Annotated in this window: 54 protein-coding genes (1 of these 54 only partly in view); 37 read left to right on the forward strand and 17 right to left on the reverse strand. The window is 65.9% G+C overall.

Annotation, left to right across the window (positions count from 1 at the left end):
* Positions 1-296 precede the first annotated feature (296 nt).
* Positions 297-1487, forward strand: a complete 1191-nt coding sequence (locus ACFVWT_RS19760; RefSeq protein ID WP_390250848.1) for an acyl-CoA dehydrogenase family protein — start codon at positions 297-299, stop codon at positions 1485-1487.
* 30 nt (positions 1488-1517) lie between these two features.
* On the opposite strand, the gene ACFVWT_RS19765 is transcribed toward ACFVWT_RS19760, so the two are convergent.
* Positions 1518-2042, reverse strand: a complete 525-nt coding sequence (locus tag ACFVWT_RS19765) for a M23 family metallopeptidase (RefSeq protein ID WP_390250850.1) — start codon at positions 2040-2042, stop codon at positions 1518-1520.
* Between the two features lie 451 nt (positions 2043-2493).
* On the opposite strand from ACFVWT_RS19765, the gene rpsB reads away from it, so the two are divergent.
* The 6 genes from rpsB to ACFVWT_RS19795 all read left to right on the forward strand — a co-directional run bounded on the left by rpsB (position 2494) and on the right by ACFVWT_RS19795 (position 7466).
* Positions 2494-3357 (forward strand): 30S ribosomal protein S2, encoded by an 864-nt coding sequence (rpsB, locus tag ACFVWT_RS19770; RefSeq protein ID WP_390250852.1) that lies wholly within the window; start codon positions 2494-2496, stop codon positions 3355-3357.
* A gap of 135 nt (positions 3358-3492) precedes the next feature.
* Positions 3493-4329 carry a translation elongation factor Ts gene (gene tsf, locus ACFVWT_RS19775; RefSeq protein WP_011691229.1) on the forward strand — a complete coding sequence of 279 codons (837 nt, stop codon included), beginning with the start codon at positions 3493-3495 and terminating at the stop codon, positions 4327-4329.
* Positions 4330-4477: 148 nt separating this feature from the next.
* The gene (pyrH, locus tag ACFVWT_RS19780) at positions 4478-5215 is read left to right on the forward strand and encodes a UMP kinase (protein WP_209746294.1); all 738 of its coding nucleotides are present in this window, start codon (positions 4478-4480) and stop codon (positions 5213-5215) included.
* 111 nt (positions 5216-5326) lie between these two features.
* Positions 5327-5884 (forward strand): ribosome recycling factor, encoded by a 558-nt coding sequence (gene frr, locus ACFVWT_RS19785; RefSeq protein WP_011691231.1) that lies wholly within the window; start codon positions 5327-5329, stop codon positions 5882-5884.
* Positions 5884-6804 carry a phosphatidate cytidylyltransferase gene (locus tag ACFVWT_RS19790; RefSeq protein ID WP_390250855.1) on the forward strand — a complete coding sequence of 307 codons (921 nt, stop codon included), beginning with the start codon at positions 5884-5886 and terminating at the stop codon, positions 6802-6804. Before frr ends, ACFVWT_RS19790 begins: the two co-directional genes overlap by 1 nt.
* Before the next feature lie 77 nt (positions 6805-6881).
* Positions 6882-7466 (forward strand): DivIVA domain-containing protein, encoded by a 585-nt coding sequence (locus ACFVWT_RS19795; RefSeq protein WP_390250857.1) that lies wholly within the window; start codon positions 6882-6884, stop codon positions 7464-7466.
* Positions 7467-7491: 25 nt separating this feature from the next.
* On the opposite strand, the gene ACFVWT_RS19800 is transcribed toward ACFVWT_RS19795, so the two are convergent.
* The 4 genes from ACFVWT_RS19800 to ACFVWT_RS19815 are packed head-to-tail and all read right to left on the reverse strand — an operon-like array spanning position 7492 to position 11302.
* Positions 7492-8988 (reverse strand): cation acetate symporter, encoded by a 1497-nt coding sequence (locus tag ACFVWT_RS19800; protein ID WP_390250859.1) that lies wholly within the window; start codon positions 8986-8988, stop codon positions 7492-7494.
* Positions 8989-8995: 7 nt separating this feature from the next.
* Positions 8996-9346 (reverse strand): DUF485 domain-containing protein, encoded by a 351-nt coding sequence (locus tag ACFVWT_RS19805; RefSeq protein WP_390250861.1) that lies wholly within the window; start codon positions 9344-9346, stop codon positions 8996-8998.
* Positions 9343-10062 carry a LytR/AlgR family response regulator transcription factor gene (locus ACFVWT_RS19810; RefSeq protein ID WP_390250863.1) on the reverse strand — a complete coding sequence of 240 codons (720 nt, stop codon included), beginning with the start codon at positions 10060-10062 and terminating at the stop codon, positions 9343-9345. The genes ACFVWT_RS19805 and ACFVWT_RS19810 overlap by 4 nt, the downstream gene beginning before the upstream one ends.
* A 22-nt stretch (positions 10063-10084) precedes the next feature.
* Positions 10085-11302, reverse strand: a complete 1218-nt coding sequence (locus ACFVWT_RS19815) for a sensor histidine kinase (protein ID WP_390250865.1) — start codon at positions 11300-11302, stop codon at positions 10085-10087.
* Positions 11303-11499: 197 nt separating this feature from the next.
* Between ACFVWT_RS19815 and ACFVWT_RS19820 the strand changes: the two genes are divergently transcribed.
* Both ACFVWT_RS19820 and ACFVWT_RS19825 read left to right on the forward strand, forming a co-directional pair.
* Positions 11500-11880, forward strand: a complete 381-nt coding sequence (locus ACFVWT_RS19820) for a DUF485 domain-containing protein (RefSeq protein ID WP_390250867.1) — start codon at positions 11500-11502, stop codon at positions 11878-11880.
* The gene (locus tag ACFVWT_RS19825) at positions 11877-13493 is read left to right on the forward strand and encodes a cation acetate symporter (RefSeq protein WP_390250869.1); all 1617 of its coding nucleotides are present in this window, start codon (positions 11877-11879) and stop codon (positions 13491-13493) included. The genes ACFVWT_RS19820 and ACFVWT_RS19825 overlap by 4 nt, the downstream gene beginning before the upstream one ends.
* Before the next feature lie 86 nt (positions 13494-13579).
* On the opposite strand, the gene ACFVWT_RS19830 is transcribed toward ACFVWT_RS19825, so the two are convergent.
* On the reverse strand, positions 13580-14404 hold the full coding sequence (locus ACFVWT_RS19830; protein WP_390250871.1) for a hypothetical protein: 825 nt from the start codon (positions 14402-14404) through the stop codon (positions 13580-13582).
* A gap of 121 nt (positions 14405-14525) precedes the next feature.
* Positions 14526-14999, reverse strand: coding sequence for an Lrp/AsnC family transcriptional regulator (locus ACFVWT_RS19835; protein ID WP_043480040.1), 474 nt, complete (start codon positions 14997-14999; stop codon positions 14526-14528).
* Positions 15000-15195: 196 nt separating this feature from the next.
* On the opposite strand from ACFVWT_RS19835, the gene pdhA reads away from it, so the two are divergent.
* From pdhA to ACFVWT_RS19850, 3 genes are read left to right on the forward strand one after another with little or no spacing between them, the layout of a single operon-like run.
* Positions 15196-16374 (forward strand): pyruvate dehydrogenase (acetyl-transferring) E1 component subunit alpha, encoded by a 1179-nt coding sequence (gene pdhA, locus ACFVWT_RS19840; protein WP_390250874.1) that lies wholly within the window; start codon positions 15196-15198, stop codon positions 16372-16374.
* A complete protein-coding gene (locus tag ACFVWT_RS19845; protein WP_390250876.1) occupies positions 16374-17384 on the forward strand; it encodes an alpha-ketoacid dehydrogenase subunit beta in 1011 nt (336 codons plus the stop codon). The genes pdhA and ACFVWT_RS19845 overlap by 1 nt, the downstream gene beginning before the upstream one ends.
* Complete coding sequence (locus ACFVWT_RS19850) at positions 17381-18781, forward strand: dihydrolipoamide acetyltransferase family protein (RefSeq protein ID WP_390250878.1); 1401 nt, start codon at positions 17381-17383, stop codon at positions 18779-18781. Before ACFVWT_RS19845 ends, ACFVWT_RS19850 begins: the two co-directional genes overlap by 4 nt.
* A gap of 85 nt (positions 18782-18866) precedes the next feature.
* Here the strand turns inward: ACFVWT_RS19850 and ACFVWT_RS19855 are convergent, their stop codons facing one another.
* Positions 18867-19535, reverse strand: coding sequence for a TetR/AcrR family transcriptional regulator (locus tag ACFVWT_RS19855; protein WP_390251100.1), 669 nt, complete (start codon positions 19533-19535; stop codon positions 18867-18869).
* A gap of 155 nt (positions 19536-19690) precedes the next feature.
* Between ACFVWT_RS19855 and ACFVWT_RS19860 the strand changes: the two genes are divergently transcribed.
* The 7 genes from ACFVWT_RS19860 to ACFVWT_RS19890 all read left to right on the forward strand — a co-directional run bounded on the left by ACFVWT_RS19860 (position 19691) and on the right by ACFVWT_RS19890 (position 27735).
* The gene (locus ACFVWT_RS19860) at positions 19691-21298 is read left to right on the forward strand and encodes a carboxyl transferase domain-containing protein (protein ID WP_390250880.1); all 1608 of its coding nucleotides are present in this window, start codon (positions 19691-19693) and stop codon (positions 21296-21298) included.
* 7 nt (positions 21299-21305) lie between these two features.
* A complete protein-coding gene (locus tag ACFVWT_RS19865; protein ID WP_390250882.1) occupies positions 21306-23498 on the forward strand; it encodes a biotin carboxylase N-terminal domain-containing protein in 2193 nt (730 codons plus the stop codon).
* 67 nt (positions 23499-23565) lie between these two features.
* On the forward strand, positions 23566-24729 hold the full coding sequence (locus tag ACFVWT_RS19870; protein ID WP_390250884.1) for an acyl-CoA dehydrogenase family protein: 1164 nt from the start codon (positions 23566-23568) through the stop codon (positions 24727-24729).
* Positions 24730-24777: 48 nt separating this feature from the next.
* Positions 24778-25599: a CoA transferase subunit A gene (locus tag ACFVWT_RS19875; RefSeq protein ID WP_390250886.1), complete on the forward strand. Its 822-nt coding sequence runs from the start codon at positions 24778-24780 to the stop codon at positions 25597-25599.
* Between the two features lie 2 nt (positions 25600-25601).
* A complete protein-coding gene (locus ACFVWT_RS19880) occupies positions 25602-26369 on the forward strand; it encodes a CoA transferase subunit B (protein WP_390250888.1) in 768 nt (255 codons plus the stop codon).
* Positions 26366-26905: a MaoC family dehydratase gene (locus tag ACFVWT_RS19885; RefSeq protein ID WP_390250890.1), complete on the forward strand. Its 540-nt coding sequence runs from the start codon at positions 26366-26368 to the stop codon at positions 26903-26905. The genes ACFVWT_RS19880 and ACFVWT_RS19885 overlap by 4 nt, the downstream gene beginning before the upstream one ends.
* Complete coding sequence (locus tag ACFVWT_RS19890; RefSeq protein WP_390250892.1) at positions 26902-27735, forward strand: HpcH/HpaI aldolase/citrate lyase family protein; 834 nt, start codon at positions 26902-26904, stop codon at positions 27733-27735. The genes ACFVWT_RS19885 and ACFVWT_RS19890 overlap by 4 nt, the downstream gene beginning before the upstream one ends.
* A 111-nt stretch (positions 27736-27846) precedes the next feature.
* Here the strand turns inward: ACFVWT_RS19890 and ACFVWT_RS19895 are convergent, their stop codons facing one another.
* The 4 genes from ACFVWT_RS19895 to ACFVWT_RS19910 are packed head-to-tail and all read right to left on the reverse strand — an operon-like array spanning position 27847 to position 31354.
* Positions 27847-28239 carry a universal stress protein gene (locus ACFVWT_RS19895; RefSeq protein WP_028272153.1) on the reverse strand — a complete coding sequence of 131 codons (393 nt, stop codon included), beginning with the start codon at positions 28237-28239 and terminating at the stop codon, positions 27847-27849.
* 60 nt (positions 28240-28299) lie between these two features.
* A complete protein-coding gene (locus tag ACFVWT_RS19900; protein WP_390250894.1) occupies positions 28300-29838 on the reverse strand; it encodes a tripartite tricarboxylate transporter permease in 1539 nt (512 codons plus the stop codon).
* Positions 29838-30350: a tripartite tricarboxylate transporter TctB family protein gene (locus ACFVWT_RS19905; RefSeq protein ID WP_390250896.1), complete on the reverse strand. Its 513-nt coding sequence runs from the start codon at positions 30348-30350 to the stop codon at positions 29838-29840. Before ACFVWT_RS19905 ends, ACFVWT_RS19900 begins: the two co-directional genes overlap by 1 nt.
* On the reverse strand, positions 30347-31354 hold the full coding sequence (locus ACFVWT_RS19910; protein WP_390250898.1) for a Bug family tripartite tricarboxylate transporter substrate binding protein: 1008 nt from the start codon (positions 31352-31354) through the stop codon (positions 30347-30349). The genes ACFVWT_RS19905 and ACFVWT_RS19910 overlap by 4 nt, the downstream gene beginning before the upstream one ends.
* Positions 31355-31622: 268 nt before the next feature.
* Here ACFVWT_RS19910 and ACFVWT_RS19915 point away from each other — a divergent pair, with 268 nt between their 5' ends.
* Positions 31623-33203: an ATP-binding protein gene (locus ACFVWT_RS19915; RefSeq protein ID WP_390251102.1), complete on the forward strand. Its 1581-nt coding sequence runs from the start codon at positions 31623-31625 to the stop codon at positions 33201-33203.
* Positions 33200-33886, forward strand: coding sequence for a response regulator (locus ACFVWT_RS19920; protein ID WP_390250900.1), 687 nt, complete (start codon positions 33200-33202; stop codon positions 33884-33886). The genes ACFVWT_RS19915 and ACFVWT_RS19920 overlap by 4 nt, the downstream gene beginning before the upstream one ends.
* Here ACFVWT_RS19920 and ACFVWT_RS19925 read toward each other — a convergent pair.
* Positions 33878-35353, reverse strand: coding sequence for a lipase maturation factor family protein (locus ACFVWT_RS19925; protein WP_390251105.1), 1476 nt, complete (start codon positions 35351-35353; stop codon positions 33878-33880). The two genes, ACFVWT_RS19920 and ACFVWT_RS19925, sit on opposite strands and share 9 nt — an antisense overlap.
* 105 nt (positions 35354-35458) lie before the next feature.
* On the opposite strand from ACFVWT_RS19925, the gene dxr reads away from it, so the two are divergent.
* From dxr to ACFVWT_RS19980, 11 genes are all read left to right on the forward strand, one after another.
* Complete coding sequence (gene dxr, locus ACFVWT_RS19930; protein ID WP_390250902.1) at positions 35459-36643, forward strand: 1-deoxy-D-xylulose-5-phosphate reductoisomerase; 1185 nt, start codon at positions 35459-35461, stop codon at positions 36641-36643.
* 18 nt (positions 36644-36661) lie between these two features.
* Entirely contained in the window at positions 36662-37993 is a 1332-nt protein-coding gene (locus ACFVWT_RS19935; RefSeq protein ID WP_390250904.1) for a M50 family metallopeptidase, read from the forward strand.
* Positions 37994-38098: 105 nt separating this feature from the next.
* On the forward strand, positions 38099-38773 hold the full coding sequence (locus ACFVWT_RS19940; RefSeq protein ID WP_390250906.1) for a MarR family transcriptional regulator: 675 nt from the start codon (positions 38099-38101) through the stop codon (positions 38771-38773).
* Positions 38770-39231 (forward strand): hypothetical protein, encoded by a 462-nt coding sequence (locus ACFVWT_RS19945; protein ID WP_390250908.1) that lies wholly within the window; start codon positions 38770-38772, stop codon positions 39229-39231. The genes ACFVWT_RS19940 and ACFVWT_RS19945 overlap by 4 nt, the downstream gene beginning before the upstream one ends.
* Before the next feature lie 42 nt (positions 39232-39273).
* The gene (locus tag ACFVWT_RS19950) at positions 39274-39567 is read left to right on the forward strand and encodes a YciI family protein (RefSeq protein WP_390250910.1); all 294 of its coding nucleotides are present in this window, start codon (positions 39274-39276) and stop codon (positions 39565-39567) included.
* Positions 39568-39615: 48 nt separating this feature from the next.
* On the forward strand, positions 39616-40782 hold the full coding sequence (gene ispG, locus ACFVWT_RS19955; RefSeq protein ID WP_011691265.1) for a flavodoxin-dependent (E)-4-hydroxy-3-methylbut-2-enyl-diphosphate synthase: 1167 nt from the start codon (positions 39616-39618) through the stop codon (positions 40780-40782).
* Positions 40745-41632: a GNAT family N-acetyltransferase gene (locus ACFVWT_RS19960; RefSeq protein WP_390251107.1), complete on the forward strand. Its 888-nt coding sequence runs from the start codon at positions 40745-40747 to the stop codon at positions 41630-41632. Before ispG ends, ACFVWT_RS19960 begins: the two co-directional genes overlap by 38 nt.
* A 42-nt stretch (positions 41633-41674) precedes the next feature.
* The gene (locus ACFVWT_RS19965; RefSeq protein WP_390250912.1) at positions 41675-42424 is read left to right on the forward strand and encodes a hypothetical protein; all 750 of its coding nucleotides are present in this window, start codon (positions 41675-41677) and stop codon (positions 42422-42424) included.
* A gap of 436 nt (positions 42425-42860) precedes the next feature.
* Entirely contained in the window at positions 42861-44672 is a 1812-nt protein-coding gene (locus ACFVWT_RS19970) for a proline--tRNA ligase (RefSeq protein WP_390250914.1), read from the forward strand.
* Between the two features lie 17 nt (positions 44673-44689).
* On the forward strand, positions 44690-45484 hold the full coding sequence (locus ACFVWT_RS19975; protein ID WP_390250916.1) for a sulfite exporter TauE/SafE family protein: 795 nt from the start codon (positions 44690-44692) through the stop codon (positions 45482-45484).
* Positions 45485-45549: 65 nt separating this feature from the next.
* On the forward strand, positions 45550-46974 hold the full coding sequence (locus ACFVWT_RS19980) for a pyridoxal phosphate-dependent decarboxylase family protein (protein ID WP_390250918.1): 1425 nt from the start codon (positions 45550-45552) through the stop codon (positions 46972-46974).
* On the opposite strand, the gene ACFVWT_RS19985 is transcribed toward ACFVWT_RS19980, so the two are convergent.
* From ACFVWT_RS19985 to ACFVWT_RS19995, 3 genes are all read right to left on the reverse strand, one after another.
* Positions 46971-48017, reverse strand: a complete 1047-nt coding sequence (locus tag ACFVWT_RS19985; RefSeq protein WP_390250920.1) for an aminoglycoside phosphotransferase family protein — start codon at positions 48015-48017, stop codon at positions 46971-46973. The two genes, ACFVWT_RS19980 and ACFVWT_RS19985, sit on opposite strands and share 4 nt — an antisense overlap.
* A 42-nt stretch (positions 48018-48059) precedes the next feature.
* A complete protein-coding gene (locus tag ACFVWT_RS19990) occupies positions 48060-48791 on the reverse strand; it encodes a VIT family protein (RefSeq protein WP_390250922.1) in 732 nt (243 codons plus the stop codon).
* An 82-nt stretch (positions 48792-48873) separates the two neighbouring features.
* On the reverse strand, positions 48874-50160 hold the full coding sequence (locus ACFVWT_RS19995; protein ID WP_390250924.1) for a ferritin-like domain-containing protein: 1287 nt from the start codon (positions 50158-50160) through the stop codon (positions 48874-48876).
* A gap of 105 nt (positions 50161-50265) precedes the next feature.
* Here ACFVWT_RS19995 and rimP point away from each other — a divergent pair, with 105 nt between their 5' ends.
* The 5 genes from rimP to rbfA all read left to right on the forward strand — a co-directional run bounded on the left by rimP (position 50266) and on the right by rbfA (position 56234).
* Positions 50266-50883 (forward strand): ribosome maturation factor RimP, encoded by a 618-nt coding sequence (gene rimP / locus ACFVWT_RS20000; protein ID WP_390250926.1) that lies wholly within the window; start codon positions 50266-50268, stop codon positions 50881-50883.
* Entirely contained in the window at positions 50883-51863 is a 981-nt protein-coding gene (gene nusA / locus ACFVWT_RS20005; RefSeq protein ID WP_043480087.1) for a transcription termination factor NusA, read from the forward strand. The genes rimP and nusA overlap by 1 nt, the downstream gene beginning before the upstream one ends.
* A gap of 223 nt (positions 51864-52086) precedes the next feature.
* Entirely contained in the window at positions 52087-52419 is a 333-nt protein-coding gene (locus tag ACFVWT_RS20010; RefSeq protein WP_390251109.1) for a YlxR family protein, read from the forward strand.
* A 152-nt stretch (positions 52420-52571) separates the two neighbouring features.
* Positions 52572-55484 carry a translation initiation factor IF-2 gene (gene infB / locus ACFVWT_RS20015; RefSeq protein ID WP_390250928.1) on the forward strand — a complete coding sequence of 971 codons (2913 nt, stop codon included), beginning with the start codon at positions 52572-52574 and terminating at the stop codon, positions 55482-55484.
* Between the two features lie 240 nt (positions 55485-55724).
* Complete coding sequence (rbfA, locus tag ACFVWT_RS20020; RefSeq protein ID WP_390250930.1) at positions 55725-56234, forward strand: 30S ribosome-binding factor RbfA; 510 nt, start codon at positions 55725-55727, stop codon at positions 56232-56234.
* Between the two features lie 66 nt (positions 56235-56300).
* Here the strand turns inward: rbfA and ACFVWT_RS20025 are convergent, their stop codons facing one another.
* Positions 56301-56465, reverse strand: the end of a protein-coding gene (locus tag ACFVWT_RS20025) for a ScyD/ScyE family protein (protein ID WP_390250932.1). The gene runs 948 nt beyond the window's last position; 165 of the gene's 1113 nt are visible here — the last part of the coding sequence; the start codon falls outside the window, past its right edge — the gene reads right to left on this strand; the stop codon is at positions 56301-56303.

Below are 56465 nucleotides of genomic sequence, written 5' to 3' on the forward strand. Positions count from 1 at the left end.
AAACTGTGCCATCCCCACCCACACACGGACCGTCCACATCCCTACCCAGGACGTCCCGGGGTCCCTTTCAGGACCCCGGCCCCCGGGGCGGCCGGCCCGCCCCCCCCCCCCGGGGCCCGGGGCCGGTTCCCCCCCCCCCCCCCACGGCTCTTTTTTGTTTCCCGCGCCGGGCGGGCAAAGCCCGTTGTCCGCTTGCCTGCCATCCTCCCGCTGCGGTATGTTACTCATCAGTAACTTAATCGCCGGCGCGACGCCCGCGTTCTACGGTCGCTGCTGATCACACGTGAAGGAACACCATGTCCAAAGCTGCTATCGACATCAATAACCTGCCCTACGCCGACGGTGATTTCTTTGCGTTCGAGCAGCTGCTCAGCGGCAAGGAGCGCGACCGGCTGGCCGAGGTCCGGGAGTTCCTGGACCGTGAAGTCAAGCCGATCGCCGTCGATTGCTGGAACCGGGCCGAGTTCCCGATGGACCTGATCCCGAAGCTGGCCGAGATCGACTTGGTCAGCCCCGTCCGGCGCCAGGGCTACTCCAACCTGTTCGCAGGTATCCTGCACGCAGAAGCCACGCGCGCGGACACCTCCATCGCCACCTTCCTGGGTGTGCACGACGGCTTGTTCACCGGCTCCATCGAGGCCCTCGCCTCGCAGGAACAGCAGGAAGCCTGGTTGCCGGACATCTACTCGCTGAAGAAGATCGGCGCCTTTGGCCTGACCGAGCCGCTGGGCGGCTCCGATGTCGCCGGCGGCACCCGCACTACCGCCCGCCGCGAAGGCGGCAGCTGGATCCTCAACGGCGCCAAGCGCTGGATCGGCAATGCCACTTTCTCCGACTGGGTGGTCATCTACGCCCGTGACGAAGCTGACAACCAGGTCAAGGGCTTCCTGGTTGACACGACAACCGAGGGCTACAGTGCAACCAAGATTGAAAACAAGATCTCGCTTCGGACCGTCCAAAATGCCGACATCACGCTCGACAACGTGGTGGTGCCGGACTTCTTCAAGCTCGCCAATGCCAACAGTTTCCGGGACACCAACAAGGTCCTGAAAGTGACCCGCCTGGCCGTCGCCTGGCAGGCCGTCGGCCAGCAGTTGGCAGCCTTCGACGTGGCCCGGCGCTACGCCGTCGAACGCAGCCAGTTCGGCCGGCCCATCGCTTCCTTCCAGCTGGTCCAGAACCAGCTCGTCCAGATTCTTGGCAACGCCGTCAGCTCCATGGGCATGATGGTCCGTTTGTCCCAGCTTGAAGACGCCGGTGAGGCGAAGGACGAGCAGTCAGCCCTGGCCAAGGCGTTCACGACGGCCAGGATGCGCGAAAGCGTAGCCATCGGCCGCAGCCTCCTCGGCGGCAACGGGATTGTCACGGACTTCGAGATGGCCAAGATCTTCTCCGACGCCGAAGCGATCTATTCCTATGAGGGCACCCACGAGATCAACACCTTGGTGACGGGACGCGCCATCACCGGAATTTCGGCAATCGTGTAGCCATTCCGGCAGCTGTACCCCTGCGGCCCTTCACCCTCCAGCCCGTCCACCCACGGGAAGCAGGATGGAGGGCCGCAGGTCTGTCACCAGGGACAGCGGATTGATGTACTCCTCGCCGCGGCGCACACCCCAATGCACGCACGGCAGGGACGAGCAATGACCCGTCATCAACGTTCCGATGACATCCCCCCGTGACACGGCAGCCCCGGACGGGAGGCTGCTTTCCACCGGCTCGAAGCTGCTGCGCAGGCCGTTGCCGTGATCGATGGTGATCACGGGCCGGTCCACCACGACGCCCACGAATGTGACGGTTCCCGACTCCGGCGCGGTGACCGGACCGCCGTCGGCCGCCGCCTGGAGGTCCACGCCGCGGTGCCCGCTCATCCACGGCTTGTCCGGGGGATCGAAGGCGCGAACTACTGCCGGCCTCGGTGCCAGGGGCCAGGCCCAACTGCCGGGCACAGTGGCTGTGCCGGACATGCCGGCTGTGCCGGAAGCCGGCGCGATGGCTGAGGCGGAGAGCAGGATTGCGGCCGGGATGGCTCGGGCTTTCATCCCCCCAGCCTGTAACCCAGTCGCCTACGCGGGAAGGTGCCGGCACCGCTATGTGGACAAGCGGGCGGGCCCGAAAATGGTCCGATCCGGTGGATCCGCTGTAGTACACTTGACGGAGCAGTTTGCTGTGCCCTCAACGATGCCCGGCCGGCGGTTCATGCCACCTCTTGGTCGCCTGGTCCTTCCGGACGTTCTAGTCAGCACGTCTCATTCAGAGGTGTGGGGGAGCAGTGGCTGACTACGCGTATCCAGCCCTCCCGTTCCGAAGCCCCGGCTTCAGGCTGCGGAGGATTGCGCCTCTTGCGGTCAGGACCGGCAACGGTACTGATGAGAAGTGCAATGGATGCCAGGAGCAACGCCCGCCTGGGCGAAGCTAATCAACCGTCAACTATTGGCAGGGTAAGAGAGCCATGGGCTCTCTCATGAATGACCTGCCGGAAGGAGCGTCGGCATGCCCGTCGTAACTATGCGCCAGCTGCTTGACAGCGGCGTCCACTTTGGACACCAGACCCGTCGTTGGAACCCGAAGATGAAGCGCTTCATCTTCACGGAGCGCAACGGCATCTACATCATTGACCTGCAGCAGTCGCTGTCCTACATCGACCGTGCCTACGAGTTCGTCAAGGCCACCGTTGCACACGGCGGCACCGTTCTCTTCGTCGGCACCAAGAAGCAGGCGCAGGAATCCATCGCCGAGCAGGCCACCCGCGTTGGCCAGCCGTACGTCAACCAGCGTTGGCTCGGCGGTATGCTGACCAACTTCCAGACGGTCTCCAAGCGCATCCAGCGCATGAAGGAACTCGAAGAAATCGACTTCGACGACGTCGCCGGCTCCGCATACACCAAGAAGGAACTGCTGCTCCTTCGCCGTGAACTCACCAAGCTCGAGACCAACCTCGGCGGTATCCGCAACCTGACCAAGGCGCCGTCCGTGCTCTGGATCGTGGACACCAAGAAGGAACACCTCGCAGTCGACGAAGCCAAGAAGCTGAACATCCCGGTTGTTGCCATCCTGGACACCAACTGCGATCCGGACGAAGTCGACTTCCCGATCCCGGGTAACGACGACGCCATCCGCTCCGTCAACCTGCTGACCCGCGTTGTTGCTGACGCTGTTGCAGAGGGCCTGATCGCCCGTAACCAGCGCGCAACCGGCACCACGGAAGCTCCGGAAGAGCCGCTGGCCGAGTGGGAGCGCGAGCTCCTCGAAGGCAGCAAGTCTGAAGAAGCTGCTGCCCCGGCTGCTGCAGAGGAAGCCCCGGCAGCTGCCGAGGCAACCGAGCCTGCAGCCGGCGAAGCCGACGCTGCCAAGTAGGCAGACAAGTAAATCTGGACCATCCCCGGCACTGTCCGCAGTGCCGGGGGTTTCTGACAGGATGGCCGCTCACTCGGTGAGCTGCCGTCCTGTCAGTCCGTACACCACACAAAATTTCTAGACAGAGGGGTTCACATGGCGAACTACACTGCCGCTGATATCAAGGCTCTGCGTGAGCGCACTGGCGCCGGCATGATGGATGTCAAGAAGGCTCTTGACGAAGCCAACGGTGACGCCGAAAAGGCCATCGAGATCATCCGCATCAAGGGCCTGAAGGGCGCTACCAAGCGTGAAGGCCGCTCCACCGCTGAAGGCCTGGTTGCTGCCAAGGTTGCCGGCGGCGTTGGCGTAATGATCGAAGTTAACTGCGAGACCGACTTCGTGGCCAAGGCTGACAAGTTCATCCAGCTGGCCGACAAGGTCCTGGCTGTTGCAGTCGAGTCCGGCGCAGCCGACATCGAAACCTTGCTGGCCACCGAAGTTGACGGCAAGCCGCTGTCCGAGGTTGTCGTCGAAGAGGGCGCAATCCTGGGCGAAAAGGTTGTTGTCCGCCGCATTTCCCGCCTTGAGGGCGGCACGGTTGACGCCTACCTGCACAAGACCTCCAAGGACCTCCCGGCCCAGGTCGGCGTCCTGTTTGCCGTTGACGGCGAAGGCGAAGCAGCTGCAACCGCAGCACACGACGTCGCCGTCCACATTGCAGCCATGGCTCCGAACTACCTGACCCGCGAAGACGTTCCGGCTGACCTGGTTGAGTCCGAGCGCCGTATCGCCGAGGAAACGGCCAAGGCCGAGGGCAAGCCCGAGGCAGCGATGACCAAGATTGTGGAAGGCCGCGTGACGGGCTTCTACAAGGGTGAAGTGCTGGTTGACCAGGCATTCGCCAAGGACGCCAAGAAGTCTGTGGCGCAGGTCCTCGAAGAGGCCGGCGTCAAGGGCACCGCATTCGCGCGTTTCCGCGTCGGTTCCTAGTTAGACACGCAAAGGGGTGGTCACTTCGGTGGCCGCCCCTTTTGCATGCAACCGCAGCCTTCCACGCTGCATCTAAGGCCCGGGGAAATGACACCTTTGGCCATCCGGCACGATAACCTAGCTCAGAGCTCATTTACGGGAAGGCACCATGGAAACCGTCAACAATTCTGTCCAGTCAGAGAAGAGCCGGCGTCGCGTCCTCCTGAAACTCTCCGGCGAGGTCTTCGGCGGCGGCAAGCTGGGCGTTGACCCGGACACCGTCCGCGGAGTCGCCAAGCAGATCGCCGCAGCAGTTCCCGACGTCGAGGTTGCGATCGTCGTGGGCGGCGGCAACTTTTTCCGGGGCGCCGAACTTTCGCAGAGTGGCATGGACCGTTCCCGCGCCGACTACATGGGCATGCTGGGCACCGTGATGAACTGCCTCGCGCTCCAGGATTTCCTGGAACAGGCCGGGGTGGAGACCCGCGTGCAGAGCGCCATCACCATGGGCCAGGTTGCTGAGGCGTACATCCCGCGCCGGGCCATCCGCCACATGGAAAAGGGCCGCGTCGTGATCTTTGGCGCAGGAGCCGGGCTGCCGTACTTCTCCACCGACACCGTGGCGGCGCAGCGCGCGCTGGAAGTGCACGCCGACGTCGTACTGATGGCCAAGAGCGGCGTGGATGGTGTCTACACCGCCGACCCCAAGAAGGACCCCGACGCCGAGAAGCTCGACCACCTCAGCTACGATGACGCCCTGCGCCGTGACATCCGCGTGATGGACCAGACCGCCATGACCATGTGCAAGGACAACAACCTCACTATGGTGGTGTTCGGCATGGAAGGCGAAGGCAACGTGACCCGGGCGATCCGCGGCGAGCAGCTGGGCACCGTAGTCACCCCCTAGCAAGAGCTAGGATGATTTGAGGAAGGCCGGCCCGCAGGGCGGGCCGCAAAGACGGAACGAACCGTGCATTGCTCCGGCCAGCCGGAATGCACCAATTTCTGAGGAGAGACCGTGATCGAAGAGACCTTGCTCGAAGCCGGGGACAAGATGGACAAGGCTGTCGAGGTAGCCAAGGAAGACTTCGCGTCAATCCGTACCGGCCGCGCCACACCGGGACTCTACAACCGGGTGCTGGTGGACTACTACGGTTCGCCCACCCCGCTGCAGCAGCTGGCATCGTTCGCCGTTCCCGATGCGCGTACCATCCTGATCACCCCGTTCGACAAGACGGCCCTGCGCGACATCGAGCGGGCCCTTAGCGACTCCGAGGTGGGCGCCAACCCGTCCAACGACGGGAACGTCATCCGGATCACCATCCCGGAACTGACGAAGGAACGCCGCAAGGAATACGTCAAGATCGTCAAGGCAAAGGGCGAGGACGCCAAGGTGTCCATCCGCAACATCCGCCGCAAGGCCAAGGAAACCCTGGACAAGCTGGTCAAGGACGGCGAAGCGGGCGAGGACGAGGGTGCGCGCGGCGAGAAGGAACTCGACGCGCTCACCAAGGCACACGTTGACGGCATCGACGATCTGCTCAAGCGCAAGGAAGCCGAGCTGCTCGAGGTCTGATGGATCAGGCACAGCAGGCACCCGGACCCAGGGTCCGGGTCCGGGGGAAGCAGCGCTCCAACCCGACGCCCAAGGCAGGAAGGAACCTTCCGGCCGCAACGGTGGTGGGGCTCGCAATGCTTTTCGCCGTATTGGGGGGTCTCCTGTTCCTGCCGCTCGGATTTGTTCTGGTCACCACCACGTTCGCGGTATTCGGAGTCTGGGAGATCTTTCGGGCGCTAGAGGTGAGCGGTACCCGGCTGCCCATTGTTCCCGTGATAGTAGGCACCGTGGGTATGCCGCTGGCCGCTTACTTCGGCGGACTGGAAAGCCTGCTGTTCGCGCTGCTGGCCAGCAGCGTGGCGGTGCTGTTGTGGCGGACCATCGAGAGCGCGGCCGGGTCTGCCCGCAGCATCTTTGCCGGAGTTTTTACGCTGGCCTGGGTACCGTTCTTCATCAGCTTCGCAATCCTGCCGCTGCATGGCGTGGGGAGCGTGACGCCGGTGGGCCTGTGGCCCGGGGGAGTGGTTCCGCACGGCGCGTGGCAGATCGCCACCATGCTCCTGCTGGTCGTTTCCAACGATACTTTCGGCTATCTGGTGGGGGCGTCGTTTGGAAAGCATCCGATGGCGCCCAAGATCAGTCCCAAAAAATCATGGGAAGGGTTCGCAGGCTCCATCGCCGGGGCCATTGCCGTGGGTGTCCTGGCCTGCGTGTTCCTGCTGGATAAGCCCTGGTGGGTGGGTGTAGTGCTCGCCGTCGGCATGGTGGCTGCGGCAACCATCGGCGATCTCTCCGAATCCATGGTCAAACGGGAACTCGGCATCAAGGACATGAGCAGCATTCTGCCCGGTCACGGCGGCGTCATGGACCGCCTGGATTCAATCGTGTTCGCCTCCCCGGCGGCATTTATCCTGTTCACGGCCGTTGCCGGAGCCTGAAGCCACCTGCCCGGCAACAGCCCGGCACCTTAGACTGGTGCGGAGCAAAACAGCTGAACAGCACTGAAGGAAGCAAAGTGACAGTGGACATTCAACGGCAGATACCTGCGTCTTTTGACCGTGTGCAGCGGAACGAATACGGCTACAACGCCAAGCAGGTGGACCAGTTCCTCCAGCGCGCACGGGTTTCGTTCGAGAATCCGGGAGCTGCCGCCCAGGTCATCAAGAGCGCCGATGTCAGGGCGGTCTGCTTCGATCCGGTCAAGGGCGGCTATGCCGCGGCCGGAGTCGACGCCGCCCTGGACCGCTTGGAAGACGCCTTCGCGCGGCGCGAGCGCGACGAGCTCATCGAAGCCCGCGGTGAGGACGCCTGGCTTCGCGAAATCGGCAAGCTGTCCGGTCTCCTGCGGGGACGACTCCACCGCCCCGACGGCGAACGGTTCCGCCGGCCGGCGGGCGGCCGGGTCCGCAGCTACAACACCGTGGACGTTGACAACCTGTGCCACGACCTCATCGGCTACCTCGAGCACGACCAGCCGCTCAGCGTCGACAATGTCCGCCGCGCCGTCTTCCGCCAGGCCAAGGGCAAGGACGGCTACGAGGAAACCCAGGTGGATGCCTTCCTGGATCGCGTCGTCGAACTCATGGCGGCCATCGACTGACATCCGGGCACGGCCGGCAGTTCCCCTAGCGTTCAGCGGTTCCCTGGCGTTCGGTGGCCAGCGGACGTTCCGGCGTGTGCAGCCTGGTCATAACCTTCGTGAGCGTCCTCGGCACGCGGCCCTTGGTGGCACGGGACACCACGATCATCACGGCGAAAGCGGCCGGCACCGTCCAGGCGGCCGGCTGTGCCAGCCACTGCGGCATCGCGGCACCGGATGCGGCCGGACCGGACAGGGCGCCGGCAACCAAGGCGCCGCCGCACAGGACCCCGCCGGTCACCATCCCGGCGATGGCTCCGGCATCCGTAAGGCCCCGCCACCAGATTCCCAGCAACAGGGCGGGGCAAATCGTTGAAGCCGTAAACGCAAATACCAGGCCCACGCTGCCGGCCAAAGCTAGGGAGTCGGTCATGAAGGCGAATCCCAGCGGAACGGTTGCCGAGATCAGGGCGGCCAGCCGGAAGCCACGGACGCTTCCGCCCAGCACATCCTGGCTGATGACGCCCGCCAAGGACACCACCAGCCCCGACGTGGTGGACAGGAAGGCGGCGAATGCCCCCGCCACCACCAGCGCCGAGAGCAGGTCCCCGGCAGGGCCGCCGATCAGCCGGCCCGGCAGCAGCAGGACCAGCGCATCCGACCTGCCCCCCTGAGCAAGGCCCGGGGCGAACATCCGCCCGATCAGCCCGTAGGCAGTGGGAAAGAGATAGAAGACGGACAGTAGTCCCAGCACGATCAGCGTGGTCCGGCGCGCCGTCTGCCCGTCCGGGTTGGTGTAGAACCGGACCAGCACGTGCGGCAGCCCCAGCGTTCCAAAGAGCAGCGCCACCAGCAGCGAGATGTTCTGGTAGGGACCCGTCGGTGCCAGGCCGGTGGGGTTGGTATTTGCTTCGGCCACCGAAGGGACGGCGTTGCCGGCCAGCACCAGGGCGATGAATACCAGGGGCACCGCCATGGCGGTCAGCTTCAGCCAGTACTGGAACGCCTGCACAAACGTGATCGAGCGCATGCCGCCGGCCACAACCGTCAGGCACACCACGATGACCACCGCCACGGATCCTACCCAGGACGGTAGCCCGGTGGTGATGCGGATCGTCAGGGCGGCGCCGTGGAGCTGCGGCACGATGTATAGCCAGCCCACCACCACAACCACCAGGCTTGTGACCCGGCGGACGGGCCGGGAATCCAGCCGCACCTCAGTGAAATCCGGAATCGTATAGGCGCCCGAGCGCCGCAGCGGCGCGGCCACGAAGAGCAGCAGCATCAGGTACCCCGCCGTGTAGCCGATGGGAAACCAGAGGGCATCCGTCCCGGAAAGCAGGACCAGTCCGGCCACGCCCAGGAAACTCGCGGCCGAAAGATACTCGCCGCCAATCGCGGAAGCGTTCCACCACGGGCGGACGGTCCGGGATGCCACGTAAAAGTCGCCCGTGGTCCGTGAAATCCGCAACCCGTAGAACCCGATGACAGCGGTGGCCACCGAAACCGCCACGAAAGCCGCGATGCCGACCACCGGGTTCACGGCCGCCTCACCCGCCCTCCGCCAGGTCCCGGTACCGGGCCTCGTTACGGGTGGCGGTGCGGATGTACAGCCAGGCACTGAGTCCGATCACGGGATAGATCCCGGCACCGAGGAGGAGCCAGCCGAAGGGGATTCCCGCAATCTTCGCTTCCGCCAACCCGGGAACCAGTCCCAGCAGGAGCGGAAAAGCCAGCAGGATCAGCAGGAAGCCCGCTGCCACGACGAGTGCCAGGCGCAATTGGGAACGGATTAGGGACCGGACGAACACCTGGCCCACAGCGGACTCCTCTGCAGCCTCGCGCGAATCCCTCACCGGCTTTGCAGCGGACCGCGGGGCCGTCACCCTGACCCGGGTCATGCCTGCGGCCGGATGCGGGTGGTTTCGAGCTTCTCGCGGACAGACGGAAGGTGGCGGCGGCTAATGGGCAGTTCGGCCCCGGCCACGGTGACGGTGGGCCGGGCCGCGGCAAGCTTCATGTGGCTGACGTGGTTGAGGGCGATGAGGTAGGACCGGTGCGTGCGGATAAACCCGGCCTCGGCCCACTGCTGCTCCAGGTCGGCCAGCGGCACGCGGATGAGGTAGCTGGCATCAGCCGTATGCAGCCTGGCATAGTCGCCCTGGGCCTGGACATACGTGACGTCGTCGCGCCGGATCATCCGGGTGGTGCCGCCGAGGTCCACCGTGATCATTTCCGGTGTCGCGGCGCCGTCCTTCATGAGTTCACTGATACGGCCCACCGACCTGGCAAGGCGTTCAGCGCGCACGGGCTTCAGGAGGTAGTCGACGGCGGCGAGCTCGAACGCTTCGAGCGCGCAGTCCTCGTCCGCAGTTACAAAGACAACAGCCGGAGGGCTGCTGCTTCGGGAGATCGCACGGGCGATGTCCAGGCCGGACAAGGCGGGCATGTGGATGTCCAGGAACACCGCATCCACGGTCTCGGCATCGAGCACCCGCAGGGCCTCGGCGCCGGACGATGCCCGGTGGATGGTCCCGATCCGGCCGTCCCGGCCGAGCAGGAAAGCGAGTTCCTCGACGGCGGGCAGCTCGTCGTCAGCGACGAGGACGTTAATCATGGTTCTAGAGTACTGCCGCGGTTCAGGCGTCGTGGCCGGGCTGGGACTTGGGAACCCGCATGGTGATCAGGGTCCCCTCACCGGGGGCCGTCTCGATGACCAGGCCGTTGTCTTCGCCATAGACCTGGCGGAGGCGGGCGTCCACGTTCCGCAGCCCCACGTGGTCGCCGTCGCTGTGCCCGGCCAGCATGGACCGCAGCTGCTCGGGGTCCATCCCCACGCCGTCGTCCTCGATTGTCACCTCCGCGAAGGCGCCGGAATCGTTCGCCGCGATGGTGATATGGCCCGGACCCTCCTTGGCTTCCAGGCCGTGCCGGACGGCATTTTCGACCAAAGGCTGCAGGCTGAGGAACGGAATCACCGTGCTCAGCACCTCGGGGGCGATCCGCAGGCTCACCTGGACGCGGTCGCCGAAGCGCGCCCGCTCCAGCAGCAGGTAGCGGTCAATGCAGCGGAGCTCTTCGGCCAGGGTGGTGAAGTCTCCGTGGCGGCGGAAGGAATAGCGGGTGAAGTCGGCGAACTCCACCACCAGTTCCCTGGCCCGCACGGGGTCCGTGTTGATGAAGGAGGCGATGGCGTTCAGCGAGTTGTAGATGAAGTGCGGGCTGATCTGGGCGCGAAGGGCGCGGACCTCGGCCTCCATCAGGAGGGTCCGGGAGGCGTCGAGTTCGGCGAGTTCAACCTGGGCTGCCACCCAGTCGGCCACTTCGCCGGTGGCACGGACCAGTCCGGCGCCGGCGGACGGCGCGAACGCGGCAACAACACCGACCACGCGGGCGCCGGCCTTGATGGGGGCGATGACCACAGCGCGTTCGACGTCGGGCGTGATCGCGCCGGCGGCCGTTTCACCGGCGAGCATCTGCAGCTCGCCGGCCGGAATCACTGCCGTATGGCCGCCGTCGAGCACCTTGGCTGCCAGCCCCATCAGGAACGGTTTCAACTCCTCCGCGGCGCCGTCCCAGGCGAGCACTCCGGAGGTGTCGGTGATGGCCAGGGCATCGCAGCCCAGGATGGTGCGGAGCTGCCTGCTGGCCTTGGCCGCGCCCGCGGGATTGAGCCCGGTGCGCAGGTGCTGGCCGGCCCTCGAGGCCGCATGCAGGGTCTTGTAGGTGGCGCGTTCCGCATCCGTGCCCAGCTCCCGGAAAGACCGCAGGACTTTGAGGCCAACTCCGACGACGACGGCGATCGCCATCGCGATCACGGCGATGGCGGCGGCGGTGAAAAGGGGGGAGTCCGGCATGGGCCCAGCGTAGCCTGCCCGGCGTAGCCGCGGGGCACCGTTTGGCGCAGCATCGGGACCGCTGGGCGACGCCGGGGCGGGCTTCTCTGGATGTAAGCCGCATCACGGGAGACAGTGATTGGAGTCACATTGGCTGGGACTGTCTGCGGGTGGACGGGGCAGCCTGTGTGGACGGCAAGTCTCAATGAGGAGGAATGATGGGTAACGATGCCCCAACTCCGGACGCAGCGGCGTCCGTGGACTTCAAGCAAGTCCAATCGACGAAGCAGTTCCAGGAACTGCGCAAGCGTCACCGCAGCTTTGTCTTTCCAATGGCCGTTGCGTTCCTGCTCTGGTACTTCGCATACGTCCTCCTGGCCGACTACGCCGTCGGCTTTATGTCCATCAAGGTCTGGGGCAACATCAACATCGGACTGATCCTCGGCCTGCTGCAGTTTGTTTCCACGTTTGCCATCACCGGCTGGTACGTGAGCTACTCCAACCGGCGGCTCGATCCCATCGCGGCGGAAATCCGCCATGAAATCGAAGGCCACGAGTTCGACAAAGAAGGCAACAGAATCAGCGGGGTAACGAAATGACGCTTATGATTCCCGCAGTCAACGTTGCGGACCTCAAGGACACCACCCTGCTGAACATGGGCATTTTCGGCCTGTTCGTGGCCATCACCATGGTCATCGTGATCAAGGCCAGCCGCAACAACAAGACGGCCGCGGACTACTACGCTGCCGGGCGTTCCTTCACCGGGCCGCAGAACGGCACCGCCATTGCCGGGGACTACCTCTCGGCGGCTTCGTTCCTGGGGATTACCGGCGCCATCGCCGTCAACGGCTACGACGGCTTCATGTACTCCATCGGCTTCCTGGTTGCCTGGCTCGTCGCACTGCTGCTCGTTGCCGAACTGCTTCGCAACACCGGCAAGTTCACCATGGCCGATGTGCTCTCCTTCCGGCTCAAGCAGCGCCCGGTGCGCATCGCTGCCGCTATCTCCACCCTTGCGGTCTGCTTCTTCTACCTCCTGGCCCAGATGGCCGGTGCGGGAAGCCTGATCTCCCTGCTCCTCGGCATCAGCGACTGGGGCGGACAGGCCCTGGTGATCATCGTCGTCGGTGCCCTGATGATCATGTACGTACTGATCGGCGGTATGAAGGGCACCACCTGGGTGCAGATCATCAAGGCCATGCTGCTGATTGCCGGCGCCGCCGTGATGACATTCTGGGTCCTCGCCATCTACGGCTTCAACCTCTCCGACCTGCTGGGCGGGGCGGTGGAAACGTCAGGCAACCCGAACATGCTTAACCCGGGCCTGCAGTACGGCAAGACCGAAACCTCCAAACTCGACTTCATGTCCCTGGGCCTGGCGCTGGTGCTCGGCACAGCCGCCCTGCCCCACGTGCTGATGCGCTTCTACACGGTGCCCACCGCCAAGGAAGCCCGCAAGTCCGTGGTCTGGTCCATCTGGCTGATCGGCCTGTTCTACCTGTTCACCCTGGTCCTGGGCTACGGTGCCGCGGCACTGGTCGGCGCTGACACGATCAAGTCGGCCCCCGGCGGCGTGAACTCGGCTGCACCGCTGCTGGCGTTCCATCTGGGCGGACCCCTGCTGCTCGGCTTCATCTCGGCGGTGGCCTTCGCCACCATCCTGGCGGTTGTTGCCGGCCTCACCATCACCGCAGCGGCATCGTTTGCGCACGACATTTACGCCAGCGTGATCGCCAAGGGGAAGGCCGACGCCGACACCGAGGTCAAGGTTGCACGGCGCACCGTGGTGGTGATCGGCCTCCTGGCCATTGCCGGCGGTATCTTCGCCAACGGCCAGAACGTGGCCTTCCTCGTGGCGCTCGCCTTTGCGGTGGCTGCCTCGGCGAACCTGCCCACCATCGTCTACTCGCTGTTCTGGCGGAAGTTCACTACCCAGGGCGCGCTGTGGAGCATGTACGGCGGGCTGGGCTCGGCGATCATCCTGATCGCGCTGTCCCCGGTGGTTTCGGGTGCCAAGACGTCCATGATCCCGGGGGCCAACTTCGCGATCTTCCCGCTCAACAACCCCGGCCTCGTCTCCATCCCGCTTGCGTTCGCGCTGGGCTGGCTGGGCACGGTGCTGGACAAGAAGCTGGAAGACACCACCAAGCAGGCCGAAATGGAAGTCCGTTCCCTGACCGGCGTCGGCGCCGAGAAGGCTGTGGAGCACTGATACTTCGTCGGGCCGCATAACTGAGGCACACAACAGGAGCTCCCGTGAATTCGGGAGCTCCTGTTGTGTGCCCTGCTATCCGGGGATCAGGCCTTCGGACGGAGTTTGATGTTGATCATCTTCATGTCCTTACTGCCGTCGAAGCGGTAGGCCAGATCCACTTCCTTGCTGTCGCAGCTAATGATCCCGGCGACGTCGGCAGCGTTGTTGCCATTCTCGGTGCTCACCTTGAGGTCGTTGTAGCTCGGCTTGCAGCTTTCATCCAGATCGAGGCTTTGGACGCCGGCGGCGAAGTCCTCCTTTGAGAGCTTCTCCTGCAGGGCGGGATCGAGGTAGTTGTCATATGCCTTGTCAGTGTCTCCGGAGATGACCAACTGGGTGAAATCCTCCGCCAGGCCTTTGGCTTTGGCGGTTGCGCCGTTTACCAGGTTGACCAGCAGCACCACTCCCACCACCGCGAGCAGCACAACCCCGCCGACAATGCCCAGAATGATCCACAGTTTCTTGCGGCCCCTTGCAGGCGGCTGCTGGCCCGGAACACCGTAAGGTCCGGGGGCCGCAGGAGCGCCGTACGGCGCGCTTCCGTACTGCGGATGTCCGGGCTGCGGGTTGCCGGCGCCGGGAGCCGCGGATGGTGGCGGCCCGTACGGAGGCTGGCCGTGCTGCATTTGCCCGTATTGCGGTTCCCCGTAATGGGGGACCGGCGGCGGTCCCGGAACTCCCTGCTCGGGGGACCCGTAGTGCGGAGCCGGGGTCTCCCGGCCCGAAGGTTCATGCGCCGGGAGCGGCGGGTGCCCGGCGGCTCCTGGCTGAGGGGCCGCGTGCGGCGGGACGGGCGGAGGCTGCTGCTGCCTGCGCCGCCCGCTGTCGCCCGGTTCGGCCGGCTGGTACGGTTCCTGAGGATTGCTCAAGATCAAGCCTTTCCGGCAGCCGGCCTGGCAACTGCCTGAGTGCACGGGCCGTTCGCGGCCGCGATTCGTTCAACTCGACCCAGCCTATAACCCCGACCGCCCCCCGACTGGAAGCGGATCCTCACCCCTCGGCGGGGCCGCGCTCGAGGAGGGGCTGGATCCGGAACGGGATCAGCTCTCCCATGGCGAGGGCAGTATCCGTCCGGTCCACTCCCTCGCAGGCCAGAATCTTGCCGTTAATGCGGAAGAGGTCTTCGGCGTCCAGTGCCACCACCCGCAGCAGGAGGTCGGCGGAGCCGGTCAGCCCGTACCCTTCGAGGATTTCCGGGATGCCGGCCAGGTCCACTGCCAGCTGGCCCAGTTTCTGCTGCTGCACGTGGACGGAGATAAAGGCCATCAGCGGATAACCCAGGGCCGCCGGACTGATCCGCCGCTCAAAGGACAGGAACACGTGCTTCTTCTCCAACTGGGCCATCCGGGCCTGCACGGTGTTGCGGGAGAGCCCCAGCTTCTGCGCCAGGGCCACCACTGTCCGTTTGGGGTCCTTTGCGAGGGCGGAGAGGAGCCTTGTGTCAGTGCCATCCAAAGCTTGCATAATGCGCAAGGCTAGCACGCCGGCTGACCCTGAGACAGTGCATAATGCTCAGTTTTTGGGGCAGTGGTTGTACCCAATGAGCATTGTGAGTATGGTCACAATTATCCGGGGCAACGGCGCCCGGGCGGCTGGCGTGCACGGGGATCACGAGTTCCTTGAGCGCCGGTGACACGACGTATGAAGGTTGCGTGCAACTGTGTTTACAGACGAGTTGGGTCAGGGCGGTAACGCCGCCGGTGACCCGGACAACAGTGCAGGACATCATGGCGGGACGGGCGAAGAACTCGTTCAACTGATCACCCCCGGCGGTGAGCGCGTCAGCCATCCGCAGTACGACGCCTGGGTCCGGGATGTCAGTGATGAGCAGCTGGCTTCCCTGTATGAGGACATGGTGGTCATCCGGCGGATCGATACTGAAGCCACAGCCCTCCAGCGCCAGGGCGAGCTCGGCCTGTGGCCGCCGCTGCTGGGCCAGGAGGCTTCCCAAATAGGTTCGGCGAGGGCGCTCCGGGACGACGACTTCGTGTTTTCCAGCTACCGCGAGAACGGCGTCGCCTACTGCCGCGGCGTGGACCTGGCCGACATCCTCAGGGTGTGGCGGGGCAACGCGTCATCGGGCTGGGACCCGTACACCATCAACATGGCCACGCCGCAGATCATCATCGGAGCCCAGACGCTCCATGCGACCGGCTACGCCATGGGCATCCAGAACGACGGCGCCGACTCCGTGGCCATCACGTACTTCGGCGACGGCGCCACGAGCGAGGGCGACGTCAATGAGGCGATGGTCTTCGCCGCCAGCTTCCAGTCACCGGTGATCTTCTTCTGCCAGAACAACCACTGGGCCATTTCCGAGCCTGTGCGCCTGCAGTCCCACATCAGGATCGCCGACCGCGCGGCAGGATTCGGGATTCCGAGCATAAGGGTGGACGGAAATGACGTCCTGGCGGTGATGGCGGCCACGCGGGAGGCGCTCGAGCGGGCCCGCCACGGCGGCGGCCCCACGTTCATAGAGGCAGTCACCTACCGGATGGGCCCGCACACCACTGCAGACGACCCCACCCGGTACCGGGATGCCAACGAACTGGAGGACTGGGCGGCCAAGGATCCGATTGCCCGGGTCAGGGGCCTGCTGGAACGCAGGGGCCTGCTGACCGAGGCGCTTGAGGCCGGAGTGGCCGCCAAAGCGGATGCCGTGGCCCGGGACATGCGGGCCGGCTGCATCAACATGCCGGACCCGCAACCGCTGGACATCTTCAAGCACGTCTACAGCACCCCCAACTCCTGGCTCGACCGCCAGGAGGACCATTACACCCGCTACCTGGCGTCCTTCGGTGATCCCGCGGCCGCCAACTCAGAAGAAGGTGCTCGCTGATGACGCAGATGACATTTGCCCGGGCCATCAACTCCGGCCTCCGCAAATCCCTTGAAAACGACCCCAAGGTCATCCTGATGGGCGAGGACATCGGCACGCTCGGCGGCGTCTTCCGTGTGACGGACGGCCTGCAAAAAGACTTCGGCAAGCACCGCGTTGTGGACACCCCGCTCGCCGAGTCCGGCATCATGGGCACCGCTGTAGGCCTGGCCTACCGCGGCTACCGGCCCGTGGTGGAAATCCAGTTCGACGGGTTCATCTATCCTGCCTTCGACCAGATCGTGTCCCAGGTGGCCAAGCTCCACTACCGCACCCAGGGTGCCGTCAAGATGCCCATCACCGTCCGGGTACCCTTCGGCGGCGGCATCGGATCCCCGGAGCACCATTCAGAGTCGCCTGAGGCGTACTTCACCCACACTTCCGGCCTGCGGGTGGTTAGCGTGTCCAACCCGCAGGATGCCCATACGATGATCCAGCAGGCGATTGCCTCGGACGATCCCGTGCTGTACTTCGAACCCAAACGCCGCTACCACGACAAAGGCGAGGTGGATGAGTCGATCGATCCTGCCACAGCCCTGTCCATGGAGAAGGCCCGCGTGGTCACCGAGGGCAAGGACGTGACGCTCGTCGCCTACGGCCCGCTCGTCAAAACCGCCAAGGACGCCGCCCTGGCCGCCGCGGATGAAGGCGTCTCCGTTGAGGTCATCGACCTGCGCTCGCTGGCCCCGGTGGACTTCGCAACCCTGGAGGCATCGGTGCGCAAGACGGGACGGCTGGTGATCACTCACGAGGCCGGCCAGTCGGGCGGGCTCGGAGCAGAGGTGGCCGCAAGCATCACCGAACGCTGCTTCTACCATCTGGAAGCGGCCCCCGTCAGGATCACCGGTTTCGACATTCCGTACCCCTATTCGAAACTCGAAATGCACCACCTGCCCGGCCTGGACAGAATCCTCGACGGTGTGGACCGTGCCCTGGGCCGTCCCAATTCCCTCAGCGGGCTGGAAGGATGAGCGCCGCCATGATCAAGGAATTCAGGCTCCCTGACCTCGGCGAAGGGCTCACGGAATCGGAAATCCTGAGCTGGAAAGTTGCTGTGGGCGACACCGTGGCCCTGAACCAGGTCATTGCGGAGGTGGAAACGGCCAAGGCCGTCGTCGAACTGCCGTCGCCGTTCGCCGGTGTGGTCACCGCCCTCCATGAGCAACCGGGAACCGTGGTGGAGGTCGGCAAGCCGATCGTTTCCTTCGAGGTTGAAGGGGACGACGACGGGCCTGCCGCGGCAGGTCAGGCCCCGGTTACCCCCAAGCGGGAACCCAACCTGGTGGGGTACGGTGCCGTCCCCGAAGGGTCGGGCCGTCCCGCCCGGCGTGCCCGCACTTTCGCTTCGCCGGTGGCTGGGCCCGCGGCAGCCGCGCCCGCCGCCCCCACGGCAACAGAGCCGGTGATTGAGCCTGTCGAAACCGGGGCTCCGGCGGCACGTACTGGCCCCGCGAGTGCTGCCGAGCGTCCGCGGTCCACGCCGCCCGTCCGGAAACTGGCCAAGGATCTCGGGGTTGAACTCACGGCGGTGACCGGTACCGGCGCAGGCGGGCTGATCACCCGCGATGATGTGCGGAACTTTGTGGGCGGGGGAGACCTTCCCGCTGCTGCCCGGGCCCTGGCCGGAGCGGAGGGCGCAGTCGGCGCCGCTCGCGGAATGGCGACAGAACGCGAAACCCGCACGCCCATCAAGGGTGTCCGCAAACTGACGGCCGCCGCCATGGTGTCCAGTGCTTTCACCGCGCCGCACGCCACGGAATTCCTGACCATCGACGTCACACCCACCATGGAGCTGCTGTCCCGGCTCAAGGCCAGCCGGACTTTTGAGGGTTTCAAGCTAACCCCGCTGACCCTTGTGGCCAAGGCTTTGCTGATCGCCCTCCGCCGCCAGCCGTCGCTGAACTCGCGGTGGGACGAAGCCAACCAGGAGATCGTGCAGTACAACTATGTGAACCTGGGCATTGCCGCGGCAACTCCCCGCGGACTGACTGTGCCGAACATCAAGGACGCCCACAGCATGTCCCTGACGGAGCTGTCCACGGCGCTGACGTCCCTGACCGAGACTGCCCGCGCCGGCAAGACCAGCCCGGCCGAGCTCTCCGGCGGCACCATCTCCATCACGAACATCGGAGTGTTCGGCATCGACGCCGGCACACCGATCCTCAACCCCGGCGAGGCTGCCATCCTCGCCATGGGCGCGGTGCGGAAGATGCCGTGGGAGTACAGGGACGAGGTGGCACTACGGCAGGTCATGACCCTCAGCCTCTCCTTCGACCACCGCCTGGTCGACGGCGAACAGGGGTCACGTTTCCTGGCGGACATCGGTGCGATCCTCGCCGACCCGGGAATGGTGCTGGCAATGGTCTAGCTGCTGCCGGTCAGTCGCAGGCATTTGGTCAATCTGCCGGCTGTCAGTTCCGAGGGGAACGGGCAGCCGGCAGATCCGTGCCGGCCTACCCGGCAGGAACGGGGCTTGCCCTCACCAGGAGGGCGGCGAGCGCCATGCTCTCCAGCAGCGGCCGGGCGGACTTGGCCGCCACCCTCCGGCCGTGGCTGCGGACCGAGTGCGGGGTGGAGTTGATGAGGCCGAAAGCGGCGTGTGCGCGCATCCGGAGCTCCGCGGTATCCGTGCCGGCATGCAGCTCCTGCAGCACTTCCACCCACAGCTCCACGTAGTTGCGTTGAAGAGTACGGACCGCAGCCTGGTCGTCATCGGAAAGGTTGCTGAAGTCGCGGTCCTGAACCCGGATGACGTCGGGATTGCTCAGGGCGAAATCCACGTGGAACTGAACCAGGCGGGCCAGTGCCGCGGCGGGATCACTTGCGTCCGCCACCACCCGCCGGCCGCCGTCCAGCAGTTCCTGGCTCACGCTGAGCAACAGCGCTCCCAAAACAGCCTGCTTGCCGGCGAAATGGCGGTAAACGGCGGGCCCGCTGACTCCGGCCGCGGCGCCCAGGTCCTCCAGTGAAACGCGGTTGAAGCCATTCAGGGCAAAGAGGGTGGCGGCCGAGGACAGCAACGCCTGCCGCCTGCTCTCTTTGGCCTGGCTGCGTTGGGTCGTCTGGCTGCGTTCGGTTTCCTGGACCCGCTGGCCCGCCGGGCTGCCGGGGTCGCGCTCGATGATCGGCACATTTCCTCCTTGGAACTGCAAATCCTAGCAATGCAAGCGCGTGTTGGACATCACAGTTAATAGAGACTAACCTAAATCTCAGTTATGCGGTACTAACCGAATTGCTCAGGACGGCCTCGCCGGGCGTCCGGGAACGGAAGCAGTCAATGGAGACAATCGCCAGCCTGGTGGACACCGGCAGCGCCGCCTACTCAGCGAACCGCGAGGCCCAGCTGGGGCTGGCCCGCGAGCTGAAGGAGCGCCTCGCCGCGGCCGCGCTCGGCGGCCCGGAGAAGTCCCGGGAACGCCATCTGGCGCGGGGCAAGCTGCTGCCGCGCGAACGCATCGACCAGCTGCTGGATGACGGCAGTCCCTTCCTGGAGATCGCGCCGCTGGCGGCAAACGGCATGTACAACGACGACTCACCCGGCGCCGGGGTCATTGCCGGCATCGGGCTGGTCCACGGCCGCCAGGTGCTGGTGATTTCCAACGACGCCACGGTCAAGGGCGGCACGTACTACCCGATGACGGTGAAGAAGCACCTCCGCGCCCAGGAGATCGCGCTGGAGAACCGGCTGCCCTGCATCTACCTCGTGGATTCCGGCGGAGCGTTCCTGCCCAAGCAGGATGAGGTCTTTCCGGACAAGGAGCACTTCGGCCGGATCTTCTTCAACCAGGCGAAGATGTCCGCCGCGAAAATCCCGCAGATCGCCTCCGTCATGGGCTCCTGCACCGCCGGCGGCGCCTATGTCCCCGCCATGAGCGACGAGACCGTGATCGTCCGCAACCAGGGCACCATCTTCCTGGGTGGTCCGCCGCTGGTGAAAGCCGCCATCGGTGAGATCGTCACGGCGGAGGAACTCGGCGGCGGCGAGGTGCACTCAAAGATCTCCGGTGTCACCGACCATCTGGCCGAGAACGATGAGCATGCCCTGCAGATCGTCCGCGACATCGTGTCCACCCTGCCGCGACCGGCCGCCCCGGCCTGGGACGTGGACACCGCCGTCGAGCCCGTTGCCCATCCGGACGAACTGTACGGTGCCGTTCCCACGGACGTGAATGCGCAATACGACGTCCGCGAGGTCATCGCCCGGCTGGTGGACGGCAGCCGCTTCCACGAGTTCAAGAAAAACTACGGCACCACCCTGGTCACCGGCTTCGCGAAGCTGCACGGCCATCCGGTGGGGATCGTGGCGAACAATGGCGTGCTGTTCAGCGAATCCTCGCTCAAGGGGGCCCACTTCATCGAGCTCTGCGACCAGCGCGGCATCCCGCTGGTCTTCCTTCAGAACCTCTCAGGTTTTATGGTCGGCAAGGACTACGAGCAGGGCGGCATCGCCAAGAACGGTGCCAAGATGGTCACGGCCGTCGCCACCGCGCGTGTGCCCAAGCTGACCGTGGTGATCGGCGGCTCCTTCGGCGCCGGCAACTACTCGATGTGCGGACGGGCCTACTCGCCGCGCTTCCTGTGGATGTGGCCGGCGTCGCGGATCTCAGTGATGGGCGGCAACCAGGCCTCCAGCGTCCTGGCTACCGTCAAGCGGGACCAGTACGAGGCCCGCGGCGAGGAATGGTCCGCTGCCGATGAGGAGGCCTTCAAGGCACCCATCAAGCAGCAGTACGAGGACCAGGGCAGCCCGTACTACTCCACCGCCCGCCTCTGGGATGACGGCGTGATCGACCCCGCGGACACCCGCACCGTCCTGGGACTGGCGCTCGACGTCGTCTCCCGCACCCCACTGCCGGAGACCTCCTTCGGCCTTTTCCGGATGTGAGCCAGCTGTGACTAATTCTTCGCCGACTACAGCCTCTCCGAAGCCGCTCTTCGGCACCGTGCTTGTCGCCAACCGCGGCGAGATCGCCTGCCGCGTCATCCGCTCCCTGCGCACCTTGGGCATCCGCTCGGTGGCTGTCTACAGCGACGCCGACGCCGGAGCGCGCCACGTGCGGGAGGCGGACCTCGCGGTGCGGATCGGCCCGGCCGCAGCAGCGGAAAGCTACCTTAAGATCGAAGCGATCATCCAGGCCTGCCGCGAGACGGGCGCGGACGCCGTGCACCCGGGCTACGGCTTCCTCAGCGAGAACGTCGACTTCGCCCGCGCCCTCGAAGCAGCCGGCATCACCTTCATCGGCCCCGGCGTCGAATCCCTCAATGTCATGGGGGACAAGATCCGCTCCAAAAACCACGTCACCGGCTACGGCGTCCCCGTTGTCCCGGGCATCGCCGAACCCGGCATGACGGACGCGCAGCTGATCGAGGCGGCCGCCGGCGTCGGATTCCCGCTGCTGATCAAGCCCTCCGCCGGCGGCGGCGGTAAAGGCATGCATATTGTGGAGCGTCCGGAGGAACTGGAAGCCACCCTGGCCACCGCCCGCCGGGTCGCGGCCAGCGCCTTCGGCGACGACACCCTGTTCCTGGAGCGGCTCGTCACCACCCCGCGGCACATCGAGGTCCAGGTTCTCGCGGACAACCACGGCAACGTCATCCACCTCGGCGAACGCGAATGTTCCCTGCAGCGCCGCCATCAGAAGGTCATCGAGGAAGCACCCTCGCCGCTGCTGGAATCCCTGCCCGACGGCGACGCCGTCCGCGCTCGGATCGGCGAGGCCGCCTGCAACGCCGCCCGCAGCGTAAATTACAGCGGCGCCGGAACCGTGGAGTTCCTGGTCTCGGACAACGCTCCGGACGAGTTCTTCTTTATGGAGATGAACACGCGGCTTCAGGTGGAGCACCCGGTCACCGAGATGGTCACCGGAATCGACCTCGTCGAATGGCAGGTGAGGATCGCCGCCGGCGAGGAACTCACGGTCCGGCAGTCCGACGTCGTGCTTAACGGTCACTCGGTGGAGGCCCGCGTCTACGCCGAAATCCCGGAAAAGAACTTCCTGCCGTCCATCGGACAGGTGGTCCTGCTGGACGAGCTGCCGGACACCGCGGACCGCAAAGTCAGGGTCGACTCAGCACTCCTGGAGGGCCTCCAGATCTCCAGCAGCTACGACCCCATGATTTCCAAGGTCATCGCGTGGGGGGAGGACCGGGCGGAGGCTTTGGACACCCTGGACCGGGCGCTCGCCGGGTACACCGCGCTGGGCATCGACACCAACGTCGAGTACCTCAGGCTCTTGATCAACGACACCGACGTCCGTGCGGGCCGGCTGGACACGGGCCTGATCGAACGCAAGATGCCGGACTTCAGCTTCCGGCGCGTGGGCGACGCCGAACTTGTTGTCGCCGCCTTGTACGCCCTGGACCAGGCGGACGACCAGCTCCGGAGTGAACCTGTGGCTGGTCCGTGGCGGCGCCGCGACGGCTGGCGAATCGGTGCCGCGGCTCCGCGACGGATCAGCCTGGGAACCCCCGACGGCGGAGTCGCCACCGTGGAGGTAACCCGGCCCGCGGCGGGGCAACCGGTCACTGTGCGCGTGAACGGAGGGCCGCAGCTCACGGCCCTCCTGCAATACCAGGGCCGCCAACGTCCGGTGCTCACCCTCGACGGCGAAGTCGGCAGGTATGAACTTGCCCCCGTTCACACCGGTCCTCCCGCCCAGAGCTGGCTCGAGCCTGATCCCCGCGTCCTATCGGAACTCTTCCTCGGCAACGAGGGCTGGTCCTGCCGGCTCGAGGTGCTCACCCGCGAAGCCCGGCTTGCCCGGGTGCTCGCGGCGATCGAGCGTGAGGAAGGCGCTGCCGACCCGGCCGTGCGCTCGCCGATGCCCGGCACCGTGGTGTCCGTCAACGTCAGCAACGGGGACGCCGTGAAGTCCGGCCAGGTCCTGCTCTCCGTGGAGGCCATGAAGATGGAGCACCAGTTGGTGGCGCCGCTCGACGGGACGGTCCACATCAGCATCACGTCCGGTGACCTGGTCAAGGCCGACCAGGTCCTTGCCACGATCCACCCAACTTCCCCGGCCGAACCGTCGAAGGCGGAGGACACCATCGAGGAATCCGTCATCGCCATGGGCGCCGCTGAGTAGCGCCCCCGCTTCAAGACCAAAGACATCAACCAGACCCGTTACAGCGTTAAGACAAGGAAGTCCCAGCATGGCTGATTTTGAGCTCAGCGAGGAATACCAGGACCTCAGCAACACCGTCCGCGAATTCGCCGACGAAGTGGTGGCCCCGGTCTCCGCGAAACACGACGAGGAACATAGCTTCCCCTATGAGGTCGTCTCCCAGATGGCGGACATGGGGCTCTTCGGCCTGCCGTTCCCGGAAGAATTCGGCGGCATGGGCGGGGACTACTTCGCGCTGGCGCTGGCCCTGGAGCAGTTGGGCCGGGTGGACCAGTCCGTGGCTATCACACTGGAGGCGGGCGTGTCCCTTGGCGCCATGCCCGTTTACCGGTTCGGCACCGACGCCCAGAAGGAGGAATGGCTGCCCTCGCTGGCTTCCGGCAAGGCACTGGCCGGTTTCGGGCTGACGGAACCCGAAGCCGGGTCCGACGCTGGCGGCACCAAGACCACCGCCCGGATCGAAGGCGGTGAGTGGATCATCAACGGCAACAAGGAATTCATCACCAACTCCGGGACTGACATCACCCGCCTGGTCACCGTGACTGCTGTCACCGCCAAGCACGAGCGCCAGGACGGAAGTGTCAAGAAGGAAATCTCCACCATCCTGGTACCCACCGGCACGCCCGGGTTCAAGGCGGAGAAGGCCTACAACAAGGTGGGCTGGAACGCTTCCGACACCCACCCGCTCACGCTCAAGGACGTCCATGTGCCGGAGGCCAACCTCCTCGGCGAACAGGGCCGCGGCTATGCGAACTTCCTGTCCATCCTGGACGAGGGCCGGATCGCCATCGCGGCATTGGCCACGGGGGCGGCCCAGGGCTGCGTGGACCTGTCGGTGAAATACGCCAAGGAACGCAGCGCGTTCGGGCAGAACATCGGCAAGTACCAGGCCATCGCGTTCAAGATCGCCCGGATGGAAGCACGGGCCCACACTGCCCGGCTGGCCTACTACGACGCCGCCGCCAGGATGCTGGCCGGCAAGCCGTTCAAGACCCAGGCGGCCATCGCTAAGATGGTCGCAGGTGAGGCAGCCATGGACAACGCGCGGGACGCCACCCAGGTGTTCGGCGGCTATGGCTTCATCAACGAATTCACCGTGGCACGGCACTACCGCGACTCCAAGATCCTTGAAGTGGGGGAGGGCACCACGGAGGTCCAGCTGATGCTGATCGCCCGCGAACTCGGCCTGTAGCTTCCCGCCAGGGAGCGAAACCAGGGAGCAAACCAGGAAGGATCAACGATGATTGACAAGGTTGTTGCCAGTGCCGAGGCCGCGGTTGCCGACATCCCCGACGGCGCCTCGCTTGCCGTCGGAGGCTTTGGGCTCTGCGGGATCCCGGTTGCCCTGATCGATGCCCTCCACCGGCATGGAACCACCGGCCTGGAAACCGTCAGCAACAACTGCGGCGTGGACGACTGGGGGCTCGGGATCCTGCTGAAGGACGGCAGGATCCGCCGCACCATCAGCTCCTACGTCGGGGAGAACAAGGAGTTCGCCCGGCAGTACCTCTCCGGTGAACTCGAGGTGGTGCTCACCCCGCAGGGCACGCTCGCTGAGAAACTCCGCGCCGGCGGCGCCGGCATTCCGGCGTTCTATACGCCGGCCGGCGTGGGAACCCAGGTGTCCGACGGCGGCCTGCCGCAGAAGTACGACGCCGACGGCGCCATCGCCATCGCTTCGGCGCCGAAGGAAGTCCGCAACTTCAACGGCGCCGACTATGTGCTGGAGGAATCGCTGACCCCGGATTTTGGCCTGGTCCACGCCTGGAAAGGGGACCGGCACGGGAACCTTGTCTTACACGCCACGGCGATGAACTTCAATCCGCTGTGCGCCATGGCCGGCCGGATCACCATCGCCGAGGTTGAGGAACTGGTGGAGCCGGGCGAGCTGGATCCCGAGCATGTGCACGTTCCCGGCATCTTCGTCCAGCGGGTTGTGCTCGCCCCCCGGGGCGAGAAGCGTATTGAAAAGCGGACGGTCGCAGTGTCCTCCGCCGGCAGCCCTTCTCAACGGAATGAGCACCAGGCAACTGACCAAGCAACTGACCAGGCAGGAGCATAGCCGTGGAATCGAACAGCACGCCGGGAGCCCCGCCCCGTCCTGAAGCCGTACGCCACGAGTACCGGCCGTCCGCCGTCGGGCATCCTGCGGGCACCAGCCCCGAAGCGAAGGGCTGGACGCGCAATGAACTGGCCGCGCGGGTGGCCCGCGAACTCCGGAACGGCCAGTACGTCAACCTCGGCATCGGGATGCCAACGCTGATCCCCAACTACATTCCGGCGGGCATCGAAGTGGTGCTGCACTCGGAAAACGGCATCCTGGGCGTAGGACCGTACCCCCGCGAGGACCAGGTGGATCCCGACCTGATCAACGCCGGCAAGGAGACAGTCACCGTGAATAAGGGCGCCGCGTTCTTCGACTCCGCCGCCTCGTTCGGCATGATCCGCGGCGGCCATGTGGATGTTGCCGTGCTCGGCGCCATGGAAGTGGCCCAGAACGGGGACCTGGCCAACTGGATGATCCCGGGAAAGATGGTCAAGGGCATGGGCGGCGCCATGGACCTGGTCTTCGGGGCCAAGAGGGTGATTGTGATGATGGAGCATGTGGACCGCAACGGAAAGCCCAAGATCGTGCAGCAGTGCACCCTGCCCCTCACCGGCAAGGGGTGCGTGGACCGGATCATCACCGACCTCGCCGTGATCGACGTCGTCACCGAAGGCGGCTCGTCCCGGCTCGTACTGCGCGAACTGGCCCCGAACGTGACGGCCGAGGAAGTCGCTGCGGCCACGGGTGCGGAACTCTTCGAAGAAGACCAGGAACTGACCGTATGACGCCGGAGCCGGGCAGTGCCCCCCGCGTCGTTGAACAGCGGGGCCTCTACTTCGATGAGCTTGAGGAGGGTGTGGTCTACGCCCACCGCCCGGGGCGGACTGTGACCGAGACGGATAACGTCCTGTTCACCACCATGACCATGAATACGCAGGCGCTGCACCTCGATGCCGCCTGGAGCGCCGGCCAGCCGTTCGGACAGCGGCTGGTGAACTCAATGTTCACCCTGGCGACCGTGGTGGGGCAGTCTGTTCCGCAGCTGACACAGGGCACCATCATCGCGCAGCTGGGACTGACCGATGTATCGTTCCCGCATCCGCTGTACCACGGCGACACCCTCTATACGGAGACGGTCATCACCGGCAAGCGGCTGTCCGCCTCCCGGCCGGGGCAGGGAATCGTGACCATGCAGCACACGGGCCGGAACCAGAACGGTGTGGTGGTGGCCTTGGCGTCGCGGAGCTGCCTGATGTGGACGCGCGAGGCACACGCGGACACGCAGAAAGAAGCCGCCGAAAAGGGGACAATCAAAACATGACTTTCCTGATGGGTCCCGCCCTGCTCTTCTGTCCTGCCGACCGTCCCGAGCGATACCAAAAAGCCGCGGAGCGTTCCGACGCCGTGATCGTGGACCTGGAAGACGCCGTCGCTCCTGCTGACAAGCAGCGCGCCCGCGGTGCCATCCTCGCCCAGCTCGGCGCCACCGGCGACGTTCCGGAACTGGACCCCAGCCGGACGATCATCCGGATCAACCCGGCAGGAACGGAAGAGTTCGAGAAGGACCTGCACTGCCTCAAGCACACCCCGTACCGCCACGTGATGCTTGCCAAGGCTGAAAGCGCCGGCCAGCTGAAGGGGCTGGAGGACTACAGCGTCATAGCGTTGTGCGAAACAGCGTTAGGGATTCTGAACGCCGCAGCCATCGCCGCCGAACCCAACGTGGTGGGCCTGATGTGGGGTGCCGAGGACCTGCTCGCGTCGCTTGGCGGGACCTCCAGCAGGAACGACGACGGCGGTTACCGGGCGGTGGCGCTGCACGCCCGGTCCGCGGTGCTGCTCGCAGCCGGGGCCTTCGGCAAGGAAGCCATCGATGCGGTGTACGTCAACATCCCGGACCTCGAAGGGCTGGCAGCTGAGTCGCGCGACGCCGTCGCCTCGGGATTCGGTGCAAAGGCCTGCATCCACCCAGGCCAGGTGGCCGTGGTCCGGGAAGCGTATGCCCCTGCGGAATCGGACGTCGCAGCGGCGAGGGAGCTCCTGGCGGCTGCCGCTGCTGCCGGAAGCGGCGTGTTCCAGTTCAACGGGAAGATGATCGACGGACCCATCCTGAAGCACGCGGAATCCACCCTGCGGCGGGCCGCGCGCTAGCAACGCCTTTCGAGACGAAAGGCCGCGGGCCAGGAGTTGTTGGACTCCCGGCCTGCGGCCTTTTCATGCTCCTGGTCCTAGACGGCCCTAGTCTTGGACGGCCGTAGGGCGCTACCCGGCCTTCACTGCCAGCACCGGGCAGTCCGCCTCAAGCAGTATCCGTTGGGACGTGCTTCCCAGGATCAGCTTGCCTACCGGGGTGCGGCGGCGCAGGCCGATCACGATCAGATCGGCGTTGTGCTCCTCCGCGGCGTCCAGTACCTCCGCGGCCGCATCATGGCCACGGACAGGCTGCTTGATCACGTGATCAATGCCCTGGGTCGCGAGCCGGTCCTCGATGCTCTGGATCTCGGGTTCCTGCGCGTACCGGTTGTCCACCAGTGCATCACCCTTGGAGGAATTGATGACCAGCAGCCTGCTGTTGCTCTTCCGCGCTTCGGCGATGGCCTGGGCCAGCGCTGCTTCGCCCTCGGGTGTCGGGACGTATCCCACCACGATCGTCATGGTTGCTCCTTGTATCTGCTGAATGTGGGTCGGTGTGGTTCGGCGATGCTTCGCGGCGATTCAGTCGCTGGAGTCGGCTGCGCCGGAATTGGCGGGAAGCAGTGACTTGCCCGCCGGGCGGTTCCGGCGGATCAGCTTGAGCAGCAGCGGCCAGAGAAGGATGATCGCCACGATGACCCAGATCCCGACGGCGATCGCTTCGCTCCACAGGCCCGCCGGATTCCCGGCGCTGAGCTGGAGGGTCTTGCGCAGCTGGCCTTCGAGGCGCGGCCCCAGGATCACGCCCAGGATCAGCGGCAGTACGGGAAGCCCGAAGCGCCTCATCATGAAGCCCAGCGCGCCAAGCACCAGCAGGATGACCAGGTCGAACGCCTGCAGGTTCACCGAATAGGCGCCCAGCGTGGCGAAGAAGAGGATCCCGGCGTAAAGGTACGGCCGCGGGAGCTGGAGGAGCTTCGCCCAGACCGGGGCCAGCGGAAGGTTGATGATCAGGAGCAGGAAGTTGCCAATGAACAGGCTGGCAATCAGCGCCCAGACCAGGGGTCCCTCGCTTGCGAACAGCTGCGGCCCGGGCTGGATGCCGTAGGACGTGAAGGCTGCCAGCATGACGGCGGCCGTGGCGTTGGTGGGCAGGCCCAGGGCAAGCATGGGGGTCAGCGTGCCCGCTGCCGCGGCGTTGTTGGCGGCTTCCGGGCCGGCAACGCCCTCAATGGCGCCGTGGCCGAATTCCTCGGGGTGCTTGGAGAGTCGTTTCTCCGTCACGTAGGACAGGAACGTGGGGATCTCGGCGCCGCCCGCGGGAAGTGCTCCGAAGGGGAAACCGAAAGCCGTTCCGCGGAGCCAGGGTTTCCAGGACCGCTTCCAGTCGTCTTTGCCCATCCAGGGTTGTCCGACAGGGATGATGTTCATCGGAGTGCGGCGCAGGTGCGCAGCCACCCACAGTGCCTCGCCGACGGCGAAGACGGCAACGGCCACCACCACGATGTCCAGGCCGTCCGCCAGCAGCGGCATCCCGAAGGTGAGGCGTTGCTGGCCGGTGACCGAGTCCATGCCTACAAGGCCGATTGCCAGTCCCAGGCCCAGCGACGCGAACCCGCGCAGCCGGGATGAACCCAGCACGGCGGTGACGGCCAGCAGGGCGAGCACCATGATCGCGAAGTAGCTGGGGGAGCCCAGGCTGACGGCGAACTGGACAACGATCGGCGCGCAAACGGCGAGCAGCGTGGTACCGATGGTGCCGGCCACAAAGGAACCGATGGCGGCGGTGGCCAACGCCTGTGCCGCCCGCCCGGCTTTCGCCATCTTGTTGCCTTCGATGGCGGTGACCACCGATGAGGACTCGCCGGGTGTGTTGAGCAGGATGGAGGTGGTGGAGCCGCCGTACATACCGCCGTAGTAGATGCCTGCGAACATGATGAAGGCGCTGGTGGGCTCCAGGGCGTAGGTGACCGGAAGCAAAAGGGCCACGGTCATTGCCGGGCCAAGGCCCGGGAGGACTCCCACGGCGGTGCCGAGGACCACGCCGATGACTGCGTAGAGGAAATTCATGGGGGTCAGCGCAGTGGCGAAACCGTCCATGAGGGAGGAGAAGACGTCCATCAGAGGATCCCTTCCAGCAAGCCCGCGGGCAATGCAATACCGAGGCCCAGGAAGAAGCCGTAGAAGGTCAGGATGGACATGGCCAGGGAAATGAGGCCGTCACGGACGTAGTTCCGTCCGCCGAGGGCCCACACGCTGCCCCAGAACAGCACGGTTCCCGAGATCACCCAGCCGGCCCAGTCGATGAGCAGGATGTTCGCGACGAAGGCACCAACCAGGGGGAGTACGGTTTTCCAGTCCGCCGGGTGTGCCAGGTCAACGTCCTCGCCGCCTTCCGCCTCGCCCTTGCCGCCGCGCATCACATTCACTGCCAGCAGCACGGCGCAGACGATGAGCAGGCCGGCCACGATGAAAGGGACCGTTTTAGGACCTACCGGGTCCGACTTGGAATAGGGTGTCGCCAGGCCGTAGGCGTCGAGGAAGACCATGACCCCGGCCGCTCCGAGCAGGAGGGCGACCCCCAGCTCGGAGCGGCCTTTGAGCCGTGAGGCCACCGTGGGTGAGGAACTCACGCCAAGCCAAGCTTCGTGAGGACGTCCGCCACCCGCTTGTCCTGCTCGGTCAGGAAGGTCTTGAATTCGTCACCGGTGACAAAGGCGTCGGTCCAGCTGTGCGTCTTCAGGGTCTCCTTCCAGGCAGCGGTACCGTGCATCTTCTCGATGGCTGCGATGAGGGCTGCCTTGTCGGTGTCGCTGATTCCCGGAGGGGCAACAATGCCGCGCCAGTTCGTGAACACCAGGTCGATGTTGGATTCCTTAAGGGTGGGTGCGTCAACGCCGTCCAGCCGCTCTGCGCCGCTGGTGGCCAGCACGCGGACCTCGCCCGATTCAATCTGCTTGAGGTACTCACCGGCCCCGGAGGCAGCAAAGCCGAGCTTGTTGCCGAGGATGGCCGGGAGCAGGTCGCCACCGCCGTCGTAGGAAACAAAGTTGACCTTGGTGGCGTCGATTCCCACAGCTCCTGCGAGCTGCATGGGCAGCAGGTGGTCAGGGCCGCCCGGCGAGGAACCGCCGCCGACAGCGATGGAGCCCGGGTCCGCCTTCCATGCCTTCACGAGGTCGTCGATGGTCTTGTACGGGGAATCCTTGCTGACCATGATGGCGCCGGGCTCTTCAATGAGCTTGGCCAGCGGAGTGGTATCCGTCAGCTTGGACGCGGACTTGTTGGTGTAGCTGGCACCCACCACGCCCAGACCCATCAGCATCGTGAGGTCGCCGTTGCCCTTTTCGTTGACCACGCGCGCCAGGCCCACGGTGCCGCCGGCGCCGGCGAGGTTGAACACTTCGGTGTTGGTGGCGATCTTCTCGTCGTCGAGAACCTTCGCGGCGGCACGCGCGGTGGTGTCGTAGCCGCCGCCGGGCGTATTGGGGACCAGGATCTGCAGCCCGGTGACGGGTCCGGCAGCGGCGCTGGAGCTGCCGCTCGTGGAGCTCTTGCCGGTGGCACCGCAACCGGTGGCCATCAGGGCGATGCCGGCAGCGACGGCGGCAATTCGCAATGCGCGGTTCTGGCGCATGGTGTTCCTCTTCTCAGTAAAGTTCTTGGTAACGCTAGTCAGCAAAACTGACTGGTGCTCCGATGCTAGGCGCGGAAGTGACAGCCATCACTCTTGTGTACGCAGAGAAAGTTAAGTTCATTTCGTTCACGTTTCCGCTGTCTTACCGGACGCTTCGAATGCCGTCCCGCAAGAGCGGCCGTGCGTCCGGCCGCCAGGGAGAGCTGGGGTATAGTTCCGGTACCCCGCCCACCAGAGGAAAGAACCAACAGTGACTCGACGAAGAGGAATGTCCCTCGCGGGACAGTACCTGGTCCTGCAGTTGCTGATAGTCCTGGCCGTCCTCGTCGCCGTCGTAGCGATTTCCCTGGCCCAGTCGGCCGCCGCGTTCGAGCGGATCGAGGGGCGCCGGGCGCTGTCCGCGGCTGAAGCCCTGGGCAGCAATCCCGCCGTCCGCGCGCTGCTTCCCGCGGCCGAACCGCGCGGCAGCGCGGCACTGTCCGCGGTCGCTGAGTCGGTCCGCACTGTGTCCGGGTCCGCGCAGGTGGCACTCGCCCGGTCTGACCGCACCGTCGTGGCGTCGTCGGACCCCGGACTGCTGGGCCGGCCGTTGGAACTCGGTGCGAGCCGGGTGATGGAGGGCCGGGCCTGGACCGGTGTGGTGGGCGGAACCGCCACCCCCGTGCTCTCGGCCCACGTACCGGTCCTTGACGACTCCGGGATCATGATCGGAATTGCGTCCATCAGCCGGAACTACCCGTCCACGTGGGAGCGCCTGGGCGATGCGGTCCCGAACCTGCTGACCTATCTGGGGGTGGCCAGCGTCCTGGGTGTTGCCGGCTCCCTGCTCTTGTCGCGCAGGGTCAAGCGGCAGACCCTCGGCATGGAGCCCAGCGAAATCTCTGGGCTGGTGGAGAACCGCGAGGCGATGCTGCACGGGCTCAAGGAAGGCGTGGTGGCGCTGGACCTCCGTGGACGGATAACCGTGGCCAACGACAGTGCCCGGGCATTGCTGGGCCTGCCCGCGGACTGTGTGGGCAGGGACCTGGCCGGACTTCCCGTCGAACCGGCGCTCAAGGAAGTCCTGACCGGCGAGCAACCCGGGCAGGATCAGATGGTGCTGGTGGGAGAGCGCCTGGTGGTGCTGAACCGGGTGCCCATCCGTTCCAAGGGCAGGGTGATGGGTTCCGTAGCCACATTGCGTGACCGGACTGAGCTTTCATCCCTGGAACGCGAACTGGGCACAACACGGACGGCAACGGACACGCTCAGGGCGCAGGCCCACGAATTCGCCAACCAGCTGCACGTCATTTCGGGGCTGATCCAGATCGGCGAGTACGATTCCGTGGTGCAGTTCGTCAATGGAGTCACGGTGGACCGGACGCGCCTGAATGATGATGTGACCAGCCGCATCCAGGACCCGGCGCTCGCGGCCCTGCTGATCGCCAAATCAAGCCTTGCGGCGGAACGGGGTGTGCCGCTGCAGCTGGACCCCGCGTCGTCACTGTCGCCGGTGGGCGATGAGCTCTCGCGTGACCTGACGACCGTGGTGGGGAACCTTGTGGACAACGCGCTCGACGCCGTCACGGGAGCCGCGGAGGCATCGGTCCGGGTCCTCGTCGAGGACAGCCGCGACGAAGTGGTAGTGACCGTCCGGGACACCGGGCCGGGCATTGACGGGGCAGCCACCGATGACATCTTCCGGCAGGGATTCAGTACCAAGCAGCCCGGGCCGGCCGGCGGCCGGGGTTTCGGCCTGGCACTCTCGCGGGTGGTCTGCCGGCGCAGCGGGGGCGACCTTGCAGTGGCCAACGATGGCGGGGCCGTCTTTACGGCCCGGCTGAAGACAGGAAAGGGGATCCGGCCATGATCAAGGTCCTGATCGTCGACGACGACTTTATGGTGGCAAAAGTCCATGCCGGCTTCATCCAGCGCACGCCGGGTTTCACTGTCGTCGGGGTTGCGCACACCGGAGCCCAGGCCATGGCGGAAACTGCCCGCCTGCAGCCTGACCTGGTCCTTCTGGACATCCACCTGCCCGACATCAACGGCCTTGACCTGATGGGCCGGCTGCGGGAAACAGCACCGGAACTGGACGTTCTGGTGATCAGCGCGGCCCGCGAGGTGGAAACCGTCCGCCGGGCGCTCCGTGGCGGCATTGTCCATTACCTGATCAAGCCGTTTTCGCAGTCGGACCTGCAGGAGCGGTTGGAGCACTATCGCAGCGCCTACCAGGGCCTGGATCTTGCCAAGGACGTCGCCGAGCAATCCGACGTCAACCGCGTCTTCGGACTGGAACGCACCGAGCGCGGGGAGCGGACGGAAAACCGCCTTCCCAAGGGGTGCAGCCCGGAAACCCTCAGCCGGGTCGTTGACGTGCTCCAGTCCGCCGAAGCGGACCTGTCAGCGGCCGAGGTCGCGGACCTGCTCGGTACGTCCCGGGTCAGCGCGAGACGTTACCTCGAATACCTCCATGATGAGGCGCGGGTTGAAGTCCGCCTGAAATACGGTGCGGGCCGTCCGGAGCGCCGCTACGAGCTCAAGTCAGCGTGACCCCGGCGGGAGGGACAACGGGGGAATGGCCTCATACAGCCGTGTCCGGATCCAGCGCTGCCCCGTCTCGCGGTATTCCGCCCGGCTCGCGAAACGGTACAGGTAACTGTGGACGCGCACCCACCGCGGGCGGGCGCCGTCGAACGGGTCTTTTCGCAGGAGCCGCAGCACCGCACCGTCGGCTTCCAGCAGCTTGGCGAGGAAAGCATAGAACCACTCCTCATGGACGGTGCGCAGCGGCAGGAACCACATCAGCCAGTCCAGCCGGAGATGGTACGGAGCCCATTGCCGGGGCAGCCGGCGGACGTCGCCGGGCTTCCCGCGGAACCCGTACTCCCGCCAGTCGGAGTCGTCGTCGGGCGCGTCGTCGAGGGTGCCTTCCACCACGATCTCGATCCGCATTTTGGTCACCGTGCCGAAAGCCCCGTAGGTGTTGACCAGCTGCCAGCGATTGAAGCTGGCGTTCATCAGCTGCCGGTGCTGCAGGAGGTTCCGGGCCGGCCAGTAGCTGAGCACCAGCAGAAGCACGGTGACGGCGAGGACGACGGCGAGCCACCACAGCGGCGTCTGCGCACCTGTGCCTCCACCGGCGCCGGAACCGTACGTATTCCAGTCCAGCGGGATAACGGGGAGCACCGCATGGGCCACCGGATCGCTGACCGCTGCGAAAGCCAGCAGGATGGCCATCCAGTTGAGCCAGGCAAAGTTCCCGCTCGCCACCAGCCATAGCTGGGTGAAGATGACGATGCCTGCGGCGATGCCGGCCAGCGGCTGCGGAGCGAACAGGAAGAAGGGAACCACCAGCTGCGCGAAGTGGTTGCCCAGCACCTCCATCCGGTGCAGGGGCTTGGGCAGGAGGTGTGCCTGCCGGCTCAACGGACCCGGCATCGGCTGGGTTTCGTGGTGGTAATAGAGCGCGGTCAGGTCTCGCCACTCGCGTCCTCCCCGGATCTTGATCATCCCGGCGCCGAACTCTAGCCTGAACAGCAGCCACACCAGGAGGATCAGGATCGTCCTTGGCGGCGGGGTCTGGTCCGAACCCAGGAACGCCACCGTGAACCCTGTTTCCAGCAGCAGCATCTCCCAGCCGAACCCGTAGAACGTCTGGCCCACGTTGACGATCGACATGTACAGCAGCCAGAGGGTGAGGAAGGCGATCATCGGCAGCCAGGGCGGTCCCAGCTGCGGAAGTCCCAGGATGAGCGTGGCCGAAACGGCCATCCCGCCCCAACACACCAGCCGTAGCAGGCGGTCCGAGTAACGCCACAGGAAGAGGCTGGGCCGGCGGCGGCGCCTGAAACTGTCCAGGTAGTCCGGGACCGGGAGGAGGCCGTGCTCGCCGAGCAAGGCAGGGAACTGGTTGCGGCAGGAGAGGAACGCCACAAAGAAGATCGTGGCGACGCCGCGCTGCAGCACCTGCCGGGCGAATTCGTACTCCGGCGCATCGAACCACGCGGCCCATTCCACGTTGTTCACGTTACGCCTGCCGCGCACCGCGTCAATGTCCCGCGGCACATGCCGCCGGCGGACGCGCTGACTGGAGGGGACGCCGGCGTGCGGGATACTTAACGGATGCAGCCACGCAGAATCGTTCTCCTCGGATCCACCGGTTCCATCGGCACCCAGGCGATTGACGTCGTCGACGGCGCCCCGCATCTTTTCGAGGTTGTGGCACTCAGCGCAGGCGGCGGCAACCTGGAGCTCCTTGCCCGCCAGGCCGTCCACACGAAGGCCAAGGCAGTGGGTACGGCCAGTGGCGACGCGGCCGTCCTGCAGGGCCTGATCGACGACGCCGCCCGCGCAACCGGGGTGGCAGGCTACCGGCCGGAGATCATTGCCGGACCGGACGCGTCAACCCGGATAGCGGAAATCGAAGCCGACGTGGTGCTCAACGGCATCACGGGTTCCATCGGCCTGGCCCCCACCCTCGCGGCCCTGAAATCAGGCGCCACCCTGGCGCTGGCCAACAAGGAGTCGCTGATCGTCGGCGGGGCCCTCGTGAAGGCTGCCGCCCGGGAAGGCCAGATTGTCCCGGTGGACTCCGAGCATTCGGCGATCGCGCAATGCCTGCGCTCCGGGACCGCTGCCGAAGTGGACCGGCTGATCCTGACGGCCTCCGGCGGCCCGTTCCGCGGCAGGACCCGCGAGGAACTCCACAACGTCTCGCCGCAGGACGCCCTCGCCCACCCCACCTGGGACATGGGCCTGATGGTCACCACCAACTCCGCCAGCCTTGTGAATAAAGGCCTAGAGGTGATCGAGGCGCACCTGCTTTTCGACATTCCGCTGGACCGGATCGACGTGGTGGTCCACCCGCAGTCAGTGGTGCATTCCATGGTCCAGTTCGTGGACGGCTCCATCATTGCCCAGGCTTCTCCTCCGGACATGCGCCTGCCCATCGCCCTCGGCCTCGGCTGGCCGCACCGTGTCCCGAAGGCGGCCACACCGTGCGACTGGACCCAGGCCACCAGCTGGACCTTCGAACCGCTGGACGCCGAGGCCTTCCCTGCCGTGAGCCTGGCGAAGGACGCTGCCAGGCAGGGGAGCACGTACCCTGCCGTTTTCAACGCGGCCAATGAAGAGGCCGTAATGGCCTTCCATTCCGGCCGGATCCGGTTCACGGACATTGTGGATACCATCGAAGCGGTACTCAGCGAACACCCAGGATCTTCCGGGCTGACAGTTGAGTCCGTGCTGGATGCTGAAACGTGGGCACGAGCGCGCACCCACGAACGTTTAGCAGTGAGCAGTCTCTAGGAAGCAGCAGATCTACGCATGAGTCCCGTCATTCTCTTCATTCTCGGTGTCGTCTTTGTGGCGATCGGCATCGCAGTCTCCATCGCACTGCATGAGGTGGGCCACCTTGTTCCGGCCAAGCTGTTCAAGGTGCGCGTTACCAAGTACATGATCGGCTTCGGCCCCACCCTGTGGTCCAAACGCCGGGGGGAGACCGAATACGGCGTCAAGGCCATTCCGCTGGGCGGCTACGTGTCCATGATCGGCATGTACCCGCCGAACAAGGACGACGGTACGGTGCGTCCCTCCAGCACCGGCATGTTCCAGACCCTCGCCACCGAGGCCCGTTCCATGGCCCACGAGGAAGTGGGTCCCGGCGACGAGAAGCGCGTCTTCTACCGGCTCCCGGTGTGGAAGAAAGTCATCGTCATGCTGGGCGGACCCGCCATGAACCTGCTGATCGGCGTGGCGCTGACCGCCGTGCTGCTGATGGGCTTCGGGATCAGTACCCCCACCACCACCATCGCGGACGTTTCCAAGTGCCAGGTCAAGGCCGGGGAGACCGTGGACCCGGACTCCGCCGACTGCAAGCTCACCCCCGCTGCCGCGGCGCAACTTAAACCGAACGACACCATTACGTCCTTCGATGGCAAAGCGGTCACCAGTTGGGACGAGCTCACCGGCTGGATCCGTGCATCCGCGGGCCGGGAGGTCAGCATCACCGTGGAACGTGACGGCTCGCCGGTCACCACCACTGTGACTCCGGTGCTTTCGGCCCGGCCGGTCGTCGGCGCCGACGGCCGGCAGGCCACTGATTCGAACGGAACCCTCCAGTACCAGGAAGTCGGGTTCCTGGGGATCGGTGCCCAAACAGCGCTCGTTGCCCAGCCGGCGTCGTCCGTCCTGCCCATGGCGGGGGAGAACATCCGGCAGGTTGCCGGCGTCGTCCTTAATCTTCCGGCCCGCGTGGTGGGCGTTGCGAAGGCCGCTTTTAGTGAAGAACCGCGCGATCCGAACGGCCCCATTAGCGTCGTGGGTGTGGGCCGTGTAGCTGGTGAAGTCGCGGCCATGGAGGAGGTTCCGCTGCAGTCCAGGCTTGCCGCGCTCGTGGGACTGCTGGCCGGACTGAACTTCGCCCTGGCGGTGTTCAACCTGGTACCGCTGCTGCCGCTGGACGGCGGCCACGTGGCCGGTGCGCTGTACGAGGGAGCCCGACGGAAGATAGCCAAGCTGTTCGGCCGGCCGGATCCCGGAGCTTTCGATATCGCCAAGCTCCTGCCCGTGACGTACGTGGTGGCGGCGCTGCTCATGGGCATGAGTGCGCTGCTGATCTACGCGGATATCGTCAAGCCAGTTAATCTCTTTGGATAATCAGCTCTCCGCGGCTTCATTCCAATAGTCAGCTCATTTTGACTGTTTTTCATAAATCAGCCGAAAATGATTGATGTTACATCATCAGTCGACTATGGTTGCCACATGTACGTGCTCACCGTCGACCAGCAGGGCAGCACAGGGGACAGGGACCGTGTGCCCGGCCTCCTCGCAGAGCTGCACCGGATGTCCACCGCCGGCAGGTTCGAACGCTCCGTCGGAGACGAAGTGCAGGGCGTCGTGGAAAAGCCGGCGGAGGTCGTGGACATCGCCCTTCACTGCTTGCGCAGCGGCCAGTGGTACGTCGGAATCGGAGTGGGTGCCGTCGATCTTCCGTTGCCGGCCAGCCCCCGCGAAGGATCCGGACAGGCATTCCTCGCTGCCCGGCTGGCGGTGGAAAAAGCCAAATCCGCTGCCGCCCATGTTCCGTTGTCCGTGGTTTCCGGCGGCCTCCGCCGCGGCGGAGCGGCTACACCCGAGGCCGGCCCGGGCATCAGGGCGTGCGCAAACGCTGAGGCAGTCCTGCGTCTCATCGGCCGGCTGGTGCAGGAGCGCACCCAGGCCCAATGGAAAGTGGTGGATGCCCTCCGCGGGCTGCAGCAGGATGCGTCAGCCAGGCACGGCAGCCAGAAGCTCGCGGCCGCTCAACTCGGAATCACGGAGCAATCGGTGAGCCGCGCCGTCCTGAGATCCGGCTGGCAGGAAGAATGGGCGGCGAGGCCTGCCGCTGAGATGCTTTTGGCCCTGGCCCATGATGCAGTGCTGGAAGGACACAGGTGAACGCCCTCTGGATTACCCTCGCCCTGCTGACGGCAGGTTTCGCCGGTTGGCCCGTCACCGCACTGGTGTTCCGGCTGGCCCGGACCATCGACGATAGGGCTGACGCGGCCAAGGCCGCGGAAGACCGGGCCGCCGACGGATCCGCTGACGATCCCGCCGCTGACGATCCCGCCGCAGACGTCACGGTGGCCAAGGCTCCCGCCCAGCCGGCACCCACCACGCGGATACTGCGCGGCGGCGCCATTATCGGCGTCCTGGAAAGGCTGGCGGTGTGCCTGGCCGTCCTGGCCGGCCAGCCCGTGGCCATTGCCTATGTGGTGGCCATCAAGGGCCTGGGACGCTTCGCGGAGCTGAAAGAGACTCCCGTTGCGGCAGAGCGGTTCATCATCGGCACGCTGGCTTCCATGCTGTGGGCCGCCGGAGTTGCCGCCCTCGCCAGGATCTTCTTCCTTGGCTGAACCGGATACATACTCGGGCGGGCATGGGGATAGGGTATCCATATGACTGTTTTTGCTGTTGAGTACGTATACGCCGCCGAGTCCACCGACGCACGGAACGCCGCCCGTCCGGCGCACCGCGAATGGACCGCCGGTCTTGCCCGCGATGGCGCGCTCCTGGCCAGCGGACCCTATGGCGACGGCGCAGGGGCTTTGCTGATCTTCAAGGCCGCAGACGAGAATGCGCTGAACGGTATCCTCAAGCAGGATCCTTACGCCTCGGCCGACGTCATCGCAGGCACCCGCACCACGGAATGGAACCCGGTGACCGGCCTCCTGGCCGAACACGCCGCCTAGCCTGCCGGCACCACAAACCATCGAACTTCGATATAAATAGGAGTCCACGTGACCTCGGTCAGCCTGGGAATGCCGTCAGCACCGCCGCCCGTCCTCGCCCCGCGCAGGAAGACCCGCCAGATCAAGGTGGGCTCGGTCGGGGTCGGCTCGGATTCGCCCATCAGCGTGCAGTCGATGACCACCACGCCCACCACGGACATCAACGCCACGTTGCAGCAAATCGCCGAGCTGACAGCCTCAGGCTGTGACATCGTGCGCGTGGCCTGCCCGTCCGCGGATGATGCTGAAGCCCTGCCGATCATCGCGCGGAAGTCCCAGATCCCCGTCATCGCGGACATCCACTTCCAGCCCAAGTACGTCTTTGCCGCCATCGAGGCCGGCTGTGCCGCGGTGCGCGTCAACCCCGGCAACATCCGCAAGTTCGATGACCAGGTCAAGGAGATCGCCCGCGCAGCCAAGGACCACGGCACCTCGATCCGGATCGGCGTCAATGCGGGGTCCCTGGAGCCCGGGATCCTGAAGAAGTACGGCAAGGCAACCCCCGAGGCCCTGGTGGAGTCGGCGGTCTGGGAAGCCTCACTGTTCGAGGAGCACGGCTTCCACGACTTCAAGATCTCCGTCAAGCACAACGATCCCGTGATCATGGTTGCCGCGTACGAGATGCTGGCCGAAAAGGGGGACTGGCCCCTCCACCTCGGCGTCACCGAGGCCGGACCGGCCTTCCAGGGCACCATCAAGTCCGCCACCGCCTTCGGCGCGCTCCTGTCCCGGGGCATCGGCGACACCATCCGCGTTTCGCTCTCGGCCCCGCCGGTCGAGGAAATCAAGGTCGGCAACCAGATCCTGCAGTCGCTGAACCTGCGGCCGCGCAAGCTCGAAATTGTCTCCTGCCCGTCCTGCGGCCGCGCCCAGGTGGACGTCTACACGCTGGCCGAACAGGTCACGGCCGGCCTGGAAGGCATGGAGATCCCGCTGCGCGTGGCCGTTATGGGCTGCGTCGTCAACGGCCCGGGAGAGGCGCGCGAAGCCGACCTTGGTGTGGCGTCGGGTAACGGCAAGGGACAAATCTTTGTGAAGGGGGAGGTCATCAAGACTGTCCCTGAGAGCGAAATTGTTGAGACACTGATCGAAGAGGCCATGCGAATCGCTGAAGAGATGGGGGAGGCCGATGGCGAAGATGCTGTCAAGGGTAGCCCCGTGGTTAGCGTCTCGTAAGGAGACCGCCGGGCCCGGCATATCAATCCGGGTCCTGTCCGGGCCGGACACCGCCGAGCTGCGGGAACTGGCCCGGACGGACGTTGTGGCCAACGTGTTCATCCTGTCGCACCTGGCCGCTACAGGGACGGCCGCGCCCACCACGGGCGGGGCCAGTATCTTTGGCGTGTTCGACGGCGGCTCGCTGGTGGGCGCGTGCTGGGCCGGTGCAAACCTTGTGCCCGTCCAGCTGGACCCTGAACTCGCCGGGCTGGTCGCCGAGCATGCGCAACGCTCCGGACGCCGCTTCGCCTCCATCTTCGGCCCCGCCGATACTGTCCTGGCCATGTACGAGCAGCTGGAGCAGCTCGGGCAGCAGGCACACGACGTCCGGTCGGACCAGCCGCTGATGACCATCGCCGGGCCGCCGGCGGTACAGGCAAACGCGGGCCTGGGCGTCGGCCAGCTCGCCGACTTCGACAGGATCCTTCCCGCCTGCGCCGCCATGTTCGAGGAGGAAGTCGGTTATTCGCCGTTCCTGGGCGGCCGCGAGTTCTACAGCAGGCGCGTTGAAGGCCTCATCCGGCAGGGTCATTCCCTCGTCCACCTCGACGAGGGCGGCCAGGTAATGTTCAAGGCCGAACTGGGCGCGGTTACTCCCGATGTAACCCAGGTCCAGGGTGTCTGGATGAACCCCTCCTCCCGCGGACTGGGGCTTAGCGCCGGCTACATGGCCGCCGTCGTATTGCTGGCGCAGAAGCTGGCGCCCGTCACCAGCCTGTATGTCAACGACTACAACGCACGGGCGAGGGCCACTTACGAACGTGTGGGCTTCCACCAGGTGGGCACGTTCGCTACAGTTCTGTTCTAGCTGGCCGCAACCGGCCGGCATTCGAACTTTATTGGGGGATAAATGAATACGTCCGTTGTGCGCTTTTTAGGAGCATCCGCCTTGCTGGTGCTGGGGCTGTCCGCTTGCAGCGGACCCGCTAATACCGCGGAAGCCGGGCCGGCCTCGGAAACTTCCGCCGCGACGGCTACGCCCAGCCCGACTCCCACGGAAGACGGGTTCAAAATGCTGACGGCCGATGAGCTCGCGGCGATCACCGGAGCGGTGAAGGACTCGGAGAGCGTAGCCCTGTCCGTGATGCCCGCGGAGAAAGTCTCGCAGGCGCTCGATCAGATGATGTCCCTGATGACCGAAGTCCGGGTGGAACCCGCTGAGTGCAATTCCATCGCGACGGGCACGGCACTCAAGCCGGATAGCAACACCACGTTGGCGGTTGGCGCATCCACGGCCTCCACGGCAGCACTGACCCAGACGCTTTCCCTCCTCTCCGGCGTTGAAAAGGAAAAGCTGGACCGGACGCTCGCGCAGCGCGACAGCGACATCGAAGCCTGCAGCAACATCAGCATGGAGATCGGCGGAATGTCCATGACAGCAGCCACCACCAGGCTTGACAGCAGCGCCGCCACTCCCGGCGCCGTCGCCATGCAGACGGACGTCACGCTGCCCACGGGCGCCACCCAGAGCACTGTGATGACCTTTGCCGTCAAAGGTAGAGTCCTGATCTCCGCGCAGGCTTCAGGGTCGGGTGTTACCTCTTCCGACCTGACGTCGGCGGAGGCATTGCTGGACCAGGCGGCGGCCCTCATTGACTAACCGGCCGCCCTCCGGGACGCACGCGGTAACGCGGAGTCAACTGCAGAAAACTGCGTGACGACTCTTGTAATGGTGCCGTGGATCACATAGGTTCTTCCTAGCCGCGCCGATGGGGTGCGTGCGGTCTCAGAGGGGAAATCAGCAGATGGCACTGGACGTTGACCTTCCCAGCAGGCACGCCTAGCGCTTCCTCCGGACTTATCGGTCCGACGGGCCGTAAGAGCCACGCCAAAACAGGATGACCAGCCGGTGACGGCCAGGGGCTTCCTTTAGTTCTGGCGTGGCTCTTCTCCGTCCGGCGCGGATTTCAGCGTCCGACGCACGTGGCCGGCGGCCGGGAACCCGGCACCCGCCGCTCCACGGTAGATTAGTACCCAGACGAATTTGCCAAGCCCGTCATCAGAACAGGCACCTCCCAAGAAACGGATTCCTACCCGTGGTCCTTCGACTTTCCAAGCTGTTCCTGCGCACCCTGCGCGAAGATCCCGCCGACGCCGAGGTGGCGAGCCACCGGCTCCTGGTCCGTGCCGGGTATATCCGCAGGGCAGCGCCGGGCATCTACACCTGGCTGCCGCTGGGCCTGAGCGTGCTGCGCAAGGTGGAGAAGGTCATTCGCGAGGAAATGGCCGCCATCGGCGCCCAGGAAGTGCACTTTCCGGCGCTCCTGCCCAAGGAGCCCTACGAGGCCACGAACCGCTGGACCGAGTACGGCGAGGGCATCTTCCGGCTCAAGGACCGCAAGGGCGGGGACTACCTCCTGGCTCCCACGCACGAGGAAATGTTCACCCTGCTGGTCAAGGACCTGTACTCCTCGTACAAGGACCTTCCGTTGAGCATCTACCAGATCCAGAACAAGTACCGCGACGAAGCCCGGCCCCGCGCGGGCCTGCTGCGCGGCCGCGAGTTCATCATGAAGGATTCCTACTCGTTCGACGTCGACGACGCCGGCCTGGACGCGAGCTACAACGCGCACCGCGCCGCCTACCTGAAGATCTTCGAGCGCCTCGGCCTCGAAGTTATTCCGGTGGCTGCCACGGCGGGAGCCATGGGCGGCTCCCGGAGCGAGGAGTTCCTGCACCCCACCGAGATCGGCGAAGACACGTTCGTGCGGTCAGCTGGCGGTTACGCGGCCAACGTTGAAGCCGTCACCACCGTGGTGCCTGCGGACATCGACTTCACCAACGCGCCTGCCGCCGAGATCCGGGACACCCCGAACACTCCCACCATCGACACGCTCGTGGACGCAGCAAACGAGCTGGCTCCCCGCGGGGAGAACGACGGCGGCGCCTGGACGGCCGCTGACACGCTGAAGAACGTCGTCCTCGCCATCACCCTGCCCACCGGCGAGCGGCAGATCGTCGTCATCGGCGTGCCGGGTGACCGCGGCGTGGACCTGAAGCGGGTTGAGGCCAACATCGGCGCCTACCTGCCGGTCGCCGGCGAGATCACCGTGGAGGCCGCCGGCGAGGAAGACCTTGCCCGCAACCCCCTGATCGTCCGCGGCTACCTGGGCCCCGGCATGTCACTGAGCGCACCGCTCCTCGGACTCGAAGGTGCCGCCAAGCTCCTGTACCTGGTGGATCCCCGCGTTGTCAGCGGCACCGCCTGGGTCACCGGAGCCAACATGGCCGGAAAGCACGTCTTCGGCCTTGTGGCCGGCCGGGACTTCGGCTGGGACGGCGTAATCGAGTGCACCGAAGTGCGCGCCGGTGACGAGGCCCCGGACGGTTCCGGTCCGCTGGAAACCGCACGCGGCATTGAGATGGGCCACATCTTCCAGCTCGGCCGCAAGTACGCCGAAGCCCTTGAGCTGAAGGTCCTGGACCAGAACGGCAAGCAGGTGGTGGTCACCATGGGTTCCTACGGTGTCGGCGTCACCCGTGCCGTCGCTGCCCTGGCCGAATCCAACCACGACGCCAAGGGCCTGGTCTGGCCCCGTGCAGTGGCTCCTGCCGATGTCCACGTTGTGGCTGTGGGCCGGGGCGAGGAAATCTTCGCTGCCGCCGAACAGCTGTCCCTCGAGCTCGAAGCCGCCGGCCTCGAGGTCATCTACGACGACCGCCCCAAGGTGTCCCCGGGCGTTAAGTTCGGCGACGCGGAACTCATTGGCGTGCCCACCATCCTGGCCGTTGGCCGTGGGCTGGTGGACGGCGTCGTGGAGATCAAGGACCGCCGCAGCGGTGAGGCAGAGAACGTTGCCGTCGAGAAGGCTGTTGACTACGTGGTCAACGCCGTCCGCAGCAAGTAACCCTCCCGGCTGACGGAGTGATCTCGGGATTCGAGTCGCTGGAGCCCGCCACGTTGATCCTGATCCTCGTGGCGGGCTTCGCCGCAGGATGGATTGATGCCGTGGTGGGTGGCGGGGGACTCATCCAGCTCCCGGCGCTGCTGCTGGTGCCGGGCATCAGCCCGGTCCAGGCCCTTGCCACTAACAAGATGGGCTCGATCTTCGGGACCACCACCAGCGCGGTGACGTACTACCGCCGTGTCCGGCCCGACCTGCGGACAGCCATCCCCATGGCCGTCATTGCGCTGGCCGGAAGCTTCGGCGGTGCGGTGCTGGCCGCCACCCTTCCGGCGAGTGTTTTCAAACCCATCATCGTGGCGGCGTTGGTCGCCGTCGCGCTGTTCACGGCGTTCAAACCCAATGTCGGCGACCTGACCTCGCTCCGCCACGACGGCAGGACTCACTACGTGGTGGCCTGCGTCATAGGGGCGGCCATCGGTTTCTACGACGGCCTGATTGGGCCCGGTACAGGATCTTTCCTGATCATCGCCCTGGTTTCCGCGATGGGTTACGCCTTCCTTGAAGCCAGCGCCAAGGCAAAAATCGTGAACATGGCCACCAACGCCGGCGCCCTGATTTTCTTCCTGCCGCACGGCTCCTTGTTGTGGGGCGTGGGCCTCGTGCTGGGGCTCGCCAACATGGCAGGCGGCTACCTCGGGGCGCGGACTGCGGTGAAGCAGGGCAGCACCTTCATCCGCAACGTTTTCCTCGCCGTCGTCGGCGCCCTGATCCTCAAGCTGGGCTTCGACATCTGGCAGGACACCTTCGCCTAGGCCCTTGAACCGACGGCGAACGAAAGACCCTCCCGGCCGGAGGGGAGCGGGCGTACCATGCTCCTATGTCAACAGGGGACGCACCCTACCGGGCCGCCTTGGACGCCGCAGCCCGGCATGCCCGTGAATGGCTGGAAAGCCAGCCCACCCGCCACGTAGCGCCCCGGGCTACCGCAGGGGATCTGGAGGCCGACTTCGGCGGCCCGATGCCCGAGAACGGCCTTCCGGCGGGCGAAGTGATCGACTATCTCGCGGCCGAGGCGGAACCGGGCCTGATGGCCATGCCCTCGGGCCGTTTTTTCGGCTGGGTTATCGGCGGCACCCTGCCCGCCGCCCTGGCAGCGGACTGGCTGGTCAGCGCCTGGGACCAGAACTCCTTCCTACGCGCTGCCACGCCCGCCACCGCGGCCATTGAAGCGGCCGCAGGGCAGTGGTTCCTGGATCTGCTGGGATTACCCGAAGCGGCCGACGTCGGGTTCGTCACCGGCGCGACGATGGCCAACTTCGCCGGGCTTTCTGCCGCACGCTGGCGCGTCCTTGAGCAAGCAGGATGGGACGTAAACGCCGCCGGGCTTGCCGGCGCCCCGGCTGTCCGCTGCCTGGTCGGGCAGGAACGCCATGACTCGGTCGATCTCGCGCTGCGGTATCTGGGCCTGGGGCACCCCGTCGCGGTGCCCTCGGACCGGCAGGGCCGTATCGATCCGGCGGAGCTGGACTGCGCATTGGACCGTGCCCTGGTCGAAGCATCCGGGAAGGCAGGGGGAATAGCTCCTGCACCGCCGATTGTCTGCCTGCAGGCCGGAAACCTGCATTCCGGCGCGTTCGATCCCTTTCTCGAAGCGATCACCGTGGCGAAGGCACATGGCGCATGGGTGCATGTTGATGGTGCCTTCGGGCTCTGGGCGGCCGCGGTGCCCGAGCTCGCCGCCCTCACCGCCGGGCTGCACCTGGCTGACTCGTGGGCCACCGATGCGCACAAGACACTCAACGTGCCCTATGACTGCGGCATCGTGGCCGTGCGGGACACGGAGGCGCTGGAGGCCGCGATGAGCGTGAACCCCAGCTACATGATCCGCGATGCCGGTGCCGCGGCCGATCCCTTCCAGACCGTCCCGGAACTTTCCCGCAGGGCACGCGGGGTGCCCGTCTGGGCGGCGCTGAAAGCCCTTGGCCGGAACGGTGTTGCCGCGCAGGTGCGCAACCTGGTCAGCCGCGCCTCGCAGTTGGCGCAGCAGCTGTCGGCGCTGGACGGTGTCGAAGTGCTCAACGACGTCGCCTACACGCAGGTTTCACTGGTGTTCGGCGATGACGCCACGACTCGGGCCGTGACGGCCCGGATCATCGAGGACGGCCTCGTTTGGATGTCCGGTTCCCGCTGGCGGGGGCGGGATGTGCTGCGCATTTCGGTGAGCAACTGGACAACGGACGACGCCGACGTCGAAGCGGCCGTCGAGGCGGTGCGGAAGGCCGTGACAGCAGTCCGGGGCTAACGCGTAGCCTGCCCCGCTCCTTGCCAGGGTCCGGCTTCCCCCGGTGCCGCTTGTCCCGGCTCGGGGAGGTCATGTGCCGCGGGTAATTCGTCAAGGGTGCGTCCGGCCAGCGTGCTCGCCACCCAGAGCGAACGCGCAAGGTCGCCGCCGTGGTGCGGGCGAGACGCATACCAGAGCGCATTTTCGACTTCACGGGCGAGGCTCCACTGCCGGGCCACGTCGGCATCAAGCCCTGCGGCGGCGCTGAATTCACGGCACCTGTCCAGCAATCCCCGGCCGGGGTTGCTGCGGGGGAGGTCGAGGATGCGGTTCCACAGGAGCGGGGCCACGGAGAACTCGGCTTCACCGATCATCGGCTGGGGGTCAATTGCGGCAAAACCGCCCTGCGGACGGGCCAGGATGTTCAGGTAGTGGAAGTCCGTGTTGACCAGCACATCGGTTCCCGCACGGCGGCCCACAGCTCCGCGCGTCTGGCAAACCTCGAGGGCGGCTTCCAGAAGCCAGCGGGGAAAAGGCCTGCCGAGCTGCTCCCAGTCCGCTGGAAGATCATCGCTCCACTGTTCCGCGCGGGCGGCCACATGGGCGAATTCCTGCCACTCCGGGCGCTGGTCCGGGGTAAGGCCCAGCTGCTGTGTCAGGCTGCCCCAGACTTCCACGGCTGTTTCCATCGGAACGTGCTGGAGGGAGCAGCCCGCGTCCAGCCTCTCCAACAACATGGAACAGGTGCCGGGGTCGGACTCCAGGAGCCGCACCGCGCCGTGGCCGTCCCAGAGCTGGAGGGCGAAGCGCTCCACCCGGGCCTCGTCGTGCGGGTAGGCAACCTTCAGGGCAGCAGGGACGCCCTTCCGCGTGACCGGGACAACCACGCCGCCGTGGCCGTTCCAGGGCAACTGGCCCGGCTCGAGGTCCACCTCAAGGTCCCACCGCTCCAGGCGTCCGCAGATCAGTCCCTGGAGCGAACCCAGCCAGGCACGTCCGCCGCTGGCCCGGCTGTAGCGGCGGCGAAGGTCATCCGGGATGGGGATTTCTGCGGGCGGTTTCATCGGATCCAGCGTACTGCCGGATCGTCGCCGGCATGCGGAGGGTCAAGCCACGATGCCGCTGGCACCCAGCAGGTTGCCGATGGCGAACGTTGCGATAAGTGCCAGCGCGCCGCCCACCACCACCCGGACGGCGGCCTTCATTTTAGAACCTCCGCCGATCCACGCCCCCAGTGCACCCGTTGCCGCCAGGGCCACCAGCACGGCCGCGAAGGTCAGGGGGACGCGGATGTTTTCCGGCGGGAGCAGGATTGCCAGCATGGGCAGGATCGCTCCGACCAGGAAGGCTATTGCAGACGCGAAGGCGGCATGCCACGGGCTGACGATGTCGGTTTCGTCGATGTGCAGTTCGGCGGAAAGATGGGCGCCCAGCGCATCGTGGGCCGTGAGTTCCTTGGCCACGGTGTGGGCGGTCGCGGGGCTGAGGCCCTTTCCCTGGTAGATGGCGGCGAGTTCCTCGAGCTCTTCTTCCGGCTTCTCGGCCAGCTCGCGCTTTTCCTTCTCGATGAGGGCCTGCTGGCTGTCCTTCTGGCTGCTGACGGACACATACTCGCCCAGCGCCATGGAGATGGCGCCGCCCACCACGCCGGCCGTGCCGGCGATGAGGATGGGACCGGAATCGGTGGTGACACCGGCGACGCCCACCACGATCGCAGCGACGGAAACGATGCCGTCGTTGGCCCCGAGCACGCCGGCGCGCAGCCAGTTCAGCCGGTGGGCAATGTCGTTGTGGTGCGGTTCGTTCTCATGCTGCGTTGCTACCCGGGCGCTGTCCATGCCTATAGCAAATCACTGGTGCCGGCGGCATGCCAGTAACACAGGGCTAAGGAAGGTAAGGCACGCTTTGGCCCGGGGTCCATTAGCCGGCGTCCGACGGCTCCGGCGAAGCTTCCGGAGCCCCGGATTCCGTGGCCGGGCTGTCAGGGGCGAGCTGGGGAAGCCGCGCCGTGTCCACCACGATGCCCGGGAGGGGACCGGAGTCGGCGCCCCATTGCGCGGCACGGCTGGCGGCGGCCAGCAAACCTGCAATGGCCCACTGCCGGGTGCTGCCGTCGCTCAGGGCCACCAGGTCCCCATACACCGGCAGGGTTCCTGCCTCGAGGCTGCCCAGGCCGGCAGCCGGCGATTCGAGGAACAGCGGTCCGAGCGTGTAGCCGGCTTCCCGCGGGGGAATGTCCGCGCACTGGGCCCTGCTGAGGGCCTCGGCTTCGGCCAGGACTGATTCATGCCGGGCCAGCAGCTGTGACGCCAGGCCGGCGGGTGCGCCCTCTAGGCGGGCAAGGGCTACCTGGTAGCCGTAGACCGTCTCAGCCTCGGTCTTGACCGCCATCGCCAGGGCAGTCGCCGGCGTCGCCGCCCCTGCGGCCGGACCGGACGCGGCCGGGTCCGGCCGGCAGGAACTTTCGACGGCGGGCGGAGAGCCGCCCGGAGAAGCAGCGGCCATAGACCCAGGGACTGGAGAGGCAGCCGACGGAGATGCGCCCGGCTGCGGTGCAGCGGCCGCCGCTGCCGGCGGCGCTGCAGTTTCCGGGGAAGGTGCTGGAAGCGCGGGCAGTTCCGGGGCGGTTGCCCCCAAGCCGGTCGCCAGCGAGGACGCCTGAAGAACCTGTGCGGTACCGACGGCGGCAAGCAGACGCGCTATCCCGCCGTCGGACGCTTCCGCGTCCCTGAGACGCTGGCTGCCGCTGGCGGATAAAGAGGCCACAAGCCCGGTGGGGGAGTCCGGCCCCGAGGGTTCCCCGCTCACGGGGGGAGAGGCGGACACAGCTGCCGTGCCGGACGCCGTGGCGGAGGCAGCACCCGATGCTGAGCCGGATGTGGCGTCCGTGGCCGAAGGCGACGGCTTCTGGCCGGGACCGGACAGGGCCCTCGCCTGGGTTGTCAGCAAAGTCACAGCGCGCAGCAGCGCCTGGCGCTCGGCACCGGAAACGGAATCGGCAAGTTTGCTGCCGGCGGTGCGCAGCTGCATCGTTTCGGCGAGGGCCGCGGCCCTCGCCTGCTCGGAAAAGGGAGGCTCCGGCGCCTCGGGCGGCTGCCCCGGAGTCAACGCCAGCCCCAGGCTGATGACCAGCACTGCCAGTGACGCCAGGATGCCGTACCGGAAATAGCGGCCCGGCCGGCGTTTTTCCTTGGTGTCGTCTTTCACAACAGACCATGTTGTCATGCCCGGCAGCCGGCGAGTGCACCACGGCGCCCATAAAATCGCTACGCTAGTACACACAACATCATCTAGCGGGAGGCGGCCGGCATCGTGAGTAATGCAGAAGCCACGACTTCATCAGACCGGACCGGGACGGGCAAGGCTGAGGCCGAATCCGTGCATAACCCGGAGGCCGAGCGCGTCCGGGCGCTGCTGGAGCCCTCGGTCCAGGCGCACCGGCTGTACCTGGAGGACGTGTCCATACACGTCGCCGGTGCCAACAGGGTGGTCCACGTGGTGGTGGACCTGCCGCAGGAAGAGACCGGCGGAGTAAGCCTTGACGTCATTGCCGAGATCTCCAAGGAGCTTTCCGGCATTCTGGACAGCGATCCCAGCTACGACAGCCGCCCGTACGACCTCGAGGTTTCCTCGCCCGGAGTCGGACGTCCCCTGACTGAACCGCGCCACTGGCACCGCGCCCGCGGCCGCATGGTCAAGGTAAATGTCATCCAGGGCGAGAACCTCACCGGCAGGATCCAGGCCGTTGATGACGACGGCGTGACCCTGGTTCCGGAGATCGCGGCCAAAAAGGGTATGAAGCCCAAGCAGGGCGAACCCGAGAAGATTCCTTTCGACAGGATCCGCAATGGAAAAGTCGAGATAGAGTTCAGCCACCTCGATGAGGTCGGTCTGGAAGATGAAAACAATGGACCTTCTGAGGAGGCCTGATGGATATTGACATGAGCGCACTGAGACTTCTGGAGCGTGAGCGTGAAATCCCGCTGGACCTCCTGATCCCGACCATCGAGCAGGCACTGCTGGTGGCCTACCACAAGTCTCCGGGAGCCTTCGAAAAGGCCCGCGCAGAGCTGGACCGCAAGAGCGGCCACGTGACCATCTGGGCCACTGAAATCGACGACGACGGCGCCCCCATCGGCGAGTTCGAAGACACCCCGGCCGGGTTCGGCCGCATCGCTGCAAGCACCGCACGGCAGATCATCCTGCAGCGCCTGCGCGACGCGGAGGACGACAACGTCCTGGGCCAGTTCAAGGGCCGCGAGGGCGAGCTGGTTGCCGGCACCATCCAGCAGGGCAACAACCCGCACATGATCCAGGTGAACCTTGGAACGGTTGAGGCGCTGCTTCCCCCGCCCGAACAGGTACCCGGCGAGAAGTACATCCACGGCAACCGGCTCCGCGCCTTCGTGATCGACGTGCACCGCGGCACCAAGGGCCCGTCCATTACGCTGTCCCGATCCCACCCCGGCCTGGTCCGGAAGCTCTTCGAACTGGAAGTTCCGGAGATCGCCGACCGCTCGGTGGAGATCGTGGCGCTGGCCCGCGAAGCCGGCCACCGCACCAAGATCGCCGTCAAAGCCAACATCCCGGGCATCAACGCCAAGGGTGCCTGCATCGGTGAGATGGGTTCACGCGTCCGGGCCGTCATGACCGAGCTTAACGACGAAAAGATCGACATTGTCGATTTCAGCGAGGACCCGGCGACCTTCATCGCCAGCGCCCTGTCGCCGTCGAGAGTGAATTCCGTCACGATCACGGATGAGGCAACGCGCTCCGCCCGTGTCGTCGTCCCGGACTACCAGCTGTCGCTGGCCATCGGCAAGGAGGGCCAGAACGCCCGTCTGGCCGCAAAGCTCACGGGCTGGCGGATTGACATCGTCTCCGACGCGGCGGTTCCGCGCGAAAACTAGGCCGCTCCGGCGGACTGCCCCTTGGATTGTCCCGCCCGGTTTCGACCCGTCGTTTCGGGGCCGGGGCACCTGAGGGGCTAGAATAGACATTGACCGCGCCTTATGGCCGGTATTCGTGCGCCTTGAGCGTGCCCGCAGAATCTGCGTTCGTCAAGAATGCGGAGCGTGCAGGCGGGTTCGGGGCAGCAGATTTGTAGGCAGGAAGATACTCACCGTGGCGCTAGTGCAACACCCTGAGGATCAGCCGCAACGTACCTGCATCGGATGCCGAAAGAAGGGCCCGCGGTCTGAGTTACTCCGGCTCGTCGCCGAAGGCAACGGTTCCCCCGTTGTCGTGGTGGACGAACGACGCCGGATGGCTGGCCGGGGTGCATGGCTGCACCCCAGCGAAACGTGCCTGGCGCTGGCAATCAAGCGGCGTGCGTTCGGACGTGCCCTCCCGGGCACCACCGGAACTGCCGCCGTCGAACGCCGGATAACGGCAGGCACGCAAGCCGTGGACACTCCGGTGGCCGCAGCAACAACCGTCCAACCTGAAAGCGGGTCAGAAAACTGATGGAAACCCGATGAGTTCCCAGCGATGAGTGCGCAACGATGACAACTTTGTTGCGCTCTGCAATGGGCCTTTCAGCTGCTATCGCGGCGAAGGTCCGCAGTAAGAAGTAGACGGTTCGTGCCTGGCTCGGTGCGGACCGAGACAGGAGAAATGTGGCCAAGGTCCGCGTACATGAGCTCGCTAAAGAGCTCGGTATTACTTCCAAAGATGCAGTAACCAAACTGCAGGAACTGGGCGAATTCGTTCGCTCTGCCTCTTCCACCATTGAGGCCCCCGTTGTGAGGAAACTCCGCAACGCCTACCCCGCCGCAGGCGCTTCGAAGTCCGAAGCTCCCGCAGCAGCGCCCAAGGCGCCTGCCAGCCCCTCGGCTTCCCGTCCGGCCCCCGCGCCGGGCCCGGCAGCCCCCAAGGCTCCGGAACCCAAGGCTGAAGCTCCGGCCGCGGCCCCCGCGCCGTCGGCGCCTGCCCCCGCAGCAGCACCGGCTCCCGCGGCTCCGGCTCCGGCAGCAGCTGCTCCGGCGGCTCCGGCTCCGGCTGCACCGTCCACCGGTGCAAAGCCCGGCGCACGCCCGGCACCGAAGGCTGAAGCTCCGGCTGCCCCCTCCCGCTCCGGCGGACAGGGCGGTTCGGCACCCCGTCCGGGCGGTCCCCGCCCCGGCAACAACCCCTTCGCCACGTCCCAGGGCATGCCCCGGGGCCGCGGCGGCGACAACGAACGTCCCCCGCGTCCGGGCAATAACCCGTTCGCTCCTTCCCAGGGCATGCCCCGTCCGGGCGGAAGCCGTACCGAAGGCGAACGCCCCGGCGGCCCGCGCCCCGCGGCCGGCGCCGGCGGTCCCCGTCCGGGCGCTCCGCGTCCCGGCGGTACCCAGGGTGCACGTCCCGGCGCTCCGCGTCCGGCCGGTGCTCCCGGTGCACGACCCGGTGCAGGCGGCGGAAACCGTCCTACTCCGGGCATGATGCCTAACCGCACCGAACGTCCCGCACCCGCTGGTGCAGGCCGTCCCGGCGGCGGAGGCCGCGGTCCCGGACGCCCGGGTGGCGCACCCGGTACCGGCGGCGCTCCCGGCGCCGGCGGCGGTGCTCCGGCCGGCGGTGGCTTCGGCAAGGGTGGCCGCGGTCGCGGTGGTACCCAGGGTGCCTTCGGCAAGGGCGGTGCAGGCCGCGGCAAGCAGCGCAAGTCGAAGCGTGCCAAGCGCCAGGAACTCGAGCAGATGAGTGCTCCGTCGCTGGGCGGCGTCAGCGTGCCCCGCGGCGACGGCAACACCGTTGTGCGGCTCCGTCGCGGCTCGTCCATCACGGACTTTGCCGACAAGATCGAGGCGAACCCCGCTGCACTGGTGACCGTGCTCTTCCACCTCGGCGAAATGGCCACGGCCACGCAGTCGCTGGATGAAGAGACCTTCGCCCTGCTCGGCGAGGAGCTTGGCTACAAGCTCCAGGTTGTGTCCCCGGAGGACGAGGAGCGCGAGCTGCTCTCCGGCTTCGACATCGACTTCGACGCCGAGCTGGAAGCCGAAGGCGACGAGGAACTCGAGGCACGTCCTCCTGTTGTCACCGTCATGGGTCACGTTGACCACGGTAAGACCCGCCTGCTGGATGCCATCCGTAACTCCGACGTCGTCGCGGGTGAACACGGCGGCATCACGCAGCACATCGGTGCTTACCAGATCACCACCGCGCACGAAGGTGTCGACCGCAAGATCACCTTCATCGATACTCCGGGCCACGAGGCGTTCACCGCCATGCGTGCCCGTGGTGCGAAGGTCACCGACATCGCCATCCTGGTGGTCGCAGCGGACGACGGCGTTATGCCGCAGACCGTTGAAGCCCTCAACCACGCGCAGGCCGCCAACGTGCCGATCGTCGTGGCCGTGAACAAGATCGACAAGGAAGGCGCCAACCCGGACAAGGTCCGCGGCCAGCTGACCGAGTACGGACTGGTTCCGGAAGAATACGGTGGCGACACCATGTTCGTGGAGGTCTCTGCACGCCAGAACCTCAACATCGACGAGCTGCTCGAGGCCGTCCTGCTTACCGCAGACGCAGCCCTGGACATGCGCGCCAACCCGAACAAGGACGCCCGCGGTATCGCGATCGAAGCCAACCTGGACAAGGGCCGCGGTGCGGTTGCCACCGTCCTGGTTCAGTCCGGCACGCTGCACGTCGGCGACACCATCGTGGCAGGCACGGCCCACGGCCGCGTTCGTGCGATGTTCGACGACGACGGCAGCGTCCTGACCGAGGCCGGCCCGTCCCGCCCCGTGCAGGTGCTGGGTCTGTCCAACGTCCCGCGCGCCGGCGACACCTTCTTTGTGACCGCTGACGAGCGCACCGCCCGCCAGATCGCCGAGAAGCGTGAAGCAGCAGACCGCAACGCCGCCCTGGCCAAGCGCCGCAAGCGCATCAGCCTGGAAGACTTCGACCAGGCCGTCGCCGAAGGCAAGATCGACACCCTCAACCTCATCCTCAAGGGTGACGTGTCCGGTGCCGTGGAAGCCCTCGAAGACGCGCTGCTCAAGATCGACGTCGGCGAAGGTGTCCAGCTCCGCGTTATCCACCGCGGTGTCGGTGCGATCACGCAGAACGACGTCAACCTGGCAACGGTCGACAGCGCGGTCATCATCGGCTTCAACGTCAAGCCCGCCGAGCGTGTTGCCGAACTGGCAGACCGCGAAGGCGTGGACATGCGCTTCTACTCCGTCATCTACGCAGCAATCGATGACATTGAGATGGCCCTCAAGGGCATGCTCAAGCCGGAGTACGAAGAAGTCCAGCTTGGCACCGCCGAAGTCCGCGAAGTGTTCCGTTCCTCCAAGTTCGGCAACATCGCCGGTTCCATCGTTCGCTCGGGTGTTATCCGACGCAACACGAAGGCCCGTATCAGCCGCGACGGCAAGATCATCGGTGACAACCTCACCGTTGAGACGCTCAAGCGCTTCAAGGACGACGCCACCGAGGTCCGCACGGACTTCGAGTGTGGTATCGGTCTTGGCTCATACAACGACATCAACGAGGGTGACATCATCGAGACCTTCGAGATGCGCGAGAAGCCGCGCGTCTAGTCTGAGCTATACAGGTCGGGGGCGTCGGATTTTTCCGGCGGCCCCGCCCCTACGCTGGGCGGCACTGGATCTGCGATCCTGTGCCGCCCAGCTCCGGTAGGCCCGATGCCACTCCCGGGCCGCCGGAAAAAATCCAACGCGGGTCCGTCGTAGACTCGCTTTAGGTGCGTGGCAATTAACCGAACCTTTGTACGCAAGCCGCTAAGGCGCCGTCGTACATCCAAATATTTAGGAGTGGAAATGGCTGATCCGGCACGCGCTGCCAAGTTGGCGCAGCGGATTAAGGTTGTTGTTGCAGAGGCTTTGGGCCGGAAGGTCAAGGATCCGCGGCTTGAAGGTATTACTGTCACCGACGCCCGCGTGACCAATGACCTGCAGCACGCCACGATCTACTACACCGTGTTCGGGGACCAGGTGGTCCAGGCGGATGCTGCCAAGGGCCTGGAGAAAGCCAAGGGCGTTCTCCGCCAGGAGGTCGGCCGCAACATTACTGTCCGGCTGACGCCCACCCTCGAGTTCGTGGCCGACCAGATTCCGGTCAACGCCTCCAACCTTGAAGAACTGCTCCGCGCCGCCAAGAAGCGTGACGCTGAAGTGGCCGCCCTGGCTGCAGGCGCCAAGCACGCCGGCGATGCCGATCCGTACAAGAGCGACATTCCCGAGGACATCGAAATCGACGAGGACGACTTCGACGAAGAGGACGAAGACCTCATCGACGACGACGAACTCGACGAAGACGGCAACAAGTAAGACGACGCACAATGAGTGTGGCCGGACCTGCAAAGGCCCGGCCACACTCGTGTTTAAGGTGCTGCCTCAGCGGCGGGAGTGACCCCTAAGGTCCATGGAAACCAGTTTGCCGTCCGGGGCCTGGTTCTCCGCCGGGAGGGCATCGGTTGTTGCATACAGCGTTGAACCCTTCAGGGCGACGTCGGCCGTCAGCTTGCCGGCAAGGACCGTCCGCTGACTGTCCTTGCCGTC

Origin of the sequence: Arthrobacter sp. NPDC058288, assembly GCF_042880995.1 — a bacterium.
Taxonomy (GTDB): Bacteria; Actinomycetota; Actinomycetes; order Actinomycetales; family Micrococcaceae; genus Arthrobacter.

What these genes read in the sequence shown, in the direction of transcription:
- ACFVWT_RS19980 (WP_390250918.1), top strand. Translation starts at nt 45,550, where the DNA reads ATGTCAACAGGGGACGCACCCTACCGGGCCGCCTTGGACGCCGCAGCC.
- ACFVWT_RS19885 (WP_390250890.1), top strand. Translation starts at nt 26,366, where the DNA reads ATGACGCCGGAGCCGGGCAGTGCCCCCCGCGTCGTTGAACAGCGGGGC.
- rpsB (WP_390250852.1), top strand. Translation starts at nt 2,494, where the DNA reads ATGCCCGTCGTAACTATGCGCCAGCTGCTTGACAGCGGCGTCCACTTT.
- ACFVWT_RS19860 (WP_390250880.1), top strand. Translation starts at nt 19,691, where the DNA reads ATGGAGACAATCGCCAGCCTGGTGGACACCGGCAGCGCCGCCTACTCA.
- ACFVWT_RS19845 (WP_390250876.1), top strand. Translation starts at nt 16,374, where the DNA reads ATGACGCAGATGACATTTGCCCGGGCCATCAACTCCGGCCTCCGCAAA.
- ACFVWT_RS19915 (WP_390251102.1), top strand. Translation starts at nt 31,623, where the DNA reads ATGTCCCTCGCGGGACAGTACCTGGTCCTGCAGTTGCTGATAGTCCTG.
- ACFVWT_RS19935 (WP_390250904.1), top strand. Translation starts at nt 36,662, where the DNA reads ATGAGTCCCGTCATTCTCTTCATTCTCGGTGTCGTCTTTGTGGCGATC.
- ACFVWT_RS19760 (WP_390250848.1), top strand. Translation starts at nt 297, where the DNA reads ATGTCCAAAGCTGCTATCGACATCAATAACCTGCCCTACGCCGACGGT.
- ACFVWT_RS19965 (WP_390250912.1), top strand. Translation starts at nt 41,675, where the DNA reads ATGAATACGTCCGTTGTGCGCTTTTTAGGAGCATCCGCCTTGCTGGTG.
- ACFVWT_RS19790 (WP_390250855.1), top strand. Translation starts at nt 5,884, where the DNA reads ATGGATCAGGCACAGCAGGCACCCGGACCCAGGGTCCGGGTCCGGGGG.
- ACFVWT_RS19835 (WP_043480040.1), bottom strand. Translation starts at nt 14,999, where the DNA reads ATGCAAGCTTTGGATGGCACTGACACAAGGCTCCTCTCCGCCCTCGCA.
- nusA (WP_043480087.1), top strand. Translation starts at nt 50,883, where the DNA reads ATGGATATTGACATGAGCGCACTGAGACTTCTGGAGCGTGAGCGTGAA.
- ACFVWT_RS19870 (WP_390250884.1), top strand. Translation starts at nt 23,566, where the DNA reads ATGGCTGATTTTGAGCTCAGCGAGGAATACCAGGACCTCAGCAACACC.
- ACFVWT_RS19960 (WP_390251107.1), top strand. Translation starts at nt 40,745, where the DNA reads ATGCTGTCAAGGGTAGCCCCGTGGTTAGCGTCTCGTAAGGAGACCGCC.
- ACFVWT_RS19950 (WP_390250910.1), top strand. Translation starts at nt 39,274, where the DNA reads ATGACTGTTTTTGCTGTTGAGTACGTATACGCCGCCGAGTCCACCGAC.
- ACFVWT_RS19895 (WP_028272153.1), bottom strand. Translation starts at nt 28,239, where the DNA reads ATGACGATCGTGGTGGGATACGTCCCGACACCCGAGGGCGAAGCAGCG.
- ACFVWT_RS19940 (WP_390250906.1), top strand. Translation starts at nt 38,099, where the DNA reads ATGTACGTGCTCACCGTCGACCAGCAGGGCAGCACAGGGGACAGGGAC.
- ACFVWT_RS19815 (WP_390250865.1), bottom strand. Translation starts at nt 11,302, where the DNA reads ATGCCGGACTCCCCCCTTTTCACCGCCGCCGCCATCGCCGTGATCGCG.
- ACFVWT_RS19875 (WP_390250886.1), top strand. Translation starts at nt 24,778, where the DNA reads ATGATTGACAAGGTTGTTGCCAGTGCCGAGGCCGCGGTTGCCGACATC.
- pyrH (WP_209746294.1), top strand. Translation starts at nt 4,478, where the DNA reads ATGGAAACCGTCAACAATTCTGTCCAGTCAGAGAAGAGCCGGCGTCGC.
- ACFVWT_RS19820 (WP_390250867.1), top strand. Translation starts at nt 11,500, where the DNA reads ATGGGTAACGATGCCCCAACTCCGGACGCAGCGGCGTCCGTGGACTTC.
- ACFVWT_RS19900 (WP_390250894.1), bottom strand. Translation starts at nt 29,838, where the DNA reads ATGGACGTCTTCTCCTCCCTCATGGACGGTTTCGCCACTGCGCTGACC.
- ACFVWT_RS19890 (WP_390250892.1), top strand. Translation starts at nt 26,902, where the DNA reads ATGACTTTCCTGATGGGTCCCGCCCTGCTCTTCTGTCCTGCCGACCGT.
- ACFVWT_RS19805 (WP_390250861.1), bottom strand. Translation starts at nt 9,346, where the DNA reads ATGACCCGGGTCAGGGTGACGGCCCCGCGGTCCGCTGCAAAGCCGGTG.
- ACFVWT_RS19910 (WP_390250898.1), bottom strand. Translation starts at nt 31,354, where the DNA reads ATGCGCCAGAACCGCGCATTGCGAATTGCCGCCGTCGCTGCCGGCATC.
- dxr (WP_390250902.1), top strand. Translation starts at nt 35,459, where the DNA reads ATGCAGCCACGCAGAATCGTTCTCCTCGGATCCACCGGTTCCATCGGC.
- ACFVWT_RS19810 (WP_390250863.1), bottom strand. Translation starts at nt 10,062, where the DNA reads ATGATTAACGTCCTCGTCGCTGACGACGAGCTGCCCGCCGTCGAGGAA.
- ACFVWT_RS19990 (WP_390250922.1), bottom strand. Translation starts at nt 48,791, where the DNA reads ATGGACAGCGCCCGGGTAGCAACGCAGCATGAGAACGAACCGCACCAC.
- ACFVWT_RS19985 (WP_390250920.1), bottom strand. Translation starts at nt 48,017, where the DNA reads ATGAAACCGCCCGCAGAAATCCCCATCCCGGATGACCTTCGCCGCCGC.
- tsf (WP_011691229.1), top strand. Translation starts at nt 3,493, where the DNA reads ATGGCGAACTACACTGCCGCTGATATCAAGGCTCTGCGTGAGCGCACT.
- rbfA (WP_390250930.1), top strand. Translation starts at nt 55,725, where the DNA reads ATGGCTGATCCGGCACGCGCTGCCAAGTTGGCGCAGCGGATTAAGGTT.
- ACFVWT_RS19825 (WP_390250869.1), top strand. Translation starts at nt 11,877, where the DNA reads ATGACGCTTATGATTCCCGCAGTCAACGTTGCGGACCTCAAGGACACC.
- ACFVWT_RS19850 (WP_390250878.1), top strand. Translation starts at nt 17,381, where the DNA reads ATGAGCGCCGCCATGATCAAGGAATTCAGGCTCCCTGACCTCGGCGAA.
- ACFVWT_RS19765 (WP_390250850.1), bottom strand. Translation starts at nt 2,042, where the DNA reads ATGAAAGCCCGAGCCATCCCGGCCGCAATCCTGCTCTCCGCCTCAGCC.
- ACFVWT_RS19920 (WP_390250900.1), top strand. Translation starts at nt 33,200, where the DNA reads ATGATCAAGGTCCTGATCGTCGACGACGACTTTATGGTGGCAAAAGTC.